Annotated in this window: 50 protein-coding genes (2 of these 50 cut by a window edge); 18 read left to right on the top strand and 32 right to left on the bottom strand. The window is 71.9% G+C overall.

What is annotated here, in order from left to right; all coding sequences use genetic code 11:
* Window positions 1-662, bottom strand: the 5' portion of a protein-coding gene (locus tag ACQEVM_RS15020) for a mechanosensitive ion channel family protein (RefSeq protein WP_433078833.1). 448 nt of this gene lie to the left of the window's left edge; 662 of the gene's 1,110 nt are visible here — the first part of the coding sequence; it begins with the start codon at window positions 660-662; its stop codon lies off the left edge, out of view.
* 233 nt (window positions 663-895) lie between these two features.
* Window positions 896-1,291, bottom strand: a complete 396-nt coding sequence (locus tag ACQEVM_RS15015; RefSeq protein WP_433078831.1) for a hypothetical protein — start codon at window positions 1,289-1,291, stop codon at window positions 896-898.
* 448 nt (window positions 1,292-1,739) lie between these two features.
* Here ACQEVM_RS15015 and ACQEVM_RS15010 point away from each other — a divergent pair, with 448 nt between their 5' ends.
* From ACQEVM_RS15010 to ACQEVM_RS15000, 3 genes are all read left to right on the top strand, one after another.
* Complete coding sequence (locus ACQEVM_RS15010) at window positions 1,740-2,777, top strand: terpene synthase family protein (RefSeq protein WP_433078829.1); 1,038 nt, start codon at window positions 1,740-1,742, stop codon at window positions 2,775-2,777.
* Between the two features lie 14 nt (window positions 2,778-2,791).
* Window positions 2,792-4,150: a cytochrome P450 gene (locus tag ACQEVM_RS15005; protein ID WP_433078827.1), complete on the top strand. Its 1,359-nt coding sequence runs from the start codon at window positions 2,792-2,794 to the stop codon at window positions 4,148-4,150.
* A 369-nt stretch (window positions 4,151-4,519) separates the two neighbouring features.
* Window positions 4,520-7,336, top strand: a complete 2,817-nt coding sequence (locus ACQEVM_RS15000) for an ATP-binding protein (protein WP_433078825.1) — start codon at window positions 4,520-4,522, stop codon at window positions 7,334-7,336.
* 115 nt (window positions 7,337-7,451) lie between these two features.
* On the opposite strand, the gene ACQEVM_RS14995 is transcribed toward ACQEVM_RS15000, so the two are convergent.
* From ACQEVM_RS14995 to ACQEVM_RS14985, 3 genes are all read right to left on the bottom strand, one after another.
* The gene (locus ACQEVM_RS14995) at window positions 7,452-8,711 is read right to left on the bottom strand and encodes an arginine deiminase (RefSeq protein ID WP_433078823.1); all 1,260 of its coding nucleotides are present in this window, start codon (window positions 8,709-8,711) and stop codon (window positions 7,452-7,454) included.
* 115 nt (window positions 8,712-8,826) lie between these two features.
* Complete coding sequence (locus ACQEVM_RS14990; RefSeq protein WP_433078821.1) at window positions 8,827-9,555, bottom strand: lysostaphin resistance A-like protein; 729 nt, start codon at window positions 9,553-9,555, stop codon at window positions 8,827-8,829.
* A gap of 28 nt (window positions 9,556-9,583) precedes the next feature.
* Window positions 9,584-11,056 carry a basic amino acid/polyamine antiporter gene (locus ACQEVM_RS14985; protein WP_433078819.1) on the bottom strand — a complete coding sequence of 491 codons (1,473 nt, stop codon included), beginning with the start codon at window positions 11,054-11,056 and terminating at the stop codon, window positions 9,584-9,586.
* A gap of 412 nt (window positions 11,057-11,468) precedes the next feature.
* Here ACQEVM_RS14985 and ACQEVM_RS14980 point away from each other — a divergent pair, with 412 nt between their 5' ends.
* Window positions 11,469-13,190, top strand: coding sequence for an alpha/beta hydrolase (locus ACQEVM_RS14980; protein ID WP_433078817.1), 1,722 nt, complete (start codon window positions 11,469-11,471; stop codon window positions 13,188-13,190).
* 91 nt (window positions 13,191-13,281) lie between these two features.
* On the opposite strand, the gene ACQEVM_RS14975 is transcribed toward ACQEVM_RS14980, so the two are convergent.
* Window positions 13,282-13,794, bottom strand: a complete 513-nt coding sequence (locus ACQEVM_RS14975) for a DUF5709 domain-containing protein (protein ID WP_433078815.1) — start codon at window positions 13,792-13,794, stop codon at window positions 13,282-13,284.
* A 443-nt stretch (window positions 13,795-14,237) separates the two neighbouring features.
* Here ACQEVM_RS14975 and ACQEVM_RS14970 point away from each other — a divergent pair, with 443 nt between their 5' ends.
* From ACQEVM_RS14970 to ACQEVM_RS14960, 3 genes are all read left to right on the top strand, one after another.
* Window positions 14,238-14,657, top strand: a complete 420-nt coding sequence (locus ACQEVM_RS14970; protein WP_433078813.1) for a TOBE domain-containing protein — start codon at window positions 14,238-14,240, stop codon at window positions 14,655-14,657.
* 477 nt (window positions 14,658-15,134) lie between these two features.
* Window positions 15,135-16,040, top strand: coding sequence for an SAM-dependent methyltransferase (locus ACQEVM_RS14965; RefSeq protein WP_433078811.1), 906 nt, complete (start codon window positions 15,135-15,137; stop codon window positions 16,038-16,040).
* A gap of 5 nt (window positions 16,041-16,045) precedes the next feature.
* The gene (locus tag ACQEVM_RS14960; protein ID WP_433078809.1) at window positions 16,046-17,143 is read left to right on the top strand and encodes a terpene synthase family protein; all 1,098 of its coding nucleotides are present in this window, start codon (window positions 16,046-16,048) and stop codon (window positions 17,141-17,143) included.
* A gap of 94 nt (window positions 17,144-17,237) precedes the next feature.
* Here the strand turns inward: ACQEVM_RS14960 and ACQEVM_RS14955 are convergent, their stop codons facing one another.
* From ACQEVM_RS14955 to ACQEVM_RS14915, 9 genes are all read right to left on the bottom strand, one after another.
* On the bottom strand, window positions 17,238-18,656 hold the full coding sequence (locus ACQEVM_RS14955; protein WP_433078807.1) for a cytochrome P450: 1,419 nt from the start codon (window positions 18,654-18,656) through the stop codon (window positions 17,238-17,240).
* A complete protein-coding gene (locus ACQEVM_RS14950; RefSeq protein ID WP_433078805.1) occupies window positions 18,653-19,279 on the bottom strand; it encodes a GTP-binding protein in 627 nt (208 codons plus the stop codon). The genes ACQEVM_RS14955 and ACQEVM_RS14950 overlap by 4 nt, the downstream gene beginning before the upstream one ends.
* Window positions 19,260-19,619: a DUF742 domain-containing protein gene (locus ACQEVM_RS14945; protein ID WP_433078803.1), complete on the bottom strand. Its 360-nt coding sequence runs from the start codon at window positions 19,617-19,619 to the stop codon at window positions 19,260-19,262. The genes ACQEVM_RS14950 and ACQEVM_RS14945 overlap by 20 nt, the downstream gene beginning before the upstream one ends.
* The gene (locus ACQEVM_RS14940; RefSeq protein WP_351371370.1) at window positions 19,616-20,023 is read right to left on the bottom strand and encodes a roadblock/LC7 domain-containing protein; all 408 of its coding nucleotides are present in this window, start codon (window positions 20,021-20,023) and stop codon (window positions 19,616-19,618) included. Before ACQEVM_RS14940 ends, ACQEVM_RS14945 begins: the two co-directional genes overlap by 4 nt.
* Before the next feature lie 6 nt (window positions 20,024-20,029).
* Complete coding sequence (locus tag ACQEVM_RS14935) at window positions 20,030-21,568, bottom strand: sensor histidine kinase (RefSeq protein WP_433078801.1); 1,539 nt, start codon at window positions 21,566-21,568, stop codon at window positions 20,030-20,032.
* A gap of 476 nt (window positions 21,569-22,044) precedes the next feature.
* Window positions 22,045-22,878: a CAP domain-containing protein gene (locus ACQEVM_RS14930; RefSeq protein WP_433078799.1), complete on the bottom strand. Its 834-nt coding sequence runs from the start codon at window positions 22,876-22,878 to the stop codon at window positions 22,045-22,047.
* 231 nt (window positions 22,879-23,109) lie between these two features.
* Window positions 23,110-24,528: a HAMP domain-containing sensor histidine kinase gene (locus tag ACQEVM_RS14925; RefSeq protein ID WP_433078797.1), complete on the bottom strand. Its 1,419-nt coding sequence runs from the start codon at window positions 24,526-24,528 to the stop codon at window positions 23,110-23,112.
* A complete protein-coding gene (locus tag ACQEVM_RS14920; RefSeq protein WP_433078795.1) occupies window positions 24,525-25,247 on the bottom strand; it encodes a response regulator transcription factor in 723 nt (240 codons plus the stop codon). The genes ACQEVM_RS14925 and ACQEVM_RS14920 overlap by 4 nt, the downstream gene beginning before the upstream one ends.
* 187 nt (window positions 25,248-25,434) lie before the next feature.
* Window positions 25,435-25,560, bottom strand: coding sequence for a hypothetical protein (locus ACQEVM_RS14915; RefSeq protein ID WP_433078793.1), 126 nt, complete (start codon window positions 25,558-25,560; stop codon window positions 25,435-25,437).
* Here ACQEVM_RS14915 and ACQEVM_RS14910 point away from each other — a divergent pair.
* A complete protein-coding gene (locus tag ACQEVM_RS14910) occupies window positions 25,553-26,008 on the top strand; it encodes a hypothetical protein (protein ID WP_433078791.1) in 456 nt (151 codons plus the stop codon). The two genes, ACQEVM_RS14915 and ACQEVM_RS14910, sit on opposite strands and share 8 nt — an antisense overlap.
* Before the next feature lie 122 nt (window positions 26,009-26,130).
* Here the strand turns inward: ACQEVM_RS14910 and ACQEVM_RS14905 are convergent, their stop codons facing one another.
* The 3 genes from ACQEVM_RS14905 to ACQEVM_RS14895 all read right to left on the bottom strand — a co-directional run bounded on the left by ACQEVM_RS14905 (window position 26,131) and on the right by ACQEVM_RS14895 (window position 29,479).
* Window positions 26,131-27,849, bottom strand: coding sequence for an acyl-CoA dehydrogenase family protein (locus ACQEVM_RS14905; RefSeq protein ID WP_433078789.1), 1,719 nt, complete (start codon window positions 27,847-27,849; stop codon window positions 26,131-26,133).
* Between the two features lie 78 nt (window positions 27,850-27,927).
* Window positions 27,928-28,497: a PadR family transcriptional regulator gene (locus ACQEVM_RS14900; RefSeq protein WP_433078787.1), complete on the bottom strand. Its 570-nt coding sequence runs from the start codon at window positions 28,495-28,497 to the stop codon at window positions 27,928-27,930.
* Between the two features lie 190 nt (window positions 28,498-28,687).
* The gene (locus tag ACQEVM_RS14895; RefSeq protein WP_433078785.1) at window positions 28,688-29,479 is read right to left on the bottom strand and encodes an SDR family NAD(P)-dependent oxidoreductase; all 792 of its coding nucleotides are present in this window, start codon (window positions 29,477-29,479) and stop codon (window positions 28,688-28,690) included.
* Window positions 29,480-29,734: 255 nt separating this feature from the next.
* Here ACQEVM_RS14895 and ACQEVM_RS14890 point away from each other — a divergent pair, with 255 nt between their 5' ends.
* Window positions 29,735-30,394 carry a TetR/AcrR family transcriptional regulator gene (locus ACQEVM_RS14890; RefSeq protein WP_433078783.1) on the top strand — a complete coding sequence of 220 codons (660 nt, stop codon included), beginning with the start codon at window positions 29,735-29,737 and terminating at the stop codon, window positions 30,392-30,394.
* Here the strand turns inward: ACQEVM_RS14890 and ACQEVM_RS14885 are convergent.
* Both ACQEVM_RS14885 and ACQEVM_RS14880 read right to left on the bottom strand, forming a co-directional pair.
* Complete coding sequence (locus tag ACQEVM_RS14885; protein ID WP_433078781.1) at window positions 30,337-30,855, bottom strand: hypothetical protein; 519 nt, start codon at window positions 30,853-30,855, stop codon at window positions 30,337-30,339. The two genes, ACQEVM_RS14890 and ACQEVM_RS14885, sit on opposite strands and share 58 nt — an antisense overlap.
* 103 nt (window positions 30,856-30,958) lie before the next feature.
* Window positions 30,959-31,369, bottom strand: coding sequence for a Fur family transcriptional regulator (locus ACQEVM_RS14880; protein ID WP_433078779.1), 411 nt, complete (start codon window positions 31,367-31,369; stop codon window positions 30,959-30,961).
* 357 nt (window positions 31,370-31,726) lie between these two features.
* On the opposite strand from ACQEVM_RS14880, the gene katG reads away from it, so the two are divergent.
* Window positions 31,727-33,961, top strand: coding sequence for a catalase/peroxidase HPI (gene katG, locus ACQEVM_RS14875; protein ID WP_433078777.1), 2,235 nt, complete (start codon window positions 31,727-31,729; stop codon window positions 33,959-33,961).
* A gap of 216 nt (window positions 33,962-34,177) precedes the next feature.
* On the top strand, window positions 34,178-34,399 hold the full coding sequence (locus ACQEVM_RS14870) for a hypothetical protein (protein WP_433078775.1): 222 nt from the start codon (window positions 34,178-34,180) through the stop codon (window positions 34,397-34,399).
* Between the two features lie 138 nt (window positions 34,400-34,537).
* Here ACQEVM_RS14870 and ACQEVM_RS14865 read toward each other — a convergent pair whose 3' ends face one another.
* The 3 genes from ACQEVM_RS14865 to ACQEVM_RS14855 all read right to left on the bottom strand — a co-directional run bounded on the left by ACQEVM_RS14865 (window position 34,538) and on the right by ACQEVM_RS14855 (window position 37,970).
* A complete protein-coding gene (locus tag ACQEVM_RS14865; protein WP_433078773.1) occupies window positions 34,538-34,864 on the bottom strand; it encodes a C40 family peptidase in 327 nt (108 codons plus the stop codon).
* A gap of 521 nt (window positions 34,865-35,385) precedes the next feature.
* On the bottom strand, window positions 35,386-36,834 hold the full coding sequence (gene argG, locus ACQEVM_RS14860) for an argininosuccinate synthase (RefSeq protein WP_433078771.1): 1,449 nt from the start codon (window positions 36,832-36,834) through the stop codon (window positions 35,386-35,388).
* 146 nt (window positions 36,835-36,980) lie between these two features.
* Window positions 36,981-37,970, bottom strand: coding sequence for an alpha/beta hydrolase (locus tag ACQEVM_RS14855; protein ID WP_433078769.1), 990 nt, complete (start codon window positions 37,968-37,970; stop codon window positions 36,981-36,983).
* 418 nt (window positions 37,971-38,388) lie between these two features.
* On the opposite strand from ACQEVM_RS14855, the gene ACQEVM_RS14850 reads away from it, so the two are divergent.
* Window positions 38,389-39,387: a helix-turn-helix domain-containing protein gene (locus tag ACQEVM_RS14850; protein ID WP_433078767.1), complete on the top strand. Its 999-nt coding sequence runs from the start codon at window positions 38,389-38,391 to the stop codon at window positions 39,385-39,387.
* Window positions 39,388-39,458: 71 nt separating this feature from the next.
* Here ACQEVM_RS14850 and ACQEVM_RS14845 read toward each other — a convergent pair whose 3' ends face one another.
* Window positions 39,459-40,511: a helix-turn-helix domain-containing protein gene (locus ACQEVM_RS14845; RefSeq protein ID WP_433078765.1), complete on the bottom strand. Its 1,053-nt coding sequence runs from the start codon at window positions 40,509-40,511 to the stop codon at window positions 39,459-39,461.
* 338 nt (window positions 40,512-40,849) lie between these two features.
* Here ACQEVM_RS14845 and ACQEVM_RS14840 point away from each other — a divergent pair, with 338 nt between their 5' ends.
* Window positions 40,850-43,624: an AAA family ATPase gene (locus tag ACQEVM_RS14840; RefSeq protein ID WP_433078763.1), complete on the top strand. Its 2,775-nt coding sequence runs from the start codon at window positions 40,850-40,852 to the stop codon at window positions 43,622-43,624.
* Window positions 43,625-43,683: 59 nt separating this feature from the next.
* Here the strand turns inward: ACQEVM_RS14840 and ACQEVM_RS14835 are convergent, their stop codons facing one another.
* Together ACQEVM_RS14835 and ACQEVM_RS14830 are read right to left on the bottom strand one after the other, a co-directional pair.
* Window positions 43,684-46,578 (bottom strand): AAA family ATPase, encoded by a 2,895-nt coding sequence (locus ACQEVM_RS14835; protein ID WP_433078761.1) that lies wholly within the window; start codon window positions 46,576-46,578, stop codon window positions 43,684-43,686.
* Between the two features lie 308 nt (window positions 46,579-46,886).
* Window positions 46,887-47,228 carry a hypothetical protein gene (locus ACQEVM_RS14830; protein WP_433078759.1) on the bottom strand — a complete coding sequence of 114 codons (342 nt, stop codon included), beginning with the start codon at window positions 47,226-47,228 and terminating at the stop codon, window positions 46,887-46,889.
* 200 nt (window positions 47,229-47,428) lie between these two features.
* Here ACQEVM_RS14830 and ACQEVM_RS14825 point away from each other — a divergent pair, with 200 nt between their 5' ends.
* Together ACQEVM_RS14825 and ACQEVM_RS14820 are read left to right on the top strand one after the other, a co-directional pair.
* Window positions 47,429-47,656, top strand: coding sequence for a DUF5133 domain-containing protein (locus ACQEVM_RS14825; RefSeq protein ID WP_266952748.1), 228 nt, complete (start codon window positions 47,429-47,431; stop codon window positions 47,654-47,656).
* Window positions 47,657-47,778: 122 nt separating this feature from the next.
* Window positions 47,779-47,976 carry a CsbD family protein gene (locus ACQEVM_RS14820; protein ID WP_433078756.1) on the top strand — a complete coding sequence of 66 codons (198 nt, stop codon included), beginning with the start codon at window positions 47,779-47,781 and terminating at the stop codon, window positions 47,974-47,976.
* 139 nt (window positions 47,977-48,115) lie between these two features.
* Here ACQEVM_RS14820 and ACQEVM_RS14815 read toward each other — a convergent pair whose 3' ends face one another.
* Window positions 48,116-49,183, bottom strand: a complete 1,068-nt coding sequence (locus ACQEVM_RS14815; RefSeq protein ID WP_433078754.1) for a saccharopine dehydrogenase family protein — start codon at window positions 49,181-49,183, stop codon at window positions 48,116-48,118.
* Between the two features lie 95 nt (window positions 49,184-49,278).
* Here ACQEVM_RS14815 and ACQEVM_RS14810 point away from each other — a divergent pair, with 95 nt between their 5' ends.
* Window positions 49,279-50,253, top strand: coding sequence for a helix-turn-helix domain-containing protein (locus ACQEVM_RS14810; protein WP_433078752.1), 975 nt, complete (start codon window positions 49,279-49,281; stop codon window positions 50,251-50,253).
* A 72-nt stretch (window positions 50,254-50,325) separates the two neighbouring features.
* On the opposite strand, the gene ACQEVM_RS14805 is transcribed toward ACQEVM_RS14810, so the two are convergent.
* The 4 genes from ACQEVM_RS14805 to ACQEVM_RS14790 all read right to left on the bottom strand — a co-directional run bounded on the left by ACQEVM_RS14805 (window position 50,326) and on the right by ACQEVM_RS14790 (window position 54,440).
* Window positions 50,326-51,153, bottom strand: coding sequence for an SDR family oxidoreductase (locus ACQEVM_RS14805; protein ID WP_433078750.1), 828 nt, complete (start codon window positions 51,151-51,153; stop codon window positions 50,326-50,328).
* Window positions 51,154-51,338: 185 nt separating this feature from the next.
* A complete protein-coding gene (locus ACQEVM_RS14800) occupies window positions 51,339-52,712 on the bottom strand; it encodes an NAD(P)/FAD-dependent oxidoreductase (RefSeq protein WP_433078748.1) in 1,374 nt (457 codons plus the stop codon).
* A 156-nt stretch (window positions 52,713-52,868) separates the two neighbouring features.
* Window positions 52,869-53,216, bottom strand: a complete 348-nt coding sequence (locus ACQEVM_RS14795; protein WP_433078746.1) for a hypothetical protein — start codon at window positions 53,214-53,216, stop codon at window positions 52,869-52,871.
* A 171-nt stretch (window positions 53,217-53,387) separates the two neighbouring features.
* On the bottom strand, window positions 53,388-54,440 hold the full coding sequence (locus ACQEVM_RS14790; protein ID WP_433078744.1) for a mechanosensitive ion channel family protein: 1,053 nt from the start codon (window positions 54,438-54,440) through the stop codon (window positions 53,388-53,390).
* A 210-nt stretch (window positions 54,441-54,650) separates the two neighbouring features.
* On the opposite strand from ACQEVM_RS14790, the gene ACQEVM_RS14785 reads away from it, so the two are divergent.
* Window positions 54,651-54,929, top strand: a complete 279-nt coding sequence (locus tag ACQEVM_RS14785) for a hypothetical protein (RefSeq protein WP_433078742.1) — start codon at window positions 54,651-54,653, stop codon at window positions 54,927-54,929.
* 112 nt (window positions 54,930-55,041) lie between these two features.
* Entirely contained in the window at window positions 55,042-55,185 is a 144-nt protein-coding gene (locus tag ACQEVM_RS14780; RefSeq protein WP_266952730.1) for a hypothetical protein, read from the top strand.
* A gap of 155 nt (window positions 55,186-55,340) precedes the next feature.
* Here ACQEVM_RS14780 and ACQEVM_RS14775 read toward each other — a convergent pair whose 3' ends face one another.
* Window positions 55,341-56,850, bottom strand: partial view of a CARDB domain-containing protein gene (locus ACQEVM_RS14775; protein ID WP_433078740.1) — the 3' portion only. 1,880 nt of this gene lie beyond the right edge of the window; the window shows 1,510 of its 3,390 coding nt (coding positions 1,881-3,390); its start codon lies off the right edge, out of view; its stop codon occupies window positions 55,341-55,343.

The following is a 56,850-nucleotide window of genomic DNA, read 5'->3' as shown; positions in this document are numbered from 1 at the left end:
ATGATCACCAGGTTGTTCGACAGGTTGCGCACCACGGTGTTGCGCCAGTTGATGTCGACGACGTAACCCTCCTCCCCGCTGGTGAGACGGATGTAGTCGCCGGGCTGCACCGTCTTCGAGGCGAGGATGTGCACACCCGCGAACAGGTTGGCGAGGGTGTCCTGGAGGGCCAGGGCGACCGCCAGTCCGCCCACGCCCAGCGCGGTGAGCAGGGGGGCTATGGAGACACCCACCGTTTCGAGGGCGACGAGGACCCCCATCGCGAGGACGACGACCCGGGTGATGTTCACGAAGATGGTCGCCGAACCGGCCACCCCGGTCCGCGACTGCGCCAGGGACTGGACGAGACCCGCGACGACACGGGCGGCGGCGAGCGTGGCGATGAGGATGAGCAGCGCGGTCAGGGTCTGGTTCACGAAGCCCGAGACCCTCGCGGTCAGGGGGAGGGTCGAGGCCGCCACCGCCGTGCCCGCGATGACCGCCGCACCCGGCGCGAGGGTGCGCAGGCCGTGGACGATGATGTCGTCGCCGCTCCATCGCGTCCTCAGGGCGTGCTTGCCGAGCCAGCGCAGCAGGGCGCGCAGGAGCAGGGCCCCCGCGCAGCCCGCGGCCAACGCGATGCCGGCCACCAGCCAGTCGTGCAGGACGAGGCTCCGGTTCAACGGGCGTCTCCCGTCGCGCGGCGGTCCGGGGAGGGGGCCGCGGGCGCCGCCGGGCGTCGTATCGGGTGTGTCGTCACCTTGTCACCTGTCAGTTCGTCGTACGAAGAAGCCCGTTCGGGCGTGTGTGCGATCCGGAACGGGCTGCCATCCTGCCGCATGGGAACGGAAGGCGGCGCAGGTGGGGCGGGCGGAGCCGCTCGGCGGACGGAGCGGAACCGTCCCGAGTGGCTGGATCAGGTGGTGGGGAAGTCGGTGGCGCGGACGATCCCGTCGAGTTCGATGTCGATCCAGGCCCGTTCGGCGTCGGGATGGGTGTTGTCCACGACCGCCCAGCCCCGGGCCCCGTCGGGGGCGGCGAGCTCCACCAGGCGGTGGTCCAGGTGACCCGTGATCATCACGGCCATCAGGGACAGGTACTCGCGCTGGAGTTCCGCCGGGAGGTGGTGTTCCGCGGGCACTTCCCACGCGGTCCCGTGGTCGTCCTCCAGCAGCGCGCAGGTGGTTCGGACCGCCGTGATGAGCGCCTCGAACCGCTCCCCGTCCAGGCGTGCCCGCAGCAACTCCAGGTAGGAGCCCAGGACATCGGCCGCGTGGTCGTCGCCCGGTTCCCTCGGATGATGCTCGATCATGCCCCCACCCCTGACGGCCGCGTCCAACCGCAGTGTAGGGAGCGACCGACGGGGCGGCGATGCTCTTCGGCCACACCGCGTGCTTCCCCCGCCTCTCCGGCCACGGCCGACCCGCGGTGCGGTCCGGGCGGCGAAGCCGTTCGACCATGCCTCTCGCATATTCCTTCTGAATGCGCGTTCGGCAACGCCTGGATGAATTCCACATCCCCCCTCGTCTTACATTGACAGTGCGCCGCGCCCTGCGGGTTAATTACTTCACGCGTGGCCTGATGTGGTCGCGCGTGGCGGGATCAGGTCAGTCCGCGACCGGTTCATCCGGCGGTCGGGGTGTGACCCCCGTGGCGAGGTCTCAGTAGAGGGGTGTTCCGATACTGATGTGCACGCGAGTGCGCTGACGATCGTACATTGAGCGGGTATTGGCGAATCCGACTCTTCCGTGGGGGGATCAATGGCCCAGCTCGACTTTTTCTCCGTTCCCGATTTCCACCTTCCGTTCGGGAACTCCAAGCATCCGCAGGCCGCGCGTGCCAACAACGAGGCCACCTCGTGGGCCCTGCACCACGAACTCGTCACCGACGCCTCGGAGCAGTTCGCGGGGATCGGCTTCGGCCATCTCGCCGGCCGCGTCAGCGGTGAGGTGCCCTACGAGAAGATCGTCCTCCTCGCCGAGTGGATGGCCTGGTCCTTCGTCCTGGACGACCAGCACGACCACCTCATCAGGACGGGCGAGTTGACGGCCTGGCGGCCCGTCACCGACACGATCACCACGTACCTGGCCACGGGCAGGACGGGCGCGGCGTCCTCGCGGCCCAATCCACTGGTGACCGGGTTCATCGACCTGTGCGACCGCATCCTCGCGGGCATGTCGGAGGTGACCGCCGCGCGCTACCGGGCCCATGTCCCGCTGATGTTGGGCTCCTTGGACCAGGAGGCGGGCAATCGCGGGAACGAGGGGCAGCCCTCCGTCGAGGACTACGTCCTGATGCGGCGTCACAGTTCGCAGATGCTGCCGATGATGGACGTGGTCGAGGCGGGCCTGGGCATCGACGTGCCGCCGCACATCCACGAACTGCCGGAGTTCCAGGCGCTCGTCGCCGCCTCGGTCGACATCATCTCGTGGGGCAACGACGTGTTCTCGCTGCCGAAGGAGTACTCCTGCGGGGACAACAACAACCTGGTCTCGCTCATCTCGGCGTGGGAGGGCTGCTCCCTCTCCGACGCGGTCCGGGCCGTCGAGGGGCGCATCCAGACCCGCATCGAGGAGTACCTGTCCGGAAAGGACCGCCTGTTCCGGGTCATCGATGCCCGAGGTGATGTCGACCCCGCCGTGCGGGCCGTCGTCTCCCGATGCGTGCGCAGCCATGAGGACTGGATGATCGGCGCGGATCTGTGGCAGCGTTACGAGTGCACGAGGTACCGCGACGAACGGTTCGCGGCCGGGCTGGAGTCTGCGTACATCCGCCCGGATCTCGTCTCGGTGGCATGACAGGGAGTCGACCCATGGCTACGCAAGTGGAACATTCCGGCCCCGCGGTCAACGCCCCCGTCGCACCAGGGCGGTTACCCCTCCTGGGTCACGCACTACAGCTGTGGCGGCAACCGATCGCGTTCCTGGAGTCGTTGCGCGAACACGGCGACATCGTGCGCCTCGACATCGGCACGTGGCCGATGCACGTCCTCACCAGTCCGGAGCACGTGCACGCCGTACTGGTGCAGCAGGCGCAACACTTCGGCCGCGGCCGGATCTTCGACCGGCTCCGCCCCGTGTTCGGCAACGGCATCGTGACGACCGACGGGGAGTTCCACCGCAAGCAGCGACGGATGATGCAGCCGGCCTTCCACCGCAACCACATCACCGACTACACCGAGGTGATGAGCCGGCAGGCGGAGAGCATGTCCGCGTCGTGGACGGCGGGCCGCGAGATCTCGATGGTCACCGAGACGCGCGGGTACGCGATGTCGTCCGTGGCCGAGATGATCTTCGCCGGCGAGCTGAGCCGGCCGGCGATCACCGAGGTGCACCGCTCTCTGCCCATCGTCCTGGAGGGCATGCTGGTCCGCGCGGTCATGCCCAAGGCCCTTGACCGGCTTCCGATCCCGTACAACCAGCGGTTCGACGCGGCCGCCACCCGCCTGCGTCGGACCATCGACGAGGTGATCGCGCAGTACAGCGCCGAGAGGAGCCCGGAGGGTCACGACCTCCTCTCGCTGTTGTTGTCCAGCGTGGACGCCGAGTCGGGCGCGACGATGGCCGCCGAGCAGGTGCGGGACGAGGTGATCGCCATCATGCTGGCCGGCACGGAGACCTCGGCCACCACCCTGGCCTGGGTGTTCCACGAACTCGGCCGCCATCCCGAGGTGGAGAGGCGCCTTCACGAGGAAGTCGACGCGGTGGTGGGCACCCGCCCCGTCCGAGCCGACGACATACCCGAACTCACCTACACGAACAACGTGTTCAAGGAGGCACTGCGCCTGCACTCACCACTCCTGTTCACCAGGCGGGCACTGGCTCCGCTCACCCTGGGCGGCGTGTCGATCCCCGAGGGGGCGGAGCTGGCCTACAGCCCGTACGCGTTGCACCGTGACCCGGCCCTGTTCCGTGACCCCACGGTCTTCGACCCGGACCGCTGGCAACACGAGGGGAACGAGCGGGGACGCGCCCAGAAGTACATTCCGTTCGGCGCCGGGCAGCACAAGTGCATCGGCGACTCGTTCGCGGTGACGGAGATCCTGACCGCGGTGGCGAGCGTGGCTTCCCGCTGGCGCCTGGTGCCCGCGCCGGGCGTCACGGTGCGCGAGGTGCCCGCCGGGATACCCCAACCCAGCGAACTGCCCATGATTCCCGTCGCGCGGCACTAGGCGCCGTCGTCGAGGTGGCGCCGGTGAGGCCCGCGGTGTGCCGGTGCCGTGCCGGGCGCCGCGGGCCGGGCGAGACGTCGACGACAGGGCCTGGGCCGTCCGCGAACGATCGCGTTGCTTCAAGGCGGCTTCTCGCCAGTCTCCTGACGTGCCCCTCGGGAAACGTCAGCCGAGGATACAGAGTTGTCCTCGAACGAGTGGCGAGATGCCGCGATAATGTGCTTAAGCAGCAACAACTCCACCCCCGGCCCGTACACTCGGCCGCACGCGCCGGAGGGGGCAAGAATGTCAGACGTCACGGAACCGCCAGGGTGGGCTACCCAGCCCTTACTTGAGCGCGAATCCGAAGTTCTCGCGATCCACCGCGCGGTGGACGAGCTGTGCGGTACCTCGCGCACCGGTCCCACGTCCCGCCGCGGCGGCGTGCTGACCTTCGCCGGGGCCGGCGGCATCGGCAAGACGAAGCTGCTCGGCGAGGCCCGACGGCACGCCATGGAGCGCTCCTGCACCGTGCTGTTCGCCCGGGGCGGCGAGCAGGAGAAGCAGACGCCGTTCCACGTGATGCGGCAGCTCATACAACCCACGTTCGCGGCGATGAGCGAGGACGGACGACGCGACGTCCTCGGCAACTGGTACGGCATCGTCGCGCCGGCCCTCGGTCTGACCGCCGCTCCCAAGGGTCCGACGGCACCCGACCCGCAGGGCGTGCGGGACGGCCTCGACTGGGTGGTCACACATCTGACCGTGCGCAGCGCACCCGTCGTGCTGATCGTCGACGACGCGCACTGGGCGGACGCGGAATCCCTGGCGTGGCTGACCGCATTCGCGGCGCGGGCCGAGGAACTGTCCATGCTCATCCTCGTGGCCTGCAGGCCGGACGAGATCCCCGCCGACGCCGGCTCACTGCGCGCCCTGATGGGGCGCCAGGGAACGCGTCCGCACGAGTTGGCCACGCTCACCACGAGCGCGGTGGCGCGCATCGTGCGCGACGCCCTCGGCGACAGCGCCGACGACGTGTTCTGTCGCGAGTGTTGGGCGATCACGGGCGGCAATCCCTTCGAGGTCGTCGAGTTGGCGATGAGGGGTCGGGCCCGTGGGTTGAAGCCCCACCAGGAGAACATCCCCCAACTGCGCGACCTGGCGTCCGCCGTCAAGGGCAGCGGCCTGATCGACCGCCTCGATCAGCTCGGCCCGTCCACGGTCCGACTCGCGTGGGCCGCCGCCGTACTCGGTACCGCCGTCCCGATCGGCATCGTCGCGAGCGTCGCGGCCCTCGGAGAGGCGCAGGCCGCCGAGTCCATCGACCGTCTGCGCAACGCCCGCATCCTGACCGTCCTCACCAGCCTGCACCGCAAGGAGGTCGTCGAGTTCTTCCACCCGCTCATCGCGACCGCCGTGTACCGGTCGATTCCGCCGGGCGTGCGCGTGGGCATGCACGGGATGGCGGCGCAGGCCATGGTCGACGACGGCTTCGGCGCCGCGGCGGCCGCCCGCCACCTGTTGGAGATGCATCCCGAGGGTGACCCCTGGGTGGTGCAGCAGCTGCGTCAGGCAGCACGCGAGAGCTTCTCCGCCGGCGCCCCCGACGCGGCCCGCCGTTACCTGGCCCGCGCGCTGCGCGAACCGCCGAGCATGGAGGACCGGGCCGAGGTGCTGTTCGAGCTCGGCTCCGCCAACCTGCTGCACGAACCCGCGACGACCATCAACCAGCTCCGGGCCGCCCTGGAGGAACCCAAGACCGAGCAGGCGCTGCGGGAGGCGATCACCTACCGTCTCGCCCAGGCCCTCGCCCACACGGGCCAGATGGCGGAGGCTGCCGGTCTCCTCTCGGACGAGGCACGACTCTCGTCGAGTTCCCGTACCCGACTGCGGATGCAGGCCGAGCAGTTCAAGTGGAACTCGGTCCGGATCGACGAGGACAACTCACCGGCCCGTTCCCGGTTGCTCGCCCAGTTCGCGAAGCGACTGAGCGGTCGCGGCCTGCCCGAGCGGCACATCCTGGGGCTGCGGGCCTGGGACGCCGCGATGCGCGGCGAATCCGTGACGACGGCCCTGGACTACGCGGAGCAGGCGCTGACCGGCGGCATGAGCTGGACCGACCAGGACTTCGGGTTCGAGGTGCCGGCGGTCGTGGCCGTCACGCTCATGTACTGCGACCAACCGGGCCGCGCGGAGGAGCTGTTCAACACCGCCATCGTGGAGTTCGAGGACAAGGGCTGGCGCGGAGCGCACCTGTCGTTCGTCTACACCCTGCTGGGATACGTGCGGTACCGGCGCGGGCGGCTCGCCGAGGCCGAGGACTTCGTGCGCAACGGCCTGCAGATCGCCGACCGTGTCGGGCACGGCATCCCGGCCCAGTGGTACGCGATCGGCACGCTCATCGAAACGTTGCTCGCCCGCGGGAACACGGCCGAGGCGCAGCGGGTCGCCCAGGCCTACCGGCTGGCGGAGGAGCTGCCCAAGGCCGTGGTCTATCCCGACCCACAGGCCGTCCGGGGCAAGCTTCTGCTGGCCCAGGGACGGATCGACGAGGCGGAGCAGCAGCTCAGCGCGGCGGGCAAGCGACTCGACCTGCGCGGCACGCGCAATCCGTCGTGGAGTTCGTGGCAGCTGGACCTGGCCTTGGCGCAGGTCACCCACGACCCCGACCAGGCACGCGCCACGGCGACCGAGGCGTTGGCACGCGCCCGCGCGTTCGGGGCGGCGAGCGTGATCGGGCAGTCCCTGCGCGTCCTGGCGACGACCATGGACGCGTCCCGGGCGGCCGTGCTGTTGCAGGAGGCGGTGGGTCATCTCGAACAGTCGCCGGCCGCCTGTGAACTCGCGCACGCGCTCGTCGATCACGGTACGGCGTTGCACACCCTGGGCGATCCGCACCAGGCGGCCCAACAGCTCTACCGGGGCATGGAGACCGCCGCGGCCTGCGGCGCCGACGCGCTCGCGGCCCGTGCCCGCTCTCAGCTCGCCTCGGCGGGGCTGCGCCCGCGCCGTCTGCACACCTTCGAACAGGAGACCTTGACGATCGCGGAGCACGCGGCGGCGCGTCACGCCGCGCTCGGGCTGGACAACGCGTCGATCGCAAGGGAGTTGGGCACCGATCTGCGGACGGCGTCCGAGCTGTTGTCGGCCTCCTTCACCAAGCTGGGCACCGATCGGCTCGGCCTGCGGCGGGCCCTGGGGATCTGATCGACGGTTCGGGCGATGCCGACGGGCGGCCACGACACGGCCGCCCGTCGGCGCGTCCGCGGGTGTGTACGTCCGTCCGCCTCTGTCTCCGTCCGTCCGTCCGTCCGTCCGTCCGTCAGAAGTCGACGGGGTCGCGGACGAGCGGGCACGTCATGCAGTGGCCGCCGCCGCGACCGCGACCCAGCTCGGCACCGACGATGGTGATGACCTCCACGCCCGCCTTGCGCAGGAGGGTGTTGGTCTGTGTGTTGCGGTCGTAGGTGAAGACCACGCCCGGCTCGATCGCCACGGCGTTGTTGCCGCTGTCCCACTGCTGGCGTTCGGAGGCGTAGACGTCACCGCCCGTCTCGATCACCCGCATGTCGGGCAGGCCGAGGGCCTCCGTGACCACCTCGACGAACGTCCTGGAGCCCTCGTCCGTGATCCGGACGCCGGGAGCCTTGTCCGACGGGCGCAGCGAGAACGTGTGGACCGCGTCCATGATGCGCGGGTACAGGGTGACGATGTCCCGGTCGGCGAAGGTGAAGACCGTGTCGAGGTGCATGGCCGCGCGGAGCTTCGGCATCGCGGCGACGACGACGCGTTCGGCGGCGCCCCGCTCGAAGAGTGCCGCGGCGACCTGGGTGATGGCCTGCCGCGAGGTGCGTTCGCTCATGCCCATGAGGACGACGCCGTTGCCCACCGGCATGATGTCTCCGCCCTCGAAGGTCGCCTGGCCCCAGTCCCGTTCCGGGTCGCCCCACCAGACGGTGGCGTCCTTGAAGTCGGGGTGGAACCGGTAGACGGCCTTCATCAGCAGGGTCTCGTCGTGCCGGGCCGGCCAGTACAGCGGGTTCAGCGTGACGCCGCCGTACAACCAGCAGGTGGTGTCACGGGTGTAGAGCGTGTTCGGCAGCGGGGGCATGAGGTACTCGCGGATGCCGCCGGCGTCGCGGGCCAGGGCCAGGTACTCGGACCTGAACTCGTCCGGGAGGTCGGCCGTGGCGAGTCCGCCGATCAGGAACTCGGCGAGCGGGCGGGGTTCCAGCGTCTCCAGGAAGGCCCGGGTGCCGTCGATGAGACCGATGCCGACCTCGTTCGCGACGATCTTGCGTTCCAGCAGCCAGTCCCTCGCCCCGGGCAGCGCCATCGTCTGTCCCAGCAGGTCGTGGAGCTCGACCACCTCGACGCCCCGCGCACGCAGCTTGTTGACGAAGTCGGCGTGGTCGCGCTGCGCGTTGTCCACCCACATCACGTCGTCGAACAGCAGGTCGTCGGCGTTGGTGGGGGTGAGTCGGCGGTGAGCGAGACCGGGGGCGCACACCAGTACCTTGCGCAGTTTGCCGACTTCCGAGTACACACCCGGGGTCGGCGCGGGACGGACGGAGTCGTTCATGCGGTTCCCCTCGCGGGACGGGTCGGAGTACGCGGGCACTCCGCGACGCACACACGGCACCATGATCCCCCATTCCGTACAAACCGCCCATTCAGTGCGGGAGATGCCGTACCGGTCATTCGACCAGGTGGGCGACGAGGTAGCCGAACGCGTTGGTCGCCCAGTGCAGGGCCATCGGGGCGAGCAGCCCGCCACTCAGCCGGCGCAGCACGCACAGCACGACCCCCGCCGCCGCGGTGAAGAGCACGGCCGCGGCGTTGACGAGCACGGCACCCCACGGCGAGTGCCCGAAGACGGAACCGAGGACGGGTTTCGCGTCGTTCAGGTGCAGCGACGGCAGGATGTGCCACAGGCCGAAGAGCAGGGAGGAGAAACCGATGGCCGCCCGGGTGCCGAAGTCTCGATCCACGAGGCCGTACAGGACACCCCGGAAGGCGACCTCCTCCAGCAGCACCGTGCCGACGGGAACGGCCACGCAGACGCGCCAGAGCAGCTCGCGGGCGCCGAGGCCGCCGGTGCGCCGGTCCTCGAAGAGACCTTGACCGGCCGGTACCAGTGCGACCGCGAGATAGCAGCAGGCGACGACCAGGACGAGGGTCCCGGCCCACCGCAGTTGCCGGGGCAGATCAGCCCTGCCGAGCCCGATGTCGTCCGCGTCGCAGCCGGCGAGCCACGCGAGGACGATCAGGACGGTCGTGGTCACGAGGGCGGTCAGGAGGATCCACGACGGCGCCCAGCGGTTGTCGGCCAGGTTAGTGAGCACCAGGACGACGATCACGCACAGCAGGGCGGCTCGCGTGGTCAGGATCGGACGACGTGAGGCCGTCGGCTCCGGGCCGTTCATGGCGGGTCTCCTCGGCATCCCGTTCGGGTCAGAGCTCGACCCAGCCCAAGGCCAGGGCGACGATCCCGAGGACCGCGCCGGCCACCGAGACGGCGAGGATGACGTACTCGCGGGGCGAGAACAGCCTCCTCCCCTGTTCCCGGCGGGCCATGACGAAGAGGATCGTCGCCGGGGCGTAGATGATGAAGGAGATGAGCACGTAGCGCAGTCCGGCCGCGAAGATGAGGAAGGCCGTGTAGAGCGTCGCCAGCACGGCGACCACCAGTTGGCGCCTCCGGCGACCGGTGGCGGTCACCGCCGCCTCGGTGTGCCCCGCGCGGCGGTCCCCGAAGGCGACCTTGACGGCGAAGGCCGCGGCGAGCAGGAACGGGATGAGGGAGAGGGCGCTGGTCAGGTCGAGGGCGAAGTTGAACGCGTCGTCGGAGAACAACGTGACGATCAGGATGATCTGCGAGAGCACGGTCGTCATCACGAGCGCGGGGACGGGTACGTCCTGAGCCGTGGCCCGGCCGAGAAACCGGGGCATGTCCTCGTCCTTGGCGGCGACGAAGAGGACTTCGGCCGCCATCAGCGTCCACGCCAGGTAGGCGCCGAGCACGGAGACGATCAGGCCGACGCTGACGAAGGCCTTGCCCCAGGTGCCGACGGCCGCCTCCAACACCCCGGCCATGGACGGCTGGCGCAGCTCGGCGATCTCGCTCATCGGCAGGATCCCGTAGGAGACGATGGTGACCGACGCGAAGACGGCGAAGACGCTCAGGAAGCCGAGGACCGTGGCCCGGCCCACGTCCTCACGACGCTTGGCGTGGCGCGAGTACACGCTGGCGCCCTCGACGCCCAGGAAGACGAAGACGGTGGCCAGCATCGTTCCGCGCACCTGGTCGAACAGGGAGCCCGCGTAGTCGGCGCCGGCGAAGTTGTCCGCGAAGACGCCGGGGTCGAGGTAGAACAGCGTGAGGACGATGAAGAAGAGGATCGGCACCAGTTTCGCCGCGGTGACGATCCTGTTGATGGCCGCCGCTTCCTTCACCCCGCGCCGGATGAAGAGGAAGAAGGCCCACAGCCCGACCGACGACAGTGCCGCCGCGAGGACGGTGTCCCCCTCGCCGAGGGCGGGAACGACGGCGCCGATGGTGGACATGATCAGCACCCAGTACGTCACGTTGCCGACGCAGGCGCTGGCCCAGTAGCCGAAGGCGGAGAAGAAGCCGAGGTACTCGCCGAAACCGGCCTTGGCGTACGCGTACACACCGGCGTCCAGGTCGGGCCGACGTACCGCGAGCGTCTGGAAGACGAGCGCCAGCATCAACATGCCGGCGCCCGCGATCGCCCAGGAGATGAGGGCGCCCGCCACACCGGTCTCCTGTGCGAAGCGACGGGGGAGCGAGAACACCCCGGCGCCCACCATGGACCCGACGACCATGGCCGTCAGCGTGAGCAGGGTCAGTTTCGCCGCGGGCGCGGACTCCGGCGCGCTCGGGGCGCGTTCAGCCTGGGACATGGTGTTCCTCATCGCCGGTCCGGACTCGGAACCGGACCCCGCGCGACCTGAGCGGGCAGTCCGTCCGTGGACTCCGCCACTGTCCGTCAGTTCGCCGGGCCCCGCATCTTCTCGATCTTGCCCGATCGGCGCCCCCGGACCGGCCCCCACGAGCCGGCTTCCCGTCCGGCCGCACCCAGCGAGCGCCCACCCACCCGCGCCGTCACGATCGGGGGAGAACGCCGCGGCCGGAAAGGACTCGCGCAGTGAGCACTCGCACACCAGACGAACACGCTCCCCTGAGCCGGAGTACCGGTGACCACGGCGGTAGCCGGCCGTCGCCCCGTACCCGCCCGTCGTCCGGCGCCACCCCGTCGCTCACCGACGGGGCGCGCCCGGCCCGCGCGATGACGCCACCGCCATGGTGCTGAGCGTGATACCTCCCCACGTGCCGCTCCCCGGCAGTGGCGGGCTCCCCGGAGACGGACGGTACGGCGAGAGCCCGCGGAGCGGACGCGTGGTGCGCCGGGGGCTCTCCCTGACCGGTGTCGTGCTGGCGACGCTCTTCTACTGCCTGTCCCTGACCCCGGCCCTGCTCCCCCGCCCGTGGTGGCTCCAGGGGGTGGAGGCGGGGGTGACCGCGGCCCTCGGGTACGCGCTCGGCGCGGTCCTCGGCAGGGTGACGCGGGCACTGGCCGGGCGCAGGCTGATCCTCCCCGCCCGGTCCCCGCAGCGCGCCGTGTGGGCGGCGGTGGCCGCGGTCTGTGGGGTGGCCGTCGTCGTGACGACGGCGTTCGGCGTGTCCTGGCAGGGTGACATGCGCAGGGCGGTCGGGATGCGGCCCCAGGTGGTGTGGTGGCAGTGGGCGCTGGTGCCCGTCCTCGCGGGCCTGGTCGCGGCGCTGCTCCTGTGTGCGGCGCGCGGCCTCAGGTTGGCGACCCGCAAGGTGGCGCAGCCGCTGACGTGGTTGGTCCCCCGCTCGGTCGCCTACGGCACGGGGATCGCCCTGGTGGCCTTCCTCGTCGTCGGTTTCGTCCAGGGCTTCCTGCTCAGGGGCGTCCTCCACGCGGTGGAGAACGGGGCGTCCCTGACGGACCAGGGGACGAGCAAGGGCGTGGTCCGCCCGACCTCCACGACGCTCTCGGGAGGCGACGGCTCGTACACGCCCTGGGACACCCTGGGGGCGAAGGGCCGCGACTTCGTCGGCCGGGCGAGCACCCGCGCGGACATCGCCCGCTTCACCGGGCGGGACGCCAAGGATCCGGTCCGGGTGTACGTGGGCCTGCGTACGGCGGACTCCCTGGACGAGCGGGCCCGGCTCGCCGTCCGCGAACTGGAGCGCGCCGGGGGGTTCGAGCGGGACGTGCTCGCCGTGATGGGCACGACGGGCACCGGCTGGGTCAACGATCAGGGAAGCCGACCGCTGGAGTACCTCTGGTTCGGTGACAGCGCGTTGGTGGCCATGCAGTACTCGTACCTGCCCAGTTGGGTGTCCGTCCTCACCGAGGACGAGGCGGCCGACGCGAGCAGGGCGCTGTTCACGGCGGTGTACGACAAGTGGCGGACACTGCCGGCCGAGACCCGACCGAAGCTGCTCGCGTACGGCGAGAGTCTTGGCTCGTACGCCATGGAGAACGCGCTCGGCGGCACGCTGAAGGGCCTGACCAGCCGCACCGACGGGGCGCTGTTCGTCGGCCCCACGTATGCCAACCCGCTCTGGAAGACGCTCACGGACGGCCGTGCTCCGGACAGCCCGTCGTGGCGGCCCGTCGTCGGTGACGGGGCGCAGGTGCGGTTCGCGCAGGTCCCCTCGGACTACGCGATTCCCGCGGCGCCGTGGACGGGCCCGCGCTCGGTGTACCTCCAGAACGGTTCGGATCCCGTCGTGTGGTGGTCGCCGGATCTCGCCTATCGGCACCCCGACTGGCTCGACGACCCCAGGGCGGGGGACGTGTCATCGGCGATGCACTGGTATCCGGTGCTGACGTTCTGGCAGGTGGTCTGCGACCTGGCCGGCGCGGACGGGGTGCCCGATGGCCACGGACACCGTTACGGCACGATGCCGACGACCGCCTGGGCCCAGATCACCCGGCCCCCGGGCTGGACCCCCGCACGAACCGCCGCCCTCGCCAAGCACCTCGGCGCCAAACCCTGAGGCCGCGCGCGGGGTGCACACCGCCGGCAAGCGGCCGGCGGCACCCCGCGCGTCGGTGTCCGCGAGGGCGCCGGGCCCGGTGCCCACCGGGTCAGGGGGCGCTCTCCGTCTCCGTCTCCGTCTCCGTCTCCGTAGGATCCTCCCAGGCCAGGATGTGGTGCCGGCTCTCCGAGGTCCCGCCGGCCACATTGCGTCCGACCACGTGCATGGCCGCCTCCTCGGCGGACTCCTCCCCCGTGTCGTCGCCGGCGTCGAACCCCAGTACGTCCGTGTTCCGTCGCGAGCCCGCGTCCCGCACGGAGACCAGTCGACCGACTCCGTCCTCGTCGAGGAGGAACGGCGCGCGCGGCGCCTCGCCGATCTCGGGGATCTCCTGGGCCAGTCGTTCGTCGAGCGACTCGCCCTCGCTCTGTTCGCGCCCCGTGGTGCCGTGGCGTGTCACCACGCTCGCGCGGTCCGCGGCGGTCTGATAGCCCTCGTCAAGCCCCAGATCGGCGTTCGGCTCGTCGAGCGCGTTCTCCATGTCCGGCTGTCCCTCGGACGTCTGGTCGGTGTCCTGGGGCTGGTACACGTCGTCGCCCTGGCCATTCGTTTCATCGACCATGGTTCTTTCCCGTCTGGGTTGACGAGCCTCGGCCAGGACCGGAGTGGCGTACTCGCCGGTACGGCCGCTCGCCGCCCCCCGACGTGTGACCGCCCGCACCGTCCATGCGCCGCATCTCCCTCTCGCGTACCGACCGGCCATGGTCAGAGCGCTCAGGCTCTCCTCCCATCATGGCCGCACTCCCGCCGGCTGACGAACGCTGCACCGGTGGCGCCCGGGGCCGGGCCCGGTACGTCCGACAGCGGGCGGGGTGGGTCGGGCCGCGCCGGCCCCGACGAGGTGGCTGGGGTTCTCGCGGTGCCGGCTCGTTCACCCGGACAGGGCCGTTCGACCGGCGGACGCGCCGCCGTCCCCGTTGGTCGCCCCGTACTTCAGTAGCGTCGGCGGCAACGCGACCCACCCGGGGCGCTGCCGTCCCCCGAGACCTGTGAGGCGTTTCCCCCATGAGCCTGAGCATCCGCAACCAGCTGTCCGGCACCGTCACCTCCATCACGACGGGCGAAGCCATGGCGACCGTGAAGGTGCGCCTGGCGGGCGGCCAGGACATCACCGCGGCGATCACCACCGACGCGGTGCGGGAACTCGGCTTCGCCGAGGGCTCCGCGGTCAAGGCCCTCGTGAAGTCCACCGAGGTCGCCCTCGCGACCGCTCCGGTCGAGGGCATCTCCATCCGCAACCAGATCCCTGGAACCGTCACCGACGTCACCACGGGCGGCGCCATGGGCTCCGTCAAGGTGGGCGTCGAGGGTGGCGAACTGACCGCCGCCATCACCAAGGACGCCGTCGAGGCCCTCGGTCTGACCGCCGGCGCCTCCGTCGTCGCCCTCGTCAAGTCGACCGAGATCTCCCTCGCCACCGCCTGAACCCCCGCTCCCCCGCCCGGGGTTTGGTCACGGACGGGCCGGCTGTCCACCGGTTCCCGGCCACGACCGTGCCGAACGGCGCTCCGCGCGTCCCCTTCCCGGGCCGCCACCCGGGAAGGGGCGGTCCACGACCTCACCACCCCCGACCGCCTCACGGCGAACGACGGCCCCGCGGGACTCGGGTTTCGACGCCCGCCCGGCCCCTGGATCCCGGGCTTCGCGTTCACGCTCGGACAGACTCGCGTCACATCACCACGTGTCCGCCCCACCACCCCGACCCGTCACGTGCGAGGTCGGGATGGTTCAGGCGTGTGCAGAAACATTCTTTCATCAACTCCCGTGATTCAAAGCGCTCTTGTGTGCAGACGGGACGGCCGGTAAGTGCCACGATGATCCATGCTTCAACCGTCAGTCGGGGTGACCGAAACCAGTTGTCGGCCCCCTCGACAGCCCTACGCCACGAAGGGGCGGGCAGACATGAGCGCTACACCATTCACTTCTCCCTTAGGCAGCGGGCAGGGCCTGGACGATGAGCAGGTGCGGCTCTACTACGGCCGCAAGACCGCGGACATCCTCCACAAGTACGGCCCGGGCCCGCGCGTCCACTTCCACCTGGGGCTGTTCGGGCACGACACGCACCCGCACACCACGGTCCCGCAGGACGTGATCAAGCAGCGCATCGTGGGCGCGCAGGAGGAGATAGTCGAGCACGCCGCCCGCTCCTGGGGCGCGTACGAACGGCCTCCCCGCACTCTCCTCGACATCGGCTGCGGCCTCGGCGGCGGCTCGCTGTACTGGGCGCAACACCACCGCACGAGGGTCACCGGTCTCACCATCGCGGCCGAACACGTGCCGCTCATCCACCACTTCGCGCGAAAGGCGGGCGTCGGCGACCGGGTCCGCGCCCACGTGGCCGACATCCACGCCCACGACGCCGTGCACGCCTACGACGCCGCCTACGCCAACGAGAGCAGCGGCTACATGGACCGCTCCCGACTCTTCGAGGTCGTCGCGCGAGCACTTCGGCCGGGCGGCTGGTTCGGCATACAGGAGCACTTCGTGTGCCGGCCCGAGTGGCGCGGGTTCCTCGACGAGTACTACAAGACCCGGCTCGGGACGCGCGAGGAGTACGTGAGCGCCGCGTCGGCGGCGGGCTTCACCCTCGAACGGGACGAGGACGTCACCGACCGGGTGGCGGAGTTCTGGGTACAGTCGATGGCCTGGAACACCTGCGAGCTGGACCGGGTCCGGGCCGGCGGCGCCCCGGCGGCGTGGACCGCGAGGCGCCTGGAGGAGTCGACCGTGGTGCACAGCAGACTCTTCCGGCTCTGGCGCGACCACGCGGTCGAGACCCGGCTGCTGATGTTCCGGATCGGGGGCTGAGGACCGTGACGTCCATCGATCGCCCTTCCCGTATCGGCAGGCCGCTGCCGGCGTTCTACTGCCCCCTCACCACCGGACTGGTCCACCCCCGGGCCAAGGAACTGGAGGCCCTGGCCGTCGACTGGCTCGACTCCCACGGGATCCACACCGATCCCGTCGAACGGGCCTGGAGCCTGGCCACGCACAGCGCCGACTTCTCGTCCCGCATCGTCCCGCACGGGGACGACACCGCCCTGCTGCTGTTCATCGAGTGGAACTACTGGGCCAACGCCGTCGACGACTGGCAGGATTCGGGGGCGGACGACGTCCGTACGGCGGCCGTCACCGACCACGGCGCGCGGCTGCTGCGGACCATCGAGACACCGGGGGCAGACGTCCTGCCCGACGGGCCGATGACCCGCGCCCTCGACGACCTCGTGACGCGCACGCACGCGCTGCTCACCCCGTTCGAACTGCGCCGGTTCACCGAGGGGACGCGTGACTGGCTGCTCGGGGCGGCCTGGGAGGCGGCGAACGCCGAGCGGGGACTGGTACCCGGCCTGGCGGACTTCGCGGCCATGGGAACCCTCGCGAACGGCACCCGCTTCTCACTCACCTGGGCCGACGTGGCCAACGGGGTCCGGTTGGCCCCCGACGTGTTGTACGCGCCCGCGGTGCGGGCGCTCACCGACGCCGCGGGATTCGTCGTCAGCGCCGACAACGACCTGTTCTCGTACGACAAGGACGATCACGTCGAGCCGCGGGAGGTGAACCTGATCAACGTGATCGCCCACCAGGAGGGCCTGACACCGGCGCGGGCGGTGCCGGTGGCGGTGGCGCTCCGGGACCGGGTGATGGGCCTCTTCCTGAGGCTGCGGGAGCAGGTGGCCCGCGGCGCGGACGAACAGCTCGCCCGCCACCTGGAGGGGATGGGCCACTACATCGCGGGCTGCCTCGCGTGGCAGGACCGGGCGCCGCGCTACGCCGGCCCGCGCAACCGCAATGAACTGCCCGTGGAGGGGGCCCGGTTCGACATCCGGTACAGCGACGTGCCGAGCGACGAGCGGACGGAGGCACCGCCGCTGCCGGCCCTCGCCTGGTGGTGGGACCTCCTGGACGGGTGAGGGCGGCACCCGCACCCCGGTGGCGACGTTCCGGGGCCCGCGCCATGCGTGGCACGGGCCCCGGGTCGGACGGGTCGGACGGGTCGGACGGGGCTCAGCCGAGTCCGAGGAGTCGTCGCCACCAACTCGGCCTGCGATGGGTGGCGGAGGTCGCGGGCATCGTCGTCGGCCGCGGCGGGACGGGCGCGGTGGGGACGTGCGGCGGGTGTCCGACGGCCTGCTCCGGGAAGGGGCGTTGGCCATTCGACACCGAGCCGTCGTCCAGTGGGCGCGGTGTGAACCGTGCCGGCAGGGCCAGCAGGTGCCGGGACATGAGCGTGCCGCGCCAGCGCAACTCGCTTTCTGCGACACCCAGTTGCAGGTCGGGAAGTCGACTGAGCAGCACTTCGATGCCGGTGTCCGCGATGGCCCGGCCGATGTCCTGGCCCGGGCATTCGTGGGGGCCACTGCTGAAGGCGAGGTGTGAACGGTTGCCGTGTACGGACGCGTCGGGGTCCGGCCGGATCTGCGGATCCGCGTTGCCCGCCGACAGGCCGAGCAGCAGCATGTCACCGGCCTTGATGTCCCGCCCCCCTAGCCGGGTGTCCCCGGTGGCCCACCGCCCGATGATGGTGTTGATCGGCGGGTCGTCCCACAGGACCTGTTCGAGCGCGTCGGGCAGGGTCATGTGGCCGCCTGAGAGGCTGGCGCGGAAACGCCGGTCGGTCAGGACCGTCCGCAGGGTGTTCGCGATGAGGTTGGCGGTCGTCTCGTACGCCGCGATCAGCACGACGCGCAGGTGCATGAGCACTTCCGTGTCGGTGAGGTCCGCCGGATGCTCCAGCAGCCAGGACGCCAGGTCTCGGGCGGGCACCGATGCGCGGGCGTGCACCAGTTGTTCCAGGGTCGCGGTGACGTACCGGTCGCTCTCCAGGGCCGTCTCGGTCCCTTGCAGCATGTCGCGGGCCGCCTTGACCAGGCGGGGGCCGTGCTCCTCGGGTGCGCCGACGAGCTGGGTCATGACGAGCATGGGGAGTTGGTCGGAGAAGGCGGCGACCAGGTCGGCGCGTCCGTCGGCCGCGATCCGGTCGATCAGCTGGTTGGCGAAGCGGGTGACGTGGCGGCGGATGCCTCGTCTGTCGAAGCGCAGCAGGGATTCCACGACGGCGCCGCGCAGCCGTTCGTGGACGGGACCGTCGGTGAAGTTGCACACCGGTACCCAGGCGACCATCGGGCCCAGCGGGGTGTCGGCCGGCACCCTGCCCTCCCGCATGTCGCGCCAGCCCCGGGGGTCGCGGGCGAACCGGGAGGGGGTGCGGGCCACGTCCAGGTTCTCGCGGTGGCCGAGGACGAGCCAGGCCCGCAGTTCTCCCTGGACGAGGACCGGGGCGACCGGGCCGTGTTCCGCGCGGAGCTTCTCGTACAGACCCGCCGGGTCCGACGCCGCCTCGGGTCCGTCGAGCCGGTGCAGCCCGCCGGGCGTCGCCCCGGCGTGCGCGGGGCACCCGGGTGGCGGGGTGGGATTGGTACTCACAGTGCCTCCGTGGTTGCTGCCTGGGAGTGCAGGTAGCGCATGAGGGTCAACAGGACGTCGCGGGCCGAGCCCCGGCGTCTGGCGTCGCAGACGAGGATGGGGACCGTGGGGGGCAGGTCCAGGGCTTGGCGGAGTTCTTCGAGCGGGTGCTCGGGCGCGTCCGGGAAGGAGTTCACGGCGACGACGAACGGCACGCCGCGCTCCTCCAGCCGACCGATCACGTCGAAGCTGATCTCCAGCCTGCGGGTGTCGAGGAGGACGACGGCGCCGAGCGCGCCCTCGAACAGTCCCCGCCACAGGAACCAGAAGCGCTCCTGTCCCGGGGTGCCGAACAGGTAGAGCACGAGTTCGTCGTTGATGCTGATCCGGCCGAAGTCCATGGCGACGGTCGTGGTGGTCTTGCGACCCACCCCGCGCGTGTCGTCCACGCCGATGCCCGCCTTGGTCATCGTCTCCTCGGTGGTCAGCGGCCTGATCTCACTGACCGCGCCGACCATGGTCGTCTTGCCCACGCCGAAGCCGCCGACGACGACGATCTTGACGGCGGTGGCCGTCGACTGCGGGAGTATGTCCTCGTGCCGGGGACCGGCGACGGCCGGCAGGTCAGAGTTTCTGTAGTCCATCGATCACGGCCTCGATCAGAGCGATGTCGGGAAGTTTGGCGACGGGCACGGGCGGGCGCACCTGGACCTGTTTGCCCGCCAGGAGATCGCCGATCAGGACGGTGACCACGCTCACGGGCAGGCCGACGTAGGCCGAGATCTCGGCCACCGACAGCGGTGCCTGGCACATCCGCAGGATCGACGCGTGCTCGGGCTGCATCTCCGGGCGCGTGCCCGCCTTCGCGACCACGAGCGTGACGAGGTCCAGGCGGGTGGAGGTGGACGATCCGCTGCGGCCACCGGTGATGACGTACAGCCTCTCGGGGCTTTCCTCCTCCCATCCTCCGGGGGGCTCGCTCACGCGGTGTGCCCGTCGTGTCGGGGCGGGGTGCTCAGGTGCTCTCCAATCCGGCTCACCAGGTCGCGCATCTGCGCGCCCATCAAGCCGGCGTCCACGCCCTCGTCCGCCAGTACCGCCAGGTAGGAGCCGGAACCGGCGGCCATCAGGTAGAAGAAGCCGCCGTCCATCTCGATGACGACCAACCGCATCCGTCCCTCGGAGCGGGGCAGTTCGGAGGCGACGGCACCGGCCAGGCTCTGCAGGCCCGCGCACGCGGCCGCCAGCCGGTCCGCCGTGTCGATCTCGGCCCCGTACTGGGCCACGCACAGGCCGTCCGCGGACAGCACGATCACGTGACGTGTCTGTGGGACTCCGGAGGCCAGGTCCTTGAGCATCCAGTCCAGGCTGCTGACTCGCTGTTGCATCACTGCTTACGTCCCTTTGTTCGCTGGGCCCGGGCCATCGTCGTCGCCGCCCGACGTGCCGGACAGACCGTTGTGGAATGCCTCCAGCCACATGCCGGGCGCCGCCTCTTCCGTCGGGGTCCGCGAGGAGAACCCGTACGGCGCGTCGGGCGCGACCTCCCGGTCCTTGCGCCGCCGCTGGGGCAGGCCGGTGGGGGTGCGCTCGGTGACGGGAACGGCGTCGTCGCCGCGGCCGGGGCGGGCCGGGGGCACCGTGCGGGCCGCGGCCGGCGGGAGCGGCGCGGAGTTCTGCGCCGAGAGGTGGTCCACGGGGTGCTGCCGAGGGCTGGGGGCGACGGCCCGCGGACCGGAGGACGCGCCGATGCCGTGGGCGAGCCCGGTCGCGGCCGACGTCGTGGTGATGAGGTCCTGGGGAACGATGAGTACCGCGCGCACCCCGCCGTAGGCCGAGGACCGCAGGGAGATCTGGAATCCGTAGGCCTGCGCGAGGCGGCCGACGACCGCGAGGCCCAGGCGCGGGGTCTCGCCGAGGTCGTTGAGGTCGATGCCGGTCTGGGCCTGGGCGAGCATCCGTTCGGCCCGCTTGCGGGCCTCCTCGCTCATGTTCACCCCGCCGTCCTCGATCTCCACGGCGATGCCCGACTGCACCTCCACGGCGGTCAGGTGCACCCGGGTGTGGGGCGGCGAGTACCGGGTGGCGTTGTCGAGCAGTTCGGCCAGGGCGTGGATCAGCGGTTCGACGGCGGGGCCGACGACCGCGACCTCGGAGACCGAGTGGAGTTCGACGCGCTGGTAGTCGATGATGCGGGACATCGCTCCGCGCAGCACGCTGTAGAGCGGGACGGCCCGGCTCCACTGGCGGCCGGGGCGGGCCCCGCCGAGGACGGAGATCGAGTCGGCGAGTCGACCGACCAGGGCGGTGCCGTGGTCGAGCCGGAGCAGGTCGCCGAACACGTCGGGGTTGCTGCCGTGCCGGTCCTCCATCTCGCGCATTTCCTGGGCCTGTTGGTGAACGATGGCCTGCACGCGGCGGGCGATGTTCACGAAGGCGCGCTGCGCGGACTCGCGGAGGTTCTCCTCGGCGTCCACGGCGTCGACGACACGGGCGAGCACGGTCCGCAGGGCCGTCTTGAACTGCGGTGTCATGGAGGTGTCCGCGCTCCAGCGCGAGGCGTGTCCGGCGTTGCCGACGAGCGAGTTCAGCACGTCGTCGGGGAACTCGCCCCGGCGCAGCCGGTCGATCACCTCGGGCAGCAGTACGTCGGCGAGGTGGATCGTCTCGGCCTCCTGGCGCCGCAGGGCGGTGAGGAGTTCCGCGACCTGTGAGCGGTGGGCGGTCGCGGACCGGCCGCGGAGCGTCGCTTCCGCGACCGCCGCGACCGTGCAGGCACCGCCGATCGCGATCCACACGACGGGGGCGGACCCCGAGGTGGAGAGCAGCGCGCCGACCAGGCAGGTCGCGGCCACGACCACGATCGCGGGGAGTGTCCAGCTTATCCCTGCCTCGAATGAGGAGGCTGCGGGTGGGGAATGTTCTTGCGCCATCAAGTTCCTCGAGCCATCGAAAGAGGGGATCTTATGACCGATGGGCGGGAGCTTAACGGGGCCAACTCGACTGGTCCGGAGTTTCGTTGTTGTTCATCAGACGGAGGAACGATAATGCGCCATGACGTGGGCGAAGGGGAAAGGTGTTCGATGCGACCCCCGTTCGGAAAGGTCGCTGCTGAGAACACCGTTCACGGTCAAGGCAATGGAATCGGCGCTCGATAATTCGAACACTCTTCGTGGAACGTTCAGGTCACCCTGCGCGGGTTACCGGACGCCATTCGGCGGGATCGGGTAAAGGGCCGCACACGGAAAGGGCCGTCCGCACCGGGGGAGCGGTGCGGACGGCCGTGGTCGTCCCGCGGTCCCGGCACGGCGGAGCCGTTGCGGAGACCGGGTGCGCGGAGACCGGGTGCGCGGGGACCTGTGCGCCGGGGTCGGGGCGCCGGTGTTCCCCCGCCGGGGTCGTGGCCCCGCTACTGGGGGCGGGCGAAGTCCTGGGTCCACCACGGGCCTCCGGCCTGCACGACCCCGACGCCGATCTCGGTGAAGTTGCAGTTCAGGATGTTCGCGCGGTGCCCGGGGCTCTTCATCCAGGAGTCCATGACCTCAGTCGCGTTCGCCTGCCCCTTGGCGATGTTCTCGCCCGTCGCGGACCACTTGTAGCCGGTCGCGTTGATGCGGCCCGACATGGTGGATCCGTCCGGTCCGGTGTGGGAGAGCTCTCCGGAGCGGGCCATCACCTCGGTGTAGGACTGGGCCGCGGAGGTCAGTTTGGCGTTCGCCGTCAGGTCGCCGCAGCCGGCCTGCCGGCGTTCGGCGTTCACCAGGCTGATGACCTGGGCGACCGCCCCCGAGGGGGGCGGGACGGGGTCGGCCGGTGCGGGCTTCCTGGGCCTGCCGGCCGGCTTGACGGGGGCGGGGGCAGGGGCGGCGGGGGCCGCCTTCTTCTCGGTCGTGTCACGGGGGGCGGTGGCCGTGGGGGTCGCCGCGGAGGCCTTCGGCGAGGCGGACGAGGTCGTCGGGGTCGGCGAGGCGGACGCGGTGGGGGACGCGGACTCCGTCGGCCCTGCGCTCCGCGTCGTCGCGGAGTCGGACGCGGACGCGGATCCTCCGGCCGGGAGGGAGTCCGCCCGGACGTCGGAGTCGACCGTGCGGGCGCTCCCCGCCGAGTCGCCCGCGAAGTCCAGGGCGAGCACTCCCACCGTGCCGGCCGCCAGGGTCCCCACGGCGGCCAGGACCACGCGCCGGGCCCGCGGGTGACGCGCGGCACGGTGGCCGCCGGGTATGCGGGGCTGGGGGGTTCGCATGGCAGGGGCCTCCGTACGGGCGGGTGTCGCACACGCCGGGGCGTGCCTCGGACGTGGTGCCGCCCCGGTGTCGGGCGGCTCCGCACGACTGTACGAGTCGTACGAGCCGCCGGGCGGTCTCTGAAGGGAGCCCGCAGGTGCCCTTAAGGAACCGCTCAGACTCCGTTGCCTCCGGCCGGTGTCGGATCGTGCCGCTGACCGCCCCTGCCGGCCGCTGTCGGGGCCGACCGGTCAGTCCGCCTGTTGTCGTCCGCCACCGCGTCGGCGCCGACCGCGCAGGGAACGCCGGGCGGTGTCGGTGGAGCCGGTGGAGAGGCCGAAGGTGACGCGTACGGAGGCGCCTCCCAGGGCGGCGCGCCCGATCCGCACGGTGCCCCCGGTCGCCGTCGCCGCCCGCCGGACGATGTCCAGCCCCAGGCCCGTCGAGCCGGTGCTGCTCCCGCGCGTCAACGCCTGGTCCGGGTCGGGGATGCCGGGACCGGCGTCCTCGACCAGCAGTTCCACCGCCTGCGCGGTGCGGTCCACGACGATGGTGAACGCCGTGCCGTCGTCCGTGTACCGGAACACGTTGCCCACCAAGGCGTCCACGACGGCGGCCACGTCGTCGTGGGCGAGGTCGACGGTGGTGGCCTCCTCGGCGATGCGCAACGAGCAGTTCCGTCCCTGCTGTTCGGCGAGTACGGCCCAGAAGCCCGCCCGGCGGCGGATCACCTCGGCCGCCTCGCACCGCTCCCCCGCCGTCTTCCCGTGGGCCGCCGCTGTCGCGGCGCCCGTGTCGCCCGCCTCGCGCAGGGCGCGCCCCATCGGCCCCATGGCGAGCGGGGTGCGTGCGGTGGTGATGATCGCCTGGAGTTCCGCCTCCAGTGCGCCGACCGCGGCCTCGACCCTGCCGGACTCCAGGCTCGGGCCCATCCGTTCGGTGGCGAGGTGCAGGGCGGTCAGCGGGGTGCGCAGCCGGTGGGAGAGGTCCGCGACGAGTTCCCTTTCGATGGCGAGGAGTTCGGTCATCCGGTCGGCCATGGCGTTGAAGGCCACTCCGGCGTCGCGCAGTTCGCGCGGTCCCATGGGGACGACGCGGGTGTCGAGGTTGCCCTCCCCCAGCACGTAGGACGCCTGGGCGAGCTCCTTCGAGGACCGGACGACCTTCGCGCCGAGGCGGTCGGCGACGAGTACCGAGCCGATGAGCAGGCCTACCGCCAGGACCAGCATCACGGTCCATGAGGCGGCGACGCCCCGGGTCAGGTCGTCCTCGGGGACGAAGTTCTCGACGACGGCGACCCGGTCGTGCGGGAGCACGACCGGCTGGAGGAAGATCCAGCCGCCGCCGGGCACGTCCTGGGAGATGGACTCCCGTCCCTGTTTGGCCCGTTCGAGCAGTTCGGCGGGGGCGTGGCTGGTGCCGAGTTCGCGCGCGTCGGGCAGGTGGATGGCCAGGTGTTCCGACCGGTCCAGGCCCGCCATGGATTCCCGGAGGTCGTCGGGGTCGGTGGTCAGGGTCAGGATGGGCGCCATGGCGGCGGCCGGTTGTTCGGCGGCCGTGATGCTCTGCTCCCGGGCCAACGACATGACCAGTACGGCGAGCGGGATCAGGAACGAGAGGGCGACCATGGAGGTGACGGCGAGGGCCACTCCCGCCAGGGAGCGTCTCAACGGGGCTCCACCATTTTGATGCCGACTCCCCGCACGGTCCTCAGATAGCGGGGCGCGGCGGCGCTCTCGCCGAGTTTGCGGCGCACTGCCGAGAGGTGCACGTCGACCGTCTGGTCGTCCACGTAGGGTTCGCGCCACACCTCACTCAGGAGCCGACGCTTGGAGACGACCTGTCCCGCGTGATGGGCGAGGAATGCCAGGAGATCGAACTCGCGGCGGGTGAATCGGAGTTCCTGTCCGGCGAGGACGGCGGTCCGGGCCACGGGGTCCAGCGTCAATTGGCCGACGGACACCGGCCGCATCAGATCGGCCGGGCCGGCGGGACGGGGAGCGCCGGCCGGATCCGCGGTGTGCGTTCCGGTCGTGCGGCGCAGCACCGCGGAGAGGCGGGCCACGAGTTGGCCGCCCGAGAACGGTTTGACCAGGTAGTCGTCGGCGCCCGCGTTGAGCAGCCTGATGATCTCCGCCTCGTCGTCGCGGGCGGTGGCGACCACCACGGGCACCGGGGATATGCCCCTGATCATGCGGAGTGCGTCGCCGCCGTCCAGGTCCGGCAGCCCGAGGTCGAGCACGACCGCGTCGAACGACGTCCGGGTGATTTCCCGCAAGGCTCCGAAACCGTCGCCTGTGTTGTGGACGGCGTACCCCTGCTCGGTGAGTATTTCGATCAGGAACGCGCGAATGCGGGGGTCGTCCTCGACGACGAGTACACGGGGCATGCGGGACACCTTATCCAGCGGTCCATTTGACCGGAATCGAGGAGCCGGGTGTCATTCTCCACAGCCTTTCCCGACATTCCACCGGATGTCGGTCACCGGAATGGGGTGCCCTTTCCGGTGCCGTTCAGGGCGACCGGACGGCCCGTCACCACGCCGGCGTTCGATCGCGGCGGGCTCGACCGTCGCTTCAGAAGGACGTCTCCCGCACGGTGGCCCGCGCCGACGGCACGACGGTCGCCGTGACCTGCGAACGGTGACCGCTGCCGGAGAAGGTGACGGTCAGTGTGTCGTCGGCGGACTGGGCGGTGGCCACTTTGAATCCGGGCGCCGGAACCGCGGAGATCAGACACACCCCGTCGCTTCCGTACCGCACGGTCGCCTTGCCGCCCGTCGACGGGATGGTGTGCGGACCCGAGCCGCCCCGCTCGCAGCTCTGGGCCGGGGTGGTGCGTGGGGTGCCGCTCGGGGTGGAGGAGGCGCTCGCGCGGCTGCTCGACGCCGACGGGCGCGGCGTGTTCGCGGCGGACGGCGACGCCGAGGAGGCCTGCGGGCCGGGAGCCGAGGGCGAGGTGGAGGGGCTCGCCGAGACGGACGCGGAAGCGGAGGCGGTGACCGGCGCGGGCGGGCTCGACGAGGGGAACACGGTCGGCGCCGACCGGGCGACCGGGGGCTTCGGTCGGGTGGAGCCCGTCACGAAGTCGACGGTGGCCATGACGGCCGTCACGCTGGCGGCCGTACAGGACACCCATATGAGCAGGTAGCGCGGAAAGCGGAAGCGGTGCACTCCACCATAGTGACGGAGGCGCGGACCGGTCGGTGACCCGGTACGCGCTCCCCCGCCGCCGGGCCCACCGACCTGCGGTGAACTCGGCGGCGGTGACGACTACGGCGCCATCTCGTACGTCCCCGACAGCGCCTCGACCCGCGCCCACACGCGCGCCGAGCGCTCCTCGTCCACGACGGGACGTCGTACCGCGCCGAGTGCCCAGTCCTGCTGCTGCCCGGTGGCGGAGTCCTTGCCGTGCAGTTCGACGGCGTGCGCGGAGAAGTCGCGCACGAGGACGGAGAACAGTTCGTCCAGCACGTCCTCGTCCAGGCCCGTGAGGCGGGCCTGCTCCAGGATCAGCTGGCCGTGGACCACGAGGGCGAACAGTTGGCCCACGGCGAGCAGCAGGTCCAGGTCGCGGCTCTGCTCCTCGTCGGGCGCGGCGGTGGCGACGAACTCGCACAGCGCGTCCGCCTGCTCGCGCAGTCGGGCGACGTTGGGGAGCTCGGCGTACGCGTCGTAGGCGGTGCGCCAGTCGTGGAAGCGCACGGAACCCAGGCCACGGGCGGGCCCCTGGCGGAAGAGGAACGCGTCGTCGGCGGCGTCGAGCCGGGTCGGGACGGGTGCGTAGTCGGCCGGGTCCAGCAGGTGGTTGCGCATGAACTTGAGGATCAGCGCGAGGTTGACGTGGACCGTGCCCTCCAGCTTGGGCAGCCCGCGGATCTCCACGGCGGCCTGGGCGAAGTACGTGTCCTTCTCGAAGCCCTTGGCGGCGATGACGTCCCACAGGAGGTCGATGACCTTCTCGCCCTCCGTGGTCACCTTCATCTTCGTCATCGGGTTGAACAGCAGGTACCGGCGGTCGTCGGGGCCCGCGGAGCGGAAGTAGTCCACGGCGCGGTCGCTGAAGAGCTTCATTCCCACGAGGCGGACGTACGCGTCGCTCAACTCCCGCCGCACGTGGGGGAAGGCGGTGACGGGGCGGCCGTAGAGCACCCGGTTGTGCGCATGGGTGACGGCCTCGTACATCGCGTGTTCGCAGATGCCGATCGAGGCGGTGCAGAGGTTGAACTTGCCCACGTTGACCGTGTTGAGGGCGGCGTCGAAGGCGGCCCGGCCGGTGTGCAGGACGTCCTGCGGGGTCACCGGGTAGTCCGTCAGGCGGAACTCGCTGACGTACTTCGAGGAGTCGACCACGTTCTTCACGAGGTCGTACGAGGGGTGGCGGCTGTCGGCCGCGAAGAAGACGTATCCGTCGGGGCCCTCGACGTCGGTGCGGCGGCCGAAGACGGAGACCAGGCCGGCGGCGTTGCCGTTGCCGATGTAGTACTTGGAGCCGCTCGCCCGGAACCCGCCGTCGCCGTCGGGCTCCAGGAGCATGTCGGTGGAGTAGATGTCGGCGCCGTGCGTCTTCTCGGACAGGCCGAAGGCGAAGACCTCGCCCTGGTCGAGGAGTTCGGCGGCCCGGCTGCGGGCGTCGGCGTTGTCGCTCTGCCAGACGGGTCCCAGGCCGAGGATGGTCACCTGCCACGCGTACCAGTAGTCGAGACCGTAGAACCCGAAGATCTCGTTGAGGGCGGCGATCCGGGCGGTGTCCCAGCGCCGGCCCTCCTGCGCGGAGGCGGAAGCCGGGGTGAGGAAGGTGGCGAACAGGCCTTCCTTGGCGGAGAAGGCGAGGAAGTCGCCCAGCCAGGCGCGGGACCGGTAGTCCTCGATCAGCCGGCGCTTGCCGCGCTCCTCGAACCAGTCGACGGTGGCGCGCAGCAGCCTGCGGGTCTCGGGGTCGAAGTGCTGCGGGTCGTAGGTGCGCGGGTTGAACAGCAACGGGTCGGCCATGGAGGTTCGCCTTCCGAGGGGTCGGGGGTACGGCTGGGGAGGTGCGGAGTCGGGGAGCGGGGCGCGGGGTGGGCGCGGTCAGGCGTCCGGGTGGGAGGACTCGCCGATCCGGTGGACGGTGGCGAGTACGTCGTCGAGCCAGGCGACGGTCATGCGTTCGTAGGCGATGCCGCCGCGCAGCACGACGTGTTGCAGTTCCTGCCCGGCGTCGGGCGGCGTGGGGGCCTCGGGCCCGGTGAAGTCGCGCCGTTCACCGGCGAGGTAGTGCGCGAGGCGGTCGGCGTGTACCTGGCGGTGCCGTTCGACCTCGCGTGTGAGCGCGGCCGGGTCGTCGAAGGCCGCGCCGCGGATCTTCACGGCGAGGTCGTGCCGCAGGCTCTCGGGCTCGATCGGTTCGTGCAGCCACCCGGAGAGGGCGGTGCGACCGGCGTCGGCGACCGAGTATTCCTTCTTGTCCGGGCGGCCCTGTTGCGGCACCTCGCGGACGGCGAGCAGGCCGTCGCTCTCCATGCGCTTGAGCACGCGGTAGATCTGCTGGTGGGTGGCGGTCCAGAAGTAGCCGATGGACCGCTCGAAGCGCCGGGCCAGCTCATAGCCGGAGCCCGGCTTCTCCAGCAGCGAGACGAGGATCGCGTGTTCGAGCGCCATGGTGCGATCCTTCTATGCAACTCGTTGCATAGACAAGTCGCAGCGGCCGGGTGAGACGTGACTCACCCGACGCGACTCACCCGGGACGACCCGTCTCGCCAGGGCCCAAGGGGCGGGTTCACCCGCGCCGAGGGGCCGTTCCACCGTTGTGCGGGGCCCCCGGTAGGCGGCCGGCCCCGCGGGTGTCCGCTCACCGGCGTCCGCGCTGCGCCTCCACGATCCGGCTCACGGCGCCGTCCACTCCCGCGCGGCGCTGCACCTTCTCGGAGAAGGCCGGGAACTGGCCGGCGATGGCACTGAGCAGCCTCAACTCCAAGGGGGCCACGTTGACTTCGCACAGATCGCGCTCGACGGCACGGGTCACGCCCCGAGCCACGTCCTGCGGCGACACCGTCCGCGCCCCGCCGGGGGGCGTCGATCCCGTCGCGGCGAACATGCCCGCGTCCCGTACGTATCCCGGTTGGACGAGCGAGAGTCCGACGCCGGTGCCCCGCAGGTCCTGGCGGAAGGCCAGCGCGAAGCCGCGCAGGCCGAACTTCGAGGCGTTGTAGAGCGAGGAGGACTTGGTGGCGGCCTTCCCGGAGATCGAGCCGACGAGCACGATGTGGCCCTTTCCCGCCTCGACCATGCGGGGTGCGAGCAGACGGGTCAGCATGACGGGGGCGCGCAGGTTCACGGCCAGGGAGCGGTCGACCTGCTCGGGGGTGTAGTCGAGCAGGTCGCCGCTGGACGGAAGGGCCGCGTTGGCGACGAGGATGTCCGTCTCGGGGCACGCCTCGGCGAGACGGGTGACGTCGTCCGGGTCGGCGAGGTCGGCGAGGACGGCTCGGGCGCCGAGTTCGTCGGCCACGGCCTTCAGGGCGTCCTCCCGGCGCCCCGTGATCACGAGTTTCGCGCCCTTCGCGGTGAGCGTGCGGGCCAGCGTCAGGCCTATGCCACCCGTGACGCCGGTGAGGAGAACGGTCGATCCGGTGATGCGCATCCCAAGATCCTCCTTCTTGTTCGTTCGAACGAACAATAGAGAGTGGGTCCGGGCGTGTCCACGGCGGGAACCGGACTGCGTGGACTCCCGAACTGCCGCCTCGCGCGGCACGGTTGGCTCGGGAGGGGCGGGCGACGGGCCGTCCGCGAACCGACGGGCGAGGCGTTCCGCGCGGGACACCCCACCCGGGGGCGGGCCGCCGTTTGCGACAATCCCCCTGTCGATCGACGGCCGTGAGGAAGCAGGGTGGAGCACGTGGCTCAGCAGGCAGAGGACCGCGCTCCGGACGGCCGCGCGGAACGCGGACGGCAGTCGCGAGTGAAGATCGCGGACGCCGTGCTGGCGCTGCTCGACGAGGGGGAGACACATTTCGCCGCGGATCGCGTGGCCGAGCGGGCGGGCGTGTCCCGCCGGTTGGTGTTCCACCATTTCGCGGACATGGCCCAGTTGATCGAAACCGCCATCACCCGCAGGCTGGAGCAGTTGATCGAGCAGATCCGACCCCTGCCGACCGAGGGGTCGCGTACCGCCCGGGTCGCGGCCCTCACGGAGCAGCGGGCCAGGATCCTGGAATGGATCACACCGGCCCAGTTGACGACCATGCGCCTGGAGCGGCGGTCCGAGCGGATCGACGAGGTCACCCGACAGGTGCTGGACCTGGCGCGCGAGCGCTTGGCGACGGTCTTCGCCGAGGAACTCGACCGGGCGCCGGCCGACCGGGCGGCCGACCTGCTCAACGGTCTGGACGCGGTGACCACCTGGGGCGCCTGGTACCACTGGCGCAGCAGCGGTCTCGACGTCGACGCGGCGCACCGCGCGATGGAGACCTCGGTGCACGCCCTTCTGGCGGCGACGGATCAGGCGGAGGACTCGGCGGGCGCCGGACGGCGCTCCCCGGCCGGGGGCGGGGTGTGACCGTGCCCGGACAGCCTCGCGTGCAGGGTGGGCCCGCCCGCCGCCACGAGGACGAACAGGCAGCCGGCGGTGACGAGGCTCGGCTCGGGGAGCCACGCGCCCAGGATCCAATCGAGTAGCAGCGCGAGGGCCACGAGCAGCACCTTGGCCGCCAGGAGCGAGAGGACCAGCCGCTTGTCGCGGGCCGTCCCGGCTCGGGCCCGACGGCGGCCGTTCAGCGTCATCGCCAGTGCGGCCACGGCGAGGACGGCCAGTACGCGCAGTGCGTGCTCGGCGGGCGGAGTGTCACCGCCGAGGGCCCAGACCGCACCCATGACCAGGCCCGCCACGGCGTACGCGACGGCCTCGGCGTGCCGGGACATCCACGTCCGGGCCCGGGCGGGCGGCCGGGGCCGCTCCGCCGCGCGTCGGTCGGACGGTGCCACGCCCGGGGGCCTGCGAGTCTCGACAGTGGTCGGCATGTCGACCCCTCGATCACTGGAGGAGAATACTTATTGCACTTCGAGTGTCATATGTTTGGTCTCCTCCGTCAAGCGGTGCGAGGCCGGCCCCGATCGCGGACGCCTACGCGCAGGAAGGACACAGACCCCGATAGGTGACCTCCACCGCGGAGACGGAGAACCCGAACCGCTCCTCCGCGGGAAGGTCCGACAGGGGGCTGCCGGTCGGGTGGACGTCGCGGATGGTCCCGCAGCCGGAGCACACCAGGTGGTGGTGCGGGTGGTGCGCGTTGGGGTCGTAGCGCTTCGCCCGTCCGTCGGTGGACAACTCCCTGACCTCGCCCAGGACGACCAGCTCACCGAGGGCGTTGTAGACGGTCGCCCGCGAGATCTCGGGCAGTCGCTCCACGGCGCGGGCGTGCACCTCGTCGGCCGTCAGGTGCACGTGATCACCGTCGAGCACCTCCGCCACGACACGTCGCTGGGAGGTCATCCTCCAGCCACGCCCCCGCAGTCGCTCCAGCAGATCACTCATATCGGTTCGCCTTTTCAGGTTCGGTGGGAGCCCGGAGTTCGTCGGCCCGTCCGGAATCCTATGGGATATGGGTCTGGTGCCCTTCTTGACTTGGACTCTGTCCATCGTAGGATCGGTTCTGTCGACAGCCAAGGGACAGGAAGATTTTCAGCACCGCAGGAGACACCGACGTGACGGACCGCCCCCGCGCAGCAGCCGGGCCGCGTCCGACCGACCGGGCGTCGGTCGGGTTCGGCACGCGCACCGTGTGGTCGCCGGCGGCCGCTCCCGCGCCCTGCGGCCTGACCCCGATCGTTTCGCTGTCTCGCCGCCCACAGTTGCCTGGCACCGAGATCCGCTTGGCCCGGAAGGATTCCCATGTCTGAGAACCATGACGCAATCGTCGTAGACGCGAAGACGAACGAGGGCGGAGGTGGCTGCCCGGTCGCGCACGAGCGGGCCGCCCACCCGACGCAGGGTGGTGGAAACCGCCAGTGGTGGCCGGAGCGGCTGAACCTGAAGATCCTCGCCAAGAACCCCGCCGTGGCCAACCCCCTCGGCGAGGAGTTCGACTACGCCGAGGCGTTCAACAACCTTGACCTCTCGGCCGTGAAGCGGGACATCGCCGAGGTTCTGACGGACTCGCAGGACTGGTGGCCCGCCGACTTCGGCAACTACGGCCCGTTCATGGTCCGCATGGCGTGGCACAGCGCGGGCACCTACCGCATCAGCGACGGCCGCGGCGGCGCCGGTGCCGGACAGCAGCGCTTCGCCCCCCTCAACAGCTGGCCGGACAACGGCAACCTGGACAAGGCGCGCCGCCTGTTGTGGCCGGTGAAGAAGAAGTACGGCCAGAACATCTCCTGGGCCGACCTCATGATCCTGACCGGCAACGTCGCCCTGGAGTCGATGGGCTTCGAGACCTTCGGCTTCGCCGGCGGCCGCGCGGACGTCTGGGAGCCCGACGAGGACGTCTACTGGGGCCCCGAGACCACCTGGCTCGACGACGAGCGCTACACGGGCGACCGCGAGCTGGAGAACCCGCTCGGCGCGGTCCAGATGGGCCTGATCTACGTCAACCCCGAAGGCCCGAACGGCACCCCCGACCCGCTCGCCGCGGCGCGCGACATCCGTGAGACGTTCCGCCGCATGGCAATGAACGACGAGGAGACGGTCGCCCTCATCGCGGGTGGCCACACCTTCGGCAAGACCCACGGCGCCGGCCCGGCGGACCACGTCGGCAACGACCCCGAGGCCGCCTCCATCGAGCAGCAGGGCCTGGGCTGGAGCAACAGCTTCGGCACCGGCAAGGGCGGCGACGCGATCACCAGTGGCCTTGAGGGCATCTGGACGACCACCCCGGTGACCTGGGACAACACCTTCTTCGACATCCTCTTCGGATACGAGTGGGAGCTATTCAAGAGCCCGGCCGGCGCGCACCAGTGGCGACCGAAGGACAACGGCGGGGCGGGCACCGTTCCCGACGCCCACGACGCGTCCAGGACCCACGCGCCCACGATGCTGACGACGGACCTGTCGCTGCGCGTCGACCCGGCGTACGAGCAGATCTCGCGGCGCTTCCACGAGAACCCGGCCGAGTTCGCGGACGCCTTCGCCCGCGCGTGGTTCAAGCTGACGCACCGTGACATGGGTCCGATCGTGCGCTACCTCGGCCCGGAGGTCCCCTCCGAGACGCTGCTGTGGCAGGACCCGCTCCCCTCGGTGACGCACGCGCTCGTCGACACGGAGGACGTCGCCGACCTCAAGCGCCGGGTCCTCGCCTCGGACCTGTCGGTGTCCGCGCTCGTGTCCGCGGCGTGGGCGTCCGCCTCGTCGTTCCGCGGGAGCGACAAGCGCGGCGGCGCCAACGGTGCGCGCATCCGGCTCGAACCGCAGAGCGGTTGGGAGGTCAACAACCCCGACGAGCTGGCGACGGTACTGCGCACGCTGGAAGGCGTCCGGGAGACCTTCAACTCCGCCCGGTCCGACGGCAAGCAGGTCTCGCTCGCCGACCTGATCGTGCTGGCCGGCGGCGCGGCCGTCGAACAGGCCGCCAAGAACGCGGGCTTCGACGTGCGGGTGCCCTTCACCCCCGGCCGGGTGGACGCGTCCCAGGAGCAGACGGACGTGGAGTCGTTCGCGGCTCTGGAGCCGGCCGCCGACGGTTTCCGCAACTACCTCGGCAAGGGCAACCGGCTGCCGGCCGAGTACCTTCTCATCGACCGGGCGAACCTGTTGACGTTGAGCGCGCCCGAGATGACGGTCCTCGTCGGTGGGCTCCGTGTGCTCGGCGCGAACCACCAGAAGTCCTCGGCGGGCGTCCTCACCAAGACGCCCGAGTCGCTGACGAACGACTTCTTCGCCAACCTGCTCGACCTCGGCACCACGTGGACGGCGACGTCCCAGGACGCGAACACCTTCGAGGGTCGCGACTCCTCGACGGGCGAGGTCAAGTGGACCGGCACCCGCGCCGACCTCGTCTTCGGCTCGAACTCCGAACTGCGCGCGGTCGCGGAGGTCTACGCGAGCGATGACGCGAAGGAGAAGTTCGTCAAGGACTTCGTCGCCGCGTGGGACAAGGTGATGAACCTGGACCGGTTCGACCTCGTCTGATCGCGGCGTCCGGGTCGGCCCCACCGGCCGACCCGGACCTCGACACCAGGGGGACGTCGACACAGGCGCGATGACGCGTGGGCCGGCAGGGCCGCCCTGGAATCCGGCCCATGGCCGCCCCCGCCGTTTCGCGTCCGTACTCGGCGACGAAGCGACTCATCGGGCTGTGCCTCGGTTGCGGCCTGACCGTCGTACTGCTCGGGGCCGCACCCCGACGTGCCGGCCGCGGGGGTGGCCGCGGACCGGCTCCGCGACGCGGTCACACCGCTCCGCCCGTACGCGGTCTCCGGCCTCTCGGCGCCCGGCCTGCGCACGGCCGCGAGACACCTCGACGCCACGGCGGCGGGCCTGACCTGGCTGGAGTTCGACGCGACGGGCCGATCGGCGACCGGCGCCCTCGACCCGGCGCGCGCGACCGTCGGGGCGGGCGCCGGGTAGGGGCCGGCCGCGCACGCGCGCGCTCCCCTGCCCGAGGTTCTGCCCGTCGCCGGCAACCAGCAGTGCGGTGGGGCGAGTTGGAGTTCCCTGTCGCCGTCCCCGGCGAGCCGTCCGCAGTCGGCGCAGGGGGCGGGAACGTCATGTGGCGCGGCCGTAGCGGACGTTGCCGGTCCAGATCCGTTCCAGGCGCACCGAGGCGCCCGGACGCGGCGCGTGCCACAGCTTGTCGTTGCCGGCGTAGATGCCGACGTGTCCCACGGTCGAGCCCTTGGGGAAGAACACCAGGTCTCCCGCCGCACGTTGGACGGAGGGGACGGGCCGGGTGTGTGCGTACTGCTGCTCGGCGGTGCGGGGCAGATCCTTGCCGGCCTGCCGGAAGGCGTAGAGCGTCAATCCGGAGCAGTCGAAGCGTTCGGGGCCCGTCGCGCCGCGCGCGTAGGGTGCGCCCTCTTTGGAAGCCGCCACGGCCAATGCCTTGTTGCCGTAGGCGGGGGCCACCTCGATGGGGGCCGCGTGCGCCGGAACCGCGGTGCCGGCGGGGGTCGCGATGGTGACGAGAAGCAGGAGCGGAGATGCGAGTCGAGCGGTTTTTCGGCGAAATGGGGCTTTACGTGCGTCCGTCGTGGAGTGGGGCATCGTGATACCTCCGTACTCGGATGCGAGACAGCCGACCTGTTTCTTCGAATTGCTCCTTTCGTGGATATCCGTTGACCCGTGACCGCCGACAAGTGTTCTTCACGTGACGCCGGATATCGGTGCGAGACACGGCATATCCCGACTGTTTTCTGTAAAAGTTCGCCATTCGACAACGCGGCTCCGCAACTCCCCTCGCGGTGACGGACCGTGGGCACCAGGCGCGCCCGCCGCACGACATGAAGGAGCCGGGCCCGCCATGCGGGCCCGGCTCGTACTTCTCGTTCACCGCCCCGGTGGTTTCGACGCGGCACCGTCGTGCGCGCCACCCGGGTCCCGGAACCGCGACCGGATCAGTCGGTGCCGAACTCCATCGCGGCGCGGTCCAGCAGCTCGTCGTCGCCGGAGACCTCACCGCGCGAGGCGATGGCCTCGGCGCCGCCCTCCGGCATGCTGCCGATCAGGCCGGTGGCGGCCGCCTGCGCGGCGCCGACCAGTGCGGGGCGGGCCGTGCCGACGATGCCCAGGCCCGCGTACTGCTCCAGCTTGGCGCGCGAGTCGGCGATGTCGAGGTTGCGCATCGTGAGCTGACCGATCCGGTCCACCGGACCGAACGCCGAGTCCTCGGTGCGCTCCATGGAGAGCTTGTCCGGGTGGTAGCTGAAGGCCGGGCCCGTGGTGTTCAGCAGCGAGTAGTCCTCACCGCGACGCAGCCGCAGGGTCACCTCGCCGGTCACCGCGGAACCGACCCAGCGCTGGAGCGATTCGCGGACCATGAGGGCCTGCGGGTCCAGCCAGCGGCCCTCGTACATGAGCCGGCCGAGACGCCGACCCTCGTTGTGGTACTGGGCGACGGTGTCCTCGTTGTGGATCGCGTTGACGAGGCGCTCGTACGCGGCGTGCAGCAGGGCCATGCCGGGGGCCTCGTAGATGCCGCGGCTCTTGGCCTCGATGATCCGGTTCTCGATCTGGTCCGACATGCCGATGCCGTGCCGGCCGCCGATCGCGTTGGCCTCCATCACCAGGTCGACCGGCGAGGAGAACTCCTTGCCGTTGATCGTCACCGGACGGCCCTGGTCGAAGCCGATCGTCACGTCCTCGGGGGCGATCTCGACCGTGGGGTCCCAGAACCGCACGCCCATGATCGGCTCCACGGACTCCACGCCGGTGTCCAGGTGCTCCAGGGTCTTGGCCTCGTGGGTGGCGCCCCAGATGTTGGCGTCGGTCGAGTACGCCTTCTCGGTGCTGTCCCGGTAGGGAAGCCCGTGGGCGACCAGCCACTCCGACATCTCCTTGCGTCCACCGAGCTCGGTGACGAAGGCGGCGTCGAGCCACGGCTTGTAGATGCGCAGGTGGGGGTTGGCGAGCAGACCGTAGCGGTAGAACCGCTCGATGTCGTTGCCCTTGAACGTCGAGCCGTCGCCCCAGATCTGCACGTCGTCCTCGACCATGGCCCTGACCAGCAGCGTGCCGGTGACGGCGCGGCCGAGCGGGGTGGTGTTGAAGTAGGCACGGCCGCCGGAACGGATGTGGAACGCGCCGCAGGCGAGCGCGGCCAGGCCTTCCTCGACCAGGGCCGCCCTGCAGTCGACCAGGCGCGCGACCTCGGCCCCGTAGGCCTGGGCCCGCCCGGGCACCGAGCCGATGTCGGGCTCGTCGTACTGGCCGATGTCGGCGGTGTAGGTGCACGGGACGGCACCCTTGTCGCGCATCCACGCGACCGCGACCGAGGTGTCGAGGCCGCCCGAGAAGGCGATGCCGACGCGCTCGCCGGCGGGCAGGGAGGTGAGAACCTTAGACATGGGAAGAGTATGCACCGAAACGCATGTCTATGCAAAACCCGCCTCCTCCCGGCGGTCACGACCCGGTGCGGGTTCGCCGGGGCGCGTCACCTCGGCCGCAGGTTCCGGGCAGCGTACGGGCGACTCCGAGAGGGTGGCTCAGGTCTTCAACGTCCGTACTGATGAAGGGCGATGTGCAGGGTGTCAGTGATCTGGACGCGGGCCGCGCGGGCGGCGTGCGTGCCGCGGAGCAGGTCGAAGAGGACGAATCCGTGGATGGTGCCCTGGTAGCGGACCGACACCACGGGGACGTCCTCCTCCCTCAGCCGGGCCGCGTACGCCTCGCCCTCGTCGCGCAGCACGTCGGCCTCCGCGGTGAGGACCAGTGCCGGAGGCAGCCCCCTGAGCTGCTCGCTCGGCGCCCTGAGCGGGGAGACGGCACGCTGAGCGCGGGTCTCGGCGTCGGGCGCGTACTGCTCCCAGTAGTCCCGCATCGCCGCGCGCCCCAGGAAGTAACCCTCGGCGAACTCCTCGTAGGAGGGGGTGTCCATCGCGGCGTCGGTCGCCGGGCAGACCAGGACCTGCTGGAGGAAGCGCGGCCCGCCGCACCGGTTGGCCCTCAGGGTGAGGGCGGCGGCGTGGTGCGCGCCGGCGCTGACGCCGATCACGGCCATCCTGGTCCCGTCGAGACCGCAATCACCCCCCTGGCCGACGATCCAGCGCGCGACGGTGTGGGCCTGCTCGACGGCGCCGGGGTGGCGTGCGTCGCCCGGGACGTCGTACTCGGGGATGACCACGGCGGCATCGGTGCCGAGGACGAGGTCGGTGACCAGGTGCCGGTGCGCGTAGGCGTCGGTCAGCATCCAGCCCAGTCCGTGCAGGTAGAGGACCACGGGCAGCGGTCCGTCGCTGTCGGCCGGGCGCAGGATCCGTACGCGGGTCCGCCGGCCCGCCGGACCCGGGACGGCCAGCCACTCCTCCACGACGTCGGGTTCGTGCGGCGCGTCGCCGCCGTCCCAGAGTTCCGACAGGCGGGCGCGCGAGGCCGCGAGGTCGAGCCCGTCGCGTTCCGTCGGGCACGAGTGGCGCCGCACGAAGGCCCGGGCCTGGCGGTCGAGAACGGGTCCCGGTCGGGCGACCTCGACGTCGTTGTTCACGGGCACTCCTGCACGGGGCTCCTGTACGGGGCGTGGCTGCGGGCCTTCGACGGAGCGGCCTGACGGCCCCCACGGCCGGGCAGGCCGGCGCTCGGTGCCGGATCCGGTCATGCCGCGGTACCGGGGGCGGGCCCACCCTACGGAACACCGGTCGGGACTTCGACGGCGGCACCGTGCCCGTACGTGACGCTGCGTGCACGGTTCGCCGGGCACGCGGTGCGCGGCGAGAGCCGGTGCGGTCACTCCTTGCCCCTCTCCGTGTCCGTGGCCGTGGCCGTGGCCACGCTCGCCGACGGCAGTCATATGACCTACCAGGCGTCGCCGCCCGCGCCACAGACTCGAAGCAGTACCGCGGGAGGGCAGCCGCCCCCTCCCCCGTGCGTCCTGTTGTTCTCCGAGGCGGCCGAAGGGAGTCTGCGTGCGTGCTCTCACCGCACCTGCCGCACCACCGGATGCCGACGCGGAGCGGAACACGGACGGCGCGGCCGACCTCGCGCGCTGGTTGGCGCCCGTCTCGGCCGGCGCCCGGGCCCAGGGGTCCGAGGCCGGCGCGCCCCGGTGTCGCGGCTTCGGATACCTGCGCCTGCTCCTCTGGCAGGCGGCGCCCGCGCAGCTGAGTCGTACGCCGCGGACGGTGGCGCGAGAGCCCCTGGACGCCGTCGCCGTCGTGCTCCCCCGGCACGGCACGACCGCCGTCGCCCAGGACGGCCGAACGGCCACCGTCGGAGCGGGCGAACTGACCCTGATCGACCTGCGCCGGCCGTTCGCACTGGAGCGCGCCGCGGGGGCGTCGGTACTGCTCTGCCGGCTGCCGGCGCACGCGCTGGGGCTCTCGGTGGCGGACCTGCGTCCCGTCCTCGGGCGCGTCGTGCCGATCGGCGGGGACGGTGTGGCGGCCTTGCTGGGGCCCCTGCTGCACGGTCTCGGCGCGTCGGGCGACGCGATGTCCGCGACGGTGGGCGAGCGGCTGGGCGGTGTCGTCACGGAGTTCGTGGCCGCGCTCGTGAACGAGTGCAACGAGGGGCCGCAGGAGCGGAGCGGCCCCGTGTGTCCGGGGCGTGAGGCACTGCTGCGCGCCGTCCGGGAGCACATCGATCGCCACCTCGGCGACCCGGACCTGTCCCCGGAACGCATAGCGGCGGCCCACGGCATCTCGGTGCGCTACCTGCACCGGCTGTTCGAGGCGGAGGACATCACCGTGGGCAGGCTGGTCCACCGGCGGCGCGTCGAGCAGTGCGAGCGTGAGCTGAGCCGGCGCGGTCGGGTGAGCCCGTCCATCTCGGCGGTGGCCCAGCGCTGGGGCTTTCGCAGCCCGGCGCACTTCAGCCGGGCCTTCAAGGCCGTGTACGGGCACTCGCCGCGCCAGTGGCGGGCGGCTGCCCTGGGCGCCGCGGAGGCCGCGCCCCCGCGAGCGTGACGCGGCACGGAATGCGGCGCCCCCAGGGCTCCCGCCGGCGGGCGGCGGGGGCCGGGGTTCCACCGGCGGGGTCACCCCGTGGGCCGGACCGGCCGGACCCGGGAGTCGCGCCAGTCGCTCGGCGACATTCCGTACGCCGTACGGAAACTGCGGCTGAAGTGGGCCGCGCCGGCGAACCCCCAACGACCGGCCACGACGGCCACGCCGATGTCGGCGCGCCCCGGCCGGGCCAGCTCCCGGCGCGCCTCCTCCAGTCGGCGGTGCTGGATCCAGCGCCCGACCGTGCTGTCGTGTTCCGAGAACAGCTTGTGCAGATGGCGGATCGACACGTGGTGCGCGGCGGCGACGGTCACCGGTGACAGTCCGCGGTCCCAGAGGGACTCGTCGATGTGGGCGCGCACCCTGCGGGTGAGTTCCTCTCGCTCGGGCCGCCGTGCCGGCCGTGCCCCGCTGTCACCCGCCTCGACCGCCAGGGCGGCGACGAGTTCGGCGACATTGCCGGCCAGGTGCAGGGCCGTGCGCGCCGAGTACCCCGGGGCCTGCTCGGCCAGGGTCCGCAGGAGGGGTGCGAGCAGCGGGGCCACGGACCCGCGCAGGGGCGGGTCCCGGCGGACCAGGTCGCTGATCTGCTCACCGGTGACGGCGAGGGAGCCGCACGGGATCCGCACGAGGTGCAGGCGAAACCCCTCGTACGCGTGGAGGGCGAACGGCTCCGACCCGTCCAGGACGAACAGCTCCGACGGGCGCAGGGCCGCCCCCGTTTCCCCCCGGCCGGCGGGGAGCGTGTCCGGGCCGCCGGGGACCAACCGTGCCCGACCGTCGGAGAGGACGCCCAGGAGGAGGTGCCCGCCGGGCACGCCCCCGGCGTCCAGGGCGAGGGTGGTCCGGGCGGGACCGCGGACCGTGCTCACGTGCAGGAAGCCCAGCGTGCCGGAGTCGACCCGGCCGGTGAACGCGGCTTGGCCGTCGGTGACGACCAGGGGGGCGAAGGCCTCCGCGAGGCTCGCGCCGGCCGACACGGCTCCCGGGACCGCCCCCGTGCCCGCGTTCGGGTTCGTGCTGCCCGCGTTCGGGTTCGGGTTCGGGTTCGTGTCCGATCGTTCCGCGCCGGCGGTTCGGGACATGGACGTCAGGCTCATGCGGCCCCCTGGTCTGTGCGTCGCCCCGGAGGCCGAGGCGTTGTGCCGGAAATCCGGGCCGCGCGCCACGCGCCCGCCCTCGCCCTCAGCCTGCGCCGGGACGGTACGGATGGGTAGGGCGCGGGGCGTTCAGTGCACGGACGGGCAACAGCCGTGCAGGCTGAGGCAACTTCGGGCGTCGTCGCCACGCTCGTACGAGTGCAGGATAATGGCGTGGCACTCGAACGCCGCCGCCGCGCGGGCGGATCGGGGCGGAAGGGGCCGGGGCGGCCGCTTCCGGTGAGCGAGACGCCCGGCCCGCGCCCCGGCCGACTGGAGGATCCGTGGTCACCGAGAACACCGTGGCCACCGGGAACACCGGGTGCGACGGACCGCGTCTCGTCGGCCGGCAGCGCGAACGCCTGCTGCTGGAGAGGGCGCTGCGGAGCGCCCGGTCCGGTTCGGGCGGTTCGGCGATCGTCCTGCGGGGTGACGCGGGGATCGGCAAGACCGCGCTGCTGGACTGGACGGCGGCACGCGCCGCCGAGGCCGGGTTCACCGTCCTGCGCGCCGTCGGCTCGGAGGCAGAGCTGGCGACCGCCTTCGGTGTGCTGGGGCACGTACTGCGGACACTGCCGGGCGGCTCGCGGGCACTTCCGGAACATCAACAGGCCGCCCTGGACCGTGCGCTGGGGATCCGGGAAGGCCTGCCGCCGGAAGGGTTCACGGTCGGGGCGGCGGCGCTCGGGCTGCTCGCGGAGGCGGCGCGCCACCGGCCGTTGCTGATCCTGGTGGACGACCTGCACTGTGTGGACTCCTCCAGCAGGGCCGTCTTCGCCTTCCTGCGGCACCGGATCTGCGATCTCCCGCTGGTGATGGTGTTCACGACGCGCCCGGACGGTTCCGCTCTGGAGGGGTGGTCCACCCATCCGGTGGACGTGGACGCGCTGTCGGGCGACGACGCCGCCACCCTGCTGCGCCAGTGGCATCCGGGCCTGGCCGGGACCACGGCCGCGCGGGTCGTGGACGAGGCGGCCGGCAATCCGCTCGCCCTGGCCGAACTGCCGAGGCAGTTGGGCCGGGAGCACCGGCGGGGCACGGTGCCGCTGCCGGAGCGGCTGCCGCTCGGGCAGCGGCTGGAGCAGTTGTTCGCGCAGCGTCTGGAGTCGCTGTCCGCGGAGACGACGAGGGTGCTGCTGGAGGCCGCCCTCGGCGGGGACGGGTCCGCCGGACAGGGGGGCACGTGGTGGCGGTCGGCCGGCGGGGACCGGGCGGAGCAGGTGCTCGACCGCATCGAGGCGAGCGGTCTGGCCCGGCTGGACCACTCCGGGAGACTGGCGTTCCGGCATCCGCTGGTCCGCAGCGCGGTGATCGCCTCGGCCTCGGAGGCGGAGCGGCGGGCCGTTCACCGGGCCCTGGCGGAGGACCTGCCCCCGGGGGACGTACGGCGCCTCCTGCACGAGGCCTCCGCCGCCGAGGCCCCCGGCGAGCCGCTCGCCGCGCGGCTCCAGGAGGCCGGATCGCGGCTCGCGCTCCGCGGGGGCGACGCGGAGGGGGCGCTGCTCCTGGACCGGGCGGCGGCGCACAGCACCGACCCCGACAGCCGGGCGAGGCGCCTGACGCTGGCCGCGGTGATGTCGGCGCGCGGCGGACGACTGCCCTACACGGCTCGGCTGGTCGACGAGCTCAAGCGGGGTCCGGTGCCGGCGGACATCGCCCCCTTGTTCGCGTACGCGGTCGTGTACGTGGACCAGAGCCATCACCTGGACTTCGACTCGTCGTTCACGCTGTTGCCGCAGGCCCTCGCCGGTCTGGCCGCCTCCGGCGGGGAACCGTTCGGCGACCTGGTGGAACAGGCCTTCTTCAAACTGCTGCTCGCCACGGCGTACACCGGCGATCCCCGGGGGCGGCGGGCCCTGGAAGCACACCTGGGGCAGGTCTCCCCGGCCGCTCGCCTGTGCCACCGCGCCTGGGCCGATCCGCCCCGCACCGCGCACGGCGTGGAGAGCGAGCTGCGGGCGATGTCCGAGCGCATGGCGTCGGGACAGGAGGCGGGGCACTCCTGGCTGCTGCTCTGGACCGCCTGTGCGGTGGACGGCGCGGACTCCGGCCTGTGGCGGCTCTTCGCCGGGCAACACGGGTTCGCCACCCAGGGTTCCGTCGCCAAGGCCAAGTGCTACCGGCATTTCCTGCGAGGCCGCTGGGACACGGCGGAGGACTGCCTGCGGGAGGCGGACGCCGCCGAGGAACTCGGCTACCACTGCAACGCGTTGTTGTTCCGTCACTACCACGCCCACTTCCTGGCGGGAAGGGGCGACGAGGCGGGGCTGCGCGAGGCCCGGGCCCGGATCGAGCCCGCCGCGAAGAGGGCCGGGATGCGTTTCGTGACGGACCACCTGACCCATCTGGGTGCGCTGGCCGCGCTGGCGCACGGGCGGTACGAGGAGGCGTACGGCAGGCTGCGCCGGTTGATGGCCCCGGGTGAACTGCCCCTCGGACTGCCCTGGTTCCACCTGCCCTTCTTCGACTTCGTCCTGGCGGCCGTACGGTGCGGGAGGCAGGCGGAGGCCGTGGCCCACGTGACCGCCGCGCGGGCGGCCCGGATCGGCGAGATTTCCGGACACCACGCCTTCCTGCTCGCGGCGGCGGACGCGCTGACGGCCGGCTCGGAGGAGCACGACGTCGAGGACGCCGACGCGCGGTACGCCGCCGCGTACGCGGTACCGGGCGCCGACCGGTGGGTCTTCGAACTGGCTCGGCTGCGGCTGGCCCACGGTTCCCGCCTGCGGCGGCGGGGCCGGCGGGACGAGGCCGAGGAAGTGCTGCGCACGGCGTACCACTCCTTCCTGGAGCTGCGGGCCGATCCGTGGGCCGAGCAGTGCCGGGAGGAACTCCGCGCGGCGGGCCGGTCGGTGGACGGCGGGCCGGCCGGCCGTGAGCCGCTCACGCCCCAGGAGCTGCGCATCGCGCGTCTGGTGGCCACGGGGCTGACGAACAAGGAGATCGGCGCGGCGTTGCGGCTTTCCCCGCGTACCGTCGCCGGGCATCTCTACAAGGTCTTCCCCAAGCTCGGGATCACCTCGCGGGCCGCGGTGGCCCGGGCGCTGGCGGACGCCTGAGCGGATGCCCCGCGCGCGTCCCGGCATCCGGCGGCCGGGGCTCCGCGCCGCCGCCCGGGCTACGTGTCGAAGGCCCGCCGGTGGTCGTCGTCCGTCGCCGCTTCCCGCAGGGCGCGGGCCATCCCGCCCCGGGTGGTGATGCCCAGCTTGGGAAAGATCTTGTAGAGGTGTGCGCCGACGGTGCGGGGGGACAGCCTCAGGCGTACGCCGATCTCTCGGTTGGTCAGCCCCTCGGCGGCCAGTTCGGCGATTCTCGACTCCTGTGCGGAGAGCGGGTGGCGGACCGCGCCGACGGGGCGTTCGGCCCGCGCCGCCTCCGGGACCGGTCCTCCGGCGGCCGCGAGTTCCCGCGCGGCCTGCCCGGCCCAGGGCGCCGCACGCAGCCTCTCGAAGACCGCGTGCGCGGCCGTCAGCCGGGCGGCGGCCTCCCGGCGGCGGGAGCGGCGTCGCAGGCAGGCGCCGTGGGCCAGATGGAGCCGGGCCAGTTCGAAGGGCCATTGCTCGGCTCCGGGAAGGGCGTAGGCGGCCGTGTACCGCTCCTCGGCAGCGTCGTCGGCCGCCGCCAGAGCCTCGGCCGCGGCCACGAGGAAGGCGTGGTGGGGAGAGACGGCCGCGATCCCGGCCTCGCGCACGGCGTGCAGGTGGGCCCGCGCCTCGTCCCGGTGGCCGGTTTCCACGGCGGCCTGGGCGAAGTCCAGCAGGGTCAGCTGGATCCAGGGCAGGCGCGGCGGCGGAGCTCCCGGCGGGGTGAGGGACCGTATGTGGTGCCAGGCCTCCCCGGCGCGACCCTGCCCCAGGGCGCACAGCGCCCTCAGGCCGAGCAGCCGGCCCGTGACCAGCCGAAGGTGTCGGTCGGCCGCCCAGGGCGCCAGGAGCCGTGTGATCGCCTCCAGGCCGGCGGTGTCGCCGCGCCCGGCGAGGACCTGGCCGTGGTGGAGGAGGAACATCATCTCGTTGTAGCCGTAGCCGTGGGCGGCCGAGGCGGCGGCGCCCCGACGGGCGAGGGCGAGGGCCTCGTCCCACCGGCCGTGGAGGAAGTGGTCGTGGGTGCGGGCGAGTTCGATGAACGCCTGGGTCACGTAGGTGCTCCGGGACGAGAGGCGGTCCCACAGCTCGGCGTGGTCCGCGACGGCGTCGACCGCCATCGCGGTCCACAGGAGCAGCCGGGCGGCGAGGGGGTCCGCCGGCCCGTCCGCCTGTGCCGCGACGGCGGCCCGCAGGCGGGCGGGCACCTCCCGGGCGGTGCGCGGCGGATCGGCCCACGCCTGATGGCACAGCGCGGTCAGTTCCGAGGCCTGCCCGACATGGCGGTCCAGGGCGGCCCGGGCCCGGTCGTCGCCGGTGTGCGAGGCGACGATGACGAGGACAAAGAGCGCCGGTTCGAGCAGGGCCGCGCGCTGCGCCGCGTCGCGGAAGGGGGCGGCGGCGTCCAGCACGGCGGGCAGCCCCTGGAGCGCGGGGGTCGGATCCCCGTCGAGGTGGAGCCGCACGTAGGCGACCGCCAGGGCGTACAGGGCCGCCGGGCGCGGTGGGCCGGGGCGGGCCTCGTTCTCGGCTTCGGCGAGCAGCCGGTCCGCGAACGTCAGTCGGCCGCCCCGTGCGGCCAGGGCCGCGGCGGCGACGAGGCGTGCGGCCCTGGCCTCCGGGTCGGCGGTGAGTCCGGCGGCGCGCGCCATGACGCTCGCCCCCTCCGCCTCGCCGCCGCGTTCCGCCATGGTCTGCGCGGCCGCGTGCAACAGGGCGGCCAGGCCGTCGTCGGGGCCGATGGCGGCCGCCGCGAGGTGCGCGAGCCGCTGCGGACTGTGCGGGGGCAGCGCCTCGGCGAGGTCGCGGTGGGCGGCACGGCGCTCGGCGGACGAGGCGGTGTGGACGAGCCCGGCGTGCACCAGGGGGTGGTGGAAGCGCACGCGGCCCGTCCTCGGGTCGACGCGCGCGAGTCCGGAGTCCTCGATCCGCCGCCACGTGTCGGCCGCCTGCGCCCCGATGGACGGGTGCGCGTCGTCGGCCGTGCTCGGGCCGTCGGTCTCCGTGGGCGTGATGTTCTCGGGCGTGGCCGCGCCGGGCGTCGCCGGACCGCCGAGGGCCGCGCGCAGCAGAATGTGGCGGGCGTCCTCGGGGAGGGCGCGGAGCCGGTCCTCGTACAGTCTGCCGAGGCGTTCGCCCAGCGGCAGTTCGCCGAGCAGCTCTCCGGTCTCCGGATCGACGTGGACGGCGAGTCGGTCCGGGGCGGCGCGTTCCCACTCCGCGGGCAGTTCCCGCAGGGCGAGGGGGTTGCCGCCCGCGGCGCGCAGGACACGTCGGCGCGCCCACGCGGCGAGGTGGGGGTGCAGCCCGCGCAGCAGGTCGCCGGCGCGTGCGTCGTCCAGTGGTTCGAGGTCGATCGGGCGGCCGACCTCCCGTGCGGCGTGCCGGCCCTCGTGCCGGGTGGCGCCGATGACGACGAGCGGGAGGCCGGCCGCCCGTGACCCGATGAACCGGAACACGGAGGCGCTGGAAGGATCCGCCCACTGCAGGCCGTCGAGGAGCAGGACGATCGGCCGGCGGGCGGCGGCCCGGGCCAACATCGCGAGCGCCGCCCCGGCCACCTCCTCCACCGCGGGCGCCGCTTCCGCGCGTACCCCCAAGGCCGCTTCCAGCAGGTGTCGTTGACCGTCAGGGAGGCTGTGGGCGGTATCGAGCAGCGGCCACAGCACCTGGTGCAGGGCCGCGAACGGGAGTGCCGATTCGGCCTCGGCCCCCGCCATCCGCAGCACGCGAAGGCCGGAGCGGCCCGCCCGCTCCTCGGCCCAGTCGAGGAGCGCGGTCTTCCCCATCCCGGGATCACCGCGCAACAGGAACGCCGCTCCCGTCGCACATACGGCGTCCAGTGCCGGGGCCAGGAGTTCGCGCTCGGGGCCGCGCCCCGCCCGATCCGCCGCCGATCGCGCGGGGCGCGCGCCGCTCTCGGTCTCCATGTCGGCTCCGCTCTCCACGTGCTTCCCGTCGTCCCGCCGGCGGCCCCCACCGCGGCGCACGCCGCCTCACCGAGCGCACAGTAGACCAGCCCCCGATCACGGGCGGAAATCCGAAACCGCAGGTGGATGGGTGGGTCGGCGCATATCGGGCCGCCACGGCGGGCCTTCCCCGCACCGTGACGCGAGGGGTGTGCACTCAGCGGCGGCCACGCCCTCGCGCGGCTCGGACGACCTCGGGCGGGCCGGTCAGGGCATCTCGTCCGGGTCGCAGCTCGCGCGGCGCAGCCCGATGGTGCGCAGGGCGCGCATCAGGCCGTCGGCGTCGCCCTCGCGGACGACGTGTACGGCCCCTTCGTCGGCCACACCGTCGAGTTCGGCGACGAGGGTGTCGGCGCCGGTCCGCAGGACGACCCCGCCGGCGGGTCCAGGGCGCGCACCCCGCGGAAGACCTCCAGCGCCGCCGGGTCGGCGGCGAGGGCGCCGGACAGGGCCAGGACGGTGATGTCGGGGAGCAGGACCCGGGCGTGGGCGAGGGCGACGGCTCCCTCGCGGGCATGGGAGATGACCTGGAAGTGCGGGTTGCTCTGGATGCGCGACCGCAGCCGTTCCAGTTCCTCGCCTTCGGGCACACCGACCACCAGAACCGTCATCACGGTCCCCATCCTGCGTCGCGGCCACCGTCGGGGCGACCCGGGAGGGTCCGGGGGCCGGCCGGGCCGCGCCACCCGCGCCCCGGAGTCCGGGACCGCGAGCGAGTCCTGCGCGCGGGGCCATGGGCCCGTGTGATCGACGAGGAGCGGGGTACACGCCGGCGCAGAGAGATCGACCGCCGGAGAAGGGAACTCCCTCCATGCTGATGGCCCACCCCGCGCTGCTGCCCGCCGCCGTCCGGGAGTACGAGACGTTGAGCCTTCTGAACGCCCTCGAAGGCAGCCCGCGAACGCGGCGGCGGATGGAGGAGGTCGCCGAGCTGCTGTGCACGGCGACGGGGACCGGCAACCCGGACGCCGCCCTGATCGCGGCCCGCTACCGGCTTCCCGGCGCGGGTACCTTCGACGATTCGGTCCTGCCCTCCTGAGGAGGGGGTCGAGGCGCGGCGCGGGGAGCGCGGTGGGAGCCGACGCCGGATCTCGACGAGCACCTTTGCCCGTTATCGCCTAGTTTGATCCCCGTCAGCATCCCCAGCAGAAGGAGTGCACCATGGCCGACAAGGGCGGCATGGACAAGGCGAAGGGCAAGGCCAAGGAGGTCGCCGGGAAGGTCACCGGCAACGACCGGATGGCCGCCGAGGGCAAGACCGACCAGGCCAAGGGCAAGGCCAAGGAGGCCATGGGCGAGGCCAAGGAGCGCGCCCAGGGCGTCACGGACTCGATGCGGGACAAGCGCACCAAGCCCTGACCCGGCTCGCCCGCGCGGGGTCCCCGGACACTGGTCCGGGGACCCCGCGCGGCGTCCGGGCGGCGTCCGCGCCCTCGGCGCCGCGTCCGGCGTCGGCGCCGCCGTCGGGTCCGGCGGGCGGAGCACGTCCGCCCGGGGCTCACGCGCCGCCCAGCACCAGTTCGTCCAGGGGCAGGGACCGCAGGAAGTCCTCGGCGTCGAAGGCCTCCCCGGCGGTGACGACACCCCCGACGCCTCCCCGGACACCACCGTCGGCCACGATCCGTTCGACCGCCTCGACGACGATGGGCGCGGTGAAGGCGTAGATGTCGCGGCCCCGGGCCACCGCCCGGCGCTCCTCGTCCCCCCGGCGGACGACGACCTCGACCAGGAAGACCTGATCCGACCGGCCGGCGGCGTCGGCGGAGCGCGGACCCGTGGTCCGCGGAGCGGTCAGGTCCTTCAGCGGGGTGACGTTCAGGAACGTGTTGATCCGCGGGGTGTCCAGGTGTCGGGAAACGGTGATCACGTCGGTGGTGGAGAACTCGCCCACCACCTCCTCGACCCCGAACGGCTCGGGAAACGTCCACGTCCCCGTCGGCGCCGGTTCGTCGCCCGCGAGGACCTGGAGCCGGTGGTCGGTGAAGACCACCCGGCGGCCGGCCCGGCGCTCGCCGGCCAGCAGCGTTCCCCGGGTGGGGTGCCAACTGTCCAGCGCCACCGCGATGGAGATCTCGTCGGCGGCGGGCCAGTCCCCCATGGCGGCGGTGGCGAGCAGGTCGCCCAGCGCTCCGTAGAAGGCCATCACCGGGGCCACCACGACCCCGGCCTCCTTCACGCGCGGGTCGTCGCGGTACGTGTCGAAGGTGTCGATCGCGACCAGCGTCTCGCCGGTGACGTCGAGGTAGTGGATCCCGGCGCGCAACGCGGCCTCGACCAGGGGCGGCACGGTCTCGGCGAAGGGGCCCGCGCAGTTGATCACCGCGGCGGCGCCCTCGATCGCGCGGTCCAGGGATGCCGCGTCGTCGACCGAGGCGAGCTTCCACTCCACCCCGAGATCGGCGGCCACCGCCGCGAGCTTCGTGGCGTCCCGCCCGGACAGTACCGGTGTCCAGCCGCGTTCCAGCAGTTCCGCCGTGACGAACCGGGCGGTGTGACCGTAGCCGCCGAACACGGCGATCACCGGGTTCGCACGGGTCCGGTCGGGTCGGTGGTGGTGCTCCGTCATCGGTTCTTCTCCTGTCGTGGGACGCGTTCCCATCCTGCTCGGAGGTGCGCTTCGCGACGACCTTGCCGAGCGTCAACGTGCGCTAGGTTCGCGTCATGCCCGCCCATCGCGTCGCCATGGCCGTCACCGACGACATGCCGATCTTCGAAGCAGCCGTCCCGTGCCAGATATTCGGCGTCGACCGGCCTCATCTGGTCGATCCCTGGTACCGGTTCGCGGCGTTCCCCGTCGGAGGCGCGTCGGTTCGGCTCACCCCGGGCTTCACCCTCGCCCCCGTCGACGACGGCTGGGGCATCGAGACGGCGGACACCCTGGTCGTCCCCGCCTGCACGAACGTGCACGAGGAGCCGCCCGAGGAGCTGGTGGGCATCGTCCGGGAGGCGTACGAGCGCGGGACACGGATCCTGTCCATCTGTTCCGGCGCCTTCGTGCTGGCCGCCGCCGGGGTGCTGGACGGGCGCCGGGCCACCACCCACTGGCTGCACGCGGACGAGCTGGCCCGTCGTCATCCCGCCGTCCGGGTGGACCCGTCCGTGCTGTACGTGGAGGACGCCAACGTGATCACCTCCGCGGGGACGGTGGCCGGCATCGATGCCTGTCTGCACGTGGTGCGCGGCGACCACGGTGCGGCCGTGGCCGCGGAGTTGGCCCGGGGCCTGGTCACGCCGCCGCACCGGGACGGCGGCCAGGCCCAGTACCGGCGCCCGTTGCCGCCCGGGTCGGGCGACGACTGGCTGGCGGGACTGCTGGACTGGGCCGACGAGCACCTGCACCTGCCGCTGACCACCGCCGACCTGGCCGCGCGGGCCCACGTGAGCGTGCGCACCGTCGAGCGCCGGTTCGCCGACGCGCTCGGGATGTCCCCGCTGCGCTGGGTGCTGCAACAGCGGATACGCCGGGCGCAGCAGTACCTGGAGACCAACGACCGGACCATCGAGTGGATCGCCGCCACCTGCGGATTCGGCGGACCCGCCGGCCTGCGGGCGCACTTCGCGCGGATCGTCGGCCTGTCCCCCAGCGTCTACCGGCGCACGTTCCAGGAACGGGCGGCTGCGCGGCCCGCCGGCTGACCTCCTGTCTCTCGTACACCTCGCGGCGGCGTTCGCGCGCGGGTCGGTGCGGTGGGTCGGATCCCCGGTGGGTCAGACCTGCGGTCGCACGAGGGCACGGGCCGCCGCGAACTCCTCCCGGGCCGCCTGCTCGGCCGCCTCCAGGTAGGCGAAGGCGTCCTCGCCCACCGGTACCCGCAGGGGCGTGGGCGCGTCGGAGGCGACGACCGCGAGCACACGGTCCGCGAAGTCCTCGGGCCTCCCGTACTCCTCGTTGTCCTCCATCGCCCGGAACCCGCCGAGCATCTCGCCGGTCGCCTCCGCGTAGTCCGGGAGACGGTGGGCCGCCTCCGCGAGGGACGATCCGTACCGGGTGGCGAAGACGCCGGGCTCGACGGCCGTCACCCTCACCCCGAACGGAGCCACCTCGGCGGCCAGGGCCTGGCACATGCCCTCCAGCGCGTGCTTTCCCGCGACGTAGGAGGCGAGACCGGGAAAGGCCATGCGTCCGCCCAGCGAGGAGATGTTGACGATGTGTCCGCCGCCCTGGGCCCGCATCAGCGGCAGGACCAGACGCGTGAGGCGCCAGGGGCCGACGAGCAGGGTCTCGATCTGGTCGCGGAGTTCGGCGTCGGACACCTCCTCGACCGTGCCGAAGAGGCCGCTCCCCGCATTGTTGACCATGACGTCGATCCCTCCCATGCGGTCCGCGGCGGTCCGGACGGCCTCCTCGCACTGCCGCGCGTCGCGCAACTCCATCGCGATCGGGGTGATGTGGCCGGGCCAGGCCTGGACGAGATCGTCCAGGGAAGCGAGTTTCCTCGCGGTCACCGCGACCTGATCGCCGGCCCGCGCCGCAGCCGTGGCCAACGCCCGCCCCAGCCCCGAGGAACCCCCCGTCACCAGCCAACGACGCCCCATCGTTCCCCCTTCGAAGTGCGTACAGGGCGCCATGGTCGCCGAGCCGAGCGCCCCGCGAACAGCCCTTGTGAGCGGCGTGCGGGAGCGCGTGAGGCACAGGCGACGGCGCGTGCGCCCCCGAACGGGGCGCCCCTCCTCGACGGTCGGTACGGGGTGGGCGGTCGGTGTGGCGGGGCGGGTCGGGCTCAGGCCGGGACGAGCGCTTCCCACTGTTCTCGGGTCGGGCCGTCGAGCCGCGGCGAGAACTCCGGGTGGGCCTCCAGCCAGGAGGTCACGTGTCGGTCCACCTCGTCGGTGCCGTAGGCGTCCTGGGCCGGTCTCAGGAGGTGGCGTACCTGGGCTCGGGCCCTCATGACGACGGGATCGTCGAAGGCGCAGGCGGCCACGGCCGCGGCCCGCCGGTCCGTGGGTGGTGCGCTCTCCGTGAGGCGTCGTTCGTTGGCGCGGTCGGCCGCGACCTGTGCGTCGAACCACGGGCGGAGGGTCCGCGCCGTCCAGGTGTGATGGTGGGCGGGGTCCGCGGCGATCAGGTCGGCATGGGTGGCGAGGTGTTGGGCGGCGCCCAGCCCGAGGGCCACGCCGTGACCCAGGGTGGGGTTGGTGTGCATGAGGCTGTCCCCGACGTTGACCAGCCCGGTGACGACGGGACCCTCGTCGTCGACGAGGGCGGTCCAGCGGTTGTCCAGGCCGGCCATCGCGAGGACGGCCGACTGCGGTTCGGGGTCCAGGTCGAGCCAGGCGGCGGTGGCGGGGAAACGGCGGGCGGCGGCCTCGAACACGGCGGGGTCGGTGAGCGCGCCGCGGGTCGCATCACCCGTGGAGAGCACCAGGTGCACCGCGAAGGTGTCGTTGTCCGAGGGGAAGACGCCGGCGAGCGCGAACGACGAGGCCGAGCCGGTCTTCACCCGTCCGGGGTCGCGCGGACCGTCGGCACGCAGGCGGTACCAGCGGCACAGGTAGGCGATCCCGGTGCGGTGGCTGTCGACCACGGGCGGCCGGCAGCCGGCCGCGACCAGCCATGCGGGAACCGGCGAGCGGCGACCGGACGCGTCGACGACGAGGTCGGCTTCGTACGTGTCCGTTCCCACCCGCACCCCGGTGACCCGGGCCGGTCCACCCGCCGCGAAGGCGAGCCCGGACACCCGACGGCCGCCCCGCACCTCCACGGTGTCCTCCCGCCGTACGGCCGAGGCCAGGGCGGCCTCCAGCACGATGCGGCGGGTGCGCAGGGTCACCAGGTCCTCGTCGCCGGCCCGGTGCGGCGGGTGCTCGCCGAACCAGTCGAAGTCGTGGTACTCCCGGGCTCCGCGTGCCAGCAGGTCCGCGTAGACGTCAGGGGCCTCGGCCCGCAGCACGGTGCGCACGGGCGCGAGGAACGAGTGGGGTTGGACGGCCTGGGGGACGCGGGGTCTCTTCCAGTGGAAGAAGTCCCGGTTCGGGTCCTCTCCGGCCTGCCGCGCGTCCTGTTCGAACAACGTGACCGCATGGCCCCGTCGTCCGAGCATGAGCGCCGTCCCCAGCCCGCCGATTCCCCCGCCGATCACCGCAACCCGCGCCACCGAAAGCTCCTTCGCGTCGTGTTGCGGGACGAGCCTACCGCTTGATGATCTCCGCTCGACACCGTGGCACGGCAAAGCGTCCTGCTCGGCCGGGCCGGGCAGGACGCTCCTCACGCATGGACACTTCCCGTGTGGAACAAGGAAGTTGACGACATGTCAGGCCGCTGCCGTGCCGGCGCTCTCCTCGGCCGCGACGGCCTGGGCGATCGTCTCGTACACGTGCGGCTTGTTGTGGGAGCGCAGCATCCGCTGCGCCTCGCGCTCGGGGGCCACCACGCTGAGGGTGGCGCCCAGCTCCTGGCAGCGCCGTTCGGCCCGCAACACGGTGCTCAGTACCGCCGGGCCGATGAGCGGGGCCGCGACCACCATGACGAGGTGCCGCGGCCGGTACCCGCGAAGCAGGGCCTCCAACTCCCAGAGCGCCACACCGCGGTTGCTGATGTCCAGGTCTTCGTTGAGACGGATGACCAGCACGCCGTTGTCGAAATCATGGGTGATAGGCACGGGCGGCCCCCTTCGGGCACTCTTGACGGTAACCATCAAATGCCCTGTGACCAGGGCGGGAACACGTTGAAAATGCGTCAGCGTCCAGCAGGGACACTGGTTCGCCCCCCGCGAACCGTCTGCCCCACCGACACCTCGACATGCATGCGCGTTCAACCACCCACCCGGACGTCAGTGGTCGCCGGAGGCCTCCGCCGCGGGAGACGTGGCGATGCGGGGCAGTGCGTAGGGGTGCTTCTCGGCCAGCCAGGCGACGAGCTGCTCGCGTACCGTGCACCGTGTGGTCCACAGGTCGTCCGGGTCCTTCGCCGTGACGATCGCACGGACCGTGACGGTGCTGGCCGTGGTGTCCGTGACGGCGAGGTCCCAGCCGCGACCGTCCCATTCCTCGCAGGCGTCCAGGATCTCCTTCAGCTTCTCCCGCATCAGCGCGAAGGGCGTGGCGTGATCGCAGTGGATGAACACCGCGCCCGTCATCTGGATTCCACCGCGCGACCAGTTCTCGAACGGACGGCCCGTGAAGTAGGAGACCGGCATGGTGATGCGGCGTTCGTCCCAGGTACGCACGGCCAGGTAGGTGAGGGTCACTTCCTCCACCACTCCCCACTCCTCGTTCACGACCACCGTGTCGCCGATCCGCACCATGTCGCCGAAGGCGATCTGGAAGCCGGCGAAGAGATTGCCCAGGGTGGACTGGGCGGCGACGCCCGCCACGATGCCGATGATGCCCGCGGAGGCCAGGACGGACGTGCCGATGGCCCGGAAGTCGGGGAAGGTCAGCAGCATCGCGGCCGCCGCGACGACGGCGACGACCGCGGTGACGATCCTCATGATCAGGGTGACCTGGGTCCGTACCCGGCGGACCCGGGAGGGATCACGGGTGCCGGTCGCGTAGCGGGCGTACGAGGACTCGACCACGGCGGAGGTGATGTGGACGACGAACCACGCACCGGCGCCGATCAGCATCAGGGACAGCACCTGACTGACGGCGCCCTCGTGTTCCCGCAGGGGCCGCCAGTCGATCTGCCGGTACGAGCCCTTGAGCAGGGCGGCGAGCAGGAAGACCTGCAGGGACACCCGGCAGCGGCGCAGGCGGTTCCACAGCGGTGTCTCCGGGTGCCGTGCGTCGGCGCGGCGCAACAGCAGGTCGGTGAACCAGCCCACGGTGAGTGTGAGCACGATCGAACCGCCCATGACGGTCAGTAGACGCAGAACGGTGTTCATAACTCCTCAGAGCGGATCTCGGCAGGAGACGGACCCCGCCGCTCGTGCCCGACGGCGCGAAGGACAAACCGCACCCGCCCGCTCGACGAGGAGGATCATCCGCGGGCGTGACCCAGGGGAATCGGCCACGAGGAGAGTGCTGGTCGGACCCTGTGTGCGGCGGGGCGTGTGGGGTAGGGGCGCCGCATGTTCCGGCATCGACGTGTACGTGTGACAGCTGTGTTCCTCACCGCCTGGGTGGGGTTCACCGGACTGGAGAGGTGGAGTGAACGGGCGCCGTGGTCGGCGGCGGTGGCGGCCGGAATGTTCTGGGCGGGTGTCGTCGCGGGGACGTGGTGGTTCGCGCAGTGGACGCTGTTCCCCCGAGCGCGGCGTGGTGCCGACGCCGACCGGGGCCCGCGCCGTGCGCAGGCGCCGGACAGCGGGCCGGGCGGGGAGCAGCACGCCGAGAGGGGGTCCGTCCCGGACCGGGTGGGCGCGCGGCGATGACGTCCGTGATGCCTGGTTCGCGGGGGCGAGTGGGCCGTGCCCGGATCCCGCGCATCGTCGCCCGGCGCCGGGGCAGACGCGGGTAAAGGTTACGTATCCGGGGAGGGAAACCATGGCCGGTCTGCTCGCCAAGTTGAAGGAATTCCGTCGCACCCCGCAGGGTGTCCGGGCGGAGGCGTCCGTCCGTCGTGCCGCCGCCGATCCGCGCAAGCGGGCGCAGGCCAGGCGGCTCGTCGACCGACTCCGCAGGCGCTGACGGCGCCTCCCGACCGGACGGGACGGCGCGGGACAGGACGGTGCGGGCCACCGCGATCGAGCGGTGGCCCGCACCGTCCTGCGTGCCGGCTTCCCTGAGCGTCGAGGCGGTCTCTTTCGGATCTTGCCTGACCGGCACGATCCGAAAGAGACGCCCTAGTGGCCGTTGATCACGAACTGTGATCCGGGCTCGACCACGATGTCGCCGGCCGCCGAATCGGTGAGGACGACGTTCGACAGGGTCGCGCTGCCGCGTGCCCCGCCGTGCGCCCGGATGCCGGCGCCGTTGTTGGACTTGTCGACGCGCACGTTGGTGATCTTCGCGTCGGGCACCGCTCCCCCACCCGTCTTGAACTGGATCCCGTCATAGGTGGAGTCGTGGATCTCGGTGTCGCGGATGACGACGCCCGGGATGGGCTGGTTGGCGGCGAAGAGCGTGATCGCGCCGAACTCCTGGTCCTCTCCCCAGAAGGCGCCGCCCGTGCGGAACAGCCCGTTGCCGGAGATCAGGGTCTGCCCGGAGAAGGGCAGTGGGTCGTGGTCGGTCGCCAGCATGATGCCGGGGTAGTTCATGGTGTCGCTGATGAGGTTGTTCTCGATGGTGTTGCCGTAACCGCCGTAGACCGCGATGCCGTTGGCCCGCCACGGCAGCTGGATGGTGTTGTTGCGGAAGTGGTTGTCGTGGCCGATGTCCACCGACTGGTCCTTGACGTATTTGCTGGACCACACCGCGAGGGCGTCGTCGCCGGTGGTGCGGAAGGAGGAGTTGAAGACCGTCGAGTTTCGGGTGCCGTTGGCGAAGTTGATGCCGTCGGCGTAGAGGTCGCGGACGCGCATCCCGCTGAACTGGACGCCGTCGCCGGGTCCCCACAGGGCGGGGATGTTGTCGTGGTCGCGGCCGACCCAGACCCCGACGTTGGCGTGCTCGATCCACACGTTGGTGATCTTCGTGTTCTTGCCGAAGCGGCCGTTGAGGCCCACTCCGCCCTCGGCGTTGCCGTCGCCGCCGCGGATCGTGCCCGATCCGAAGATGGCGATGTCGGAGATCTGCGTGTTGTCGTCGATGTCGAACCCGAAGTTGCCCTCGTGCGGGTGGTTGATGCCGCCCGCGTTCTGCGGCGCGGTCAGCGTGTAGAGCTGGGAGTACCACATGCCCGCGCCCCGGATGGACACGTTGCTGATGCCCACCTGGTTGAACTGGCCTCGGTCCAGCGGGTCGTCGGTGAGGATCTTCTGCTCTTGGCGCCACTGACCCCGCGGGATCCAGACGCAGGCGATCTGCCCGTTCTGGTCGGCGGTCACGGCCTTCTGGATGGCGGCGGTGTCGTCGTTGCCGTCGCCCGGGATCGCACCGTAGTCGGTGATCGACGTGCACTCGGCGGGTTTGGCCGCCGGAGGCGCCACCTGCTCCAGGTCGACCAGGTCGATGACGTGGTACGGGGCCGTGTCGTCGGCGTCGCGCTGGAGGCGGAAGGTGGTGCCGGCCGGGTGGCTCTTCGCGAGCAGCGCGTGCGATTCGTCGAAGAGCCTGCGGGCGTCCGCGCCCGGGGTGTTGGTCAGGCCCTCGGGGCTGTCGGTGCTGCCGTAGAGCCAGCTGTGCTTGGAGGACAGGGTGAGCTTCTGGGCGAAGGTGCCGTTGATGTAGAGGCTGATCGTGGCGTCGGCG

Source organism: Streptomyces sp. CA-243310 (assembly GCF_050936775.1).
Lineage (GTDB): Bacteria > Actinomycetota > Actinomycetes > Streptomycetales > Streptomycetaceae > Streptomyces.
Note: the sequence above shows the minus strand (reverse complement) of the source record. Positions and strands in the feature narration are given on the sequence as shown.

Bases quoted from the DNA above. Each gene is read 5' to 3' on its own strand.
- ACQEVM_RS15015 (WP_433078831.1), bottom strand. From the start codon at position 1,291: ATGATCGAGCATCATCCGAGGGAACCGGGCGACGACCACGCGGCCGAT.
- ACQEVM_RS15010 (WP_433078829.1), top strand. From the start codon at position 1,740: ATGGCCCAGCTCGACTTTTTCTCCGTTCCCGATTTCCACCTTCCGTTC.
- ACQEVM_RS15005 (WP_433078827.1), top strand. From the start codon at position 2,792: ATGGCTACGCAAGTGGAACATTCCGGCCCCGCGGTCAACGCCCCCGTC.
- ACQEVM_RS14995 (WP_433078823.1), bottom strand. From the start codon at position 8,711: ATGAACGACTCCGTCCGTCCCGCGCCGACCCCGGGTGTGTACTCGGAA.
- ACQEVM_RS14990 (WP_433078821.1), bottom strand. From the start codon at position 9,555: ATGAACGGCCCGGAGCCGACGGCCTCACGTCGTCCGATCCTGACCACG.
- ACQEVM_RS14985 (WP_433078819.1), bottom strand. From the start codon at position 11,056: ATGTCCCAGGCTGAACGCGCCCCGAGCGCGCCGGAGTCCGCGCCCGCG.
- ACQEVM_RS14975 (WP_433078815.1), bottom strand. From the start codon at position 13,794: ATGGTCGATGAAACGAATGGCCAGGGCGACGACGTGTACCAGCCCCAG.
- ACQEVM_RS14970 (WP_433078813.1), top strand. From the start codon at position 14,238: ATGAGCCTGAGCATCCGCAACCAGCTGTCCGGCACCGTCACCTCCATC.
- ACQEVM_RS14965 (WP_433078811.1), top strand. From the start codon at position 15,135: ATGAGCGCTACACCATTCACTTCTCCCTTAGGCAGCGGGCAGGGCCTG.
- ACQEVM_RS14950 (WP_433078805.1), bottom strand. From the start codon at position 19,279: ATGGACTACAGAAACTCTGACCTGCCGGCCGTCGCCGGTCCCCGGCAC.
- ACQEVM_RS14940 (WP_351371370.1), bottom strand. From the start codon at position 20,023: ATGCAACAGCGAGTCAGCAGCCTGGACTGGATGCTCAAGGACCTGGCC.
- ACQEVM_RS14935 (WP_433078801.1), bottom strand. From the start codon at position 21,568: ATGGCGCAAGAACATTCCCCACCCGCAGCCTCCTCATTCGAGGCAGGG.
- ACQEVM_RS14930 (WP_433078799.1), bottom strand. From the start codon at position 22,878: ATGCGAACCCCCCAGCCCCGCATACCCGGCGGCCACCGTGCCGCGCGT.
- ACQEVM_RS14920 (WP_433078795.1), bottom strand. From the start codon at position 25,247: ATGCCCCGTGTACTCGTCGTCGAGGACGACCCCCGCATTCGCGCGTTC.
- ACQEVM_RS14905 (WP_433078789.1), bottom strand. From the start codon at position 27,849: ATGGCCGACCCGTTGCTGTTCAACCCGCGCACCTACGACCCGCAGCAC.
- ACQEVM_RS14900 (WP_433078787.1), bottom strand. From the start codon at position 28,497: ATGGCGCTCGAACACGCGATCCTCGTCTCGCTGCTGGAGAAGCCGGGC.
- ACQEVM_RS14895 (WP_433078785.1), bottom strand. From the start codon at position 29,479: ATGCGCATCACCGGATCGACCGTTCTCCTCACCGGCGTCACGGGTGGC.
- ACQEVM_RS14885 (WP_433078781.1), bottom strand. From the start codon at position 30,855: ATGCCGACCACTGTCGAGACTCGCAGGCCCCCGGGCGTGGCACCGTCC.
- ACQEVM_RS14880 (WP_433078779.1), bottom strand. From the start codon at position 31,369: ATGAGTGATCTGCTGGAGCGACTGCGGGGGCGTGGCTGGAGGATGACC.
- katG (WP_433078777.1), top strand. From the start codon at position 31,727: ATGTCTGAGAACCATGACGCAATCGTCGTAGACGCGAAGACGAACGAG.
- argG (WP_433078771.1), bottom strand. From the start codon at position 36,834: ATGTCTAAGGTTCTCACCTCCCTGCCCGCCGGCGAGCGCGTCGGCATC.
- ACQEVM_RS14845 (WP_433078765.1), bottom strand. From the start codon at position 40,511: ATGTCCCGAACCGCCGGCGCGGAACGATCGGACACGAACCCGAACCCG.
- ACQEVM_RS14835 (WP_433078761.1), bottom strand. From the start codon at position 46,578: ATGGAGACCGAGAGCGGCGCGCGCCCCGCGCGATCGGCGGCGGATCGG.
- ACQEVM_RS14830 (WP_433078759.1), bottom strand. From the start codon at position 47,228: ATGACGGTTCTGGTGGTCGGTGTGCCCGAAGGCGAGGAACTGGAACGG.
- ACQEVM_RS14825 (WP_266952748.1), top strand. From the start codon at position 47,429: ATGCTGATGGCCCACCCCGCGCTGCTGCCCGCCGCCGTCCGGGAGTAC.
- ACQEVM_RS14820 (WP_433078756.1), top strand. From the start codon at position 47,779: ATGGCCGACAAGGGCGGCATGGACAAGGCGAAGGGCAAGGCCAAGGAG.
- ACQEVM_RS14815 (WP_433078754.1), bottom strand. From the start codon at position 49,183: ATGACGGAGCACCACCACCGACCCGACCGGACCCGTGCGAACCCGGTG.
- ACQEVM_RS14810 (WP_433078752.1), top strand. From the start codon at position 49,279: ATGCCCGCCCATCGCGTCGCCATGGCCGTCACCGACGACATGCCGATC.
- ACQEVM_RS14805 (WP_433078750.1), bottom strand. From the start codon at position 51,153: ATGGGGCGTCGTTGGCTGGTGACGGGGGGTTCCTCGGGGCTGGGGCGG.
- ACQEVM_RS14790 (WP_433078744.1), bottom strand. From the start codon at position 54,440: ATGAACACCGTTCTGCGTCTACTGACCGTCATGGGCGGTTCGATCGTG.
- ACQEVM_RS14780 (WP_266952730.1), top strand. From the start codon at position 55,042: ATGGCCGGTCTGCTCGCCAAGTTGAAGGAATTCCGTCGCACCCCGCAG.